The 57671-nt window shown below is 44.5% G+C and carries 44 protein-coding genes (2 of these 44 cut by a window edge); 7 read left to right on the forward strand and 37 right to left on the reverse strand.

Annotated features, from left to right (window positions below; translation table 11 throughout):
• The 9 genes from FHW89_RS08505 to FHW89_RS08545 form a co-directional block, all read right to left on the reverse strand.
• Positions 1-545 carry the beginning of a TonB-dependent receptor gene (locus FHW89_RS08505; protein WP_172334604.1) on the reverse strand. It extends 2614 nt beyond the left edge of the window, so 545 of the gene's 3159 nt are visible here — the first part of the coding sequence; it begins with the start codon at positions 543-545; its stop codon lies off the left edge, out of view.
• Positions 546-1017: 472 nt separating this feature from the next.
• Positions 1018-1638: an alpha/beta hydrolase gene (locus tag FHW89_RS08510; protein WP_172334605.1), complete on the reverse strand. Its 621-nt coding sequence runs from the start codon at positions 1636-1638 to the stop codon at positions 1018-1020.
• Positions 1639-1642: 4 nt separating this feature from the next.
• Positions 1643-2578, reverse strand: coding sequence for a ring-cleaving dioxygenase (locus FHW89_RS08515; protein ID WP_172334606.1), 936 nt, complete (start codon positions 2576-2578; stop codon positions 1643-1645).
• Positions 2579-2813: 235 nt separating this feature from the next.
• Positions 2814-3608 (reverse strand): FHA domain-containing protein, encoded by a 795-nt coding sequence (locus FHW89_RS08520; RefSeq protein ID WP_172334607.1) that lies wholly within the window; start codon positions 3606-3608, stop codon positions 2814-2816.
• 231 nt (positions 3609-3839) lie between these two features.
• Entirely contained in the window at positions 3840-7955 is a 4116-nt protein-coding gene (locus FHW89_RS08525; protein ID WP_172334608.1) for an FtsW/RodA/SpoVE family cell cycle protein, read from the reverse strand.
• 143 nt (positions 7956-8098) lie between these two features.
• Positions 8099-9547, reverse strand: a complete 1449-nt coding sequence (locus FHW89_RS08530) for a PP2C family serine/threonine-protein phosphatase (RefSeq protein ID WP_172334609.1) — start codon at positions 9545-9547, stop codon at positions 8099-8101.
• 90 nt (positions 9548-9637) lie between these two features.
• Positions 9638-10600: a hypothetical protein gene (locus FHW89_RS08535; protein WP_172334610.1), complete on the reverse strand. Its 963-nt coding sequence runs from the start codon at positions 10598-10600 to the stop codon at positions 9638-9640.
• 144 nt (positions 10601-10744) lie between these two features.
• A complete protein-coding gene (locus tag FHW89_RS08540) occupies positions 10745-12184 on the reverse strand; it encodes a serine/threonine-protein kinase (RefSeq protein WP_172334611.1) in 1440 nt (479 codons plus the stop codon).
• A gap of 237 nt (positions 12185-12421) precedes the next feature.
• On the reverse strand, positions 12422-14713 hold the full coding sequence (locus tag FHW89_RS08545) for a glycoside hydrolase family 20 protein (protein WP_172334612.1): 2292 nt from the start codon (positions 14711-14713) through the stop codon (positions 12422-12424).
• 122 nt (positions 14714-14835) lie between these two features.
• On the opposite strand from FHW89_RS08545, the gene FHW89_RS08550 reads away from it, so the two are divergent.
• Positions 14836-15219 (forward strand): hypothetical protein, encoded by a 384-nt coding sequence (locus FHW89_RS08550; RefSeq protein WP_172334613.1) that lies wholly within the window; start codon positions 14836-14838, stop codon positions 15217-15219.
• A 39-nt stretch (positions 15220-15258) separates the two neighbouring features.
• On the opposite strand, the gene FHW89_RS08555 is transcribed toward FHW89_RS08550, so the two are convergent.
• The 3 genes from FHW89_RS08555 to FHW89_RS08565 form a co-directional block, all read right to left on the reverse strand.
• Positions 15259-16089, reverse strand: coding sequence for an N-acetylmuramoyl-L-alanine amidase (locus FHW89_RS08555; protein WP_172334614.1), 831 nt, complete (start codon positions 16087-16089; stop codon positions 15259-15261).
• Positions 16086-16532 (reverse strand): Fur family transcriptional regulator, encoded by a 447-nt coding sequence (locus FHW89_RS08560; protein WP_172334615.1) that lies wholly within the window; start codon positions 16530-16532, stop codon positions 16086-16088. Before FHW89_RS08560 ends, FHW89_RS08555 begins: the two co-directional genes overlap by 4 nt.
• 117 nt (positions 16533-16649) lie before the next feature.
• The gene (locus FHW89_RS08565) at positions 16650-17036 is read right to left on the reverse strand and encodes a MerC domain-containing protein (protein ID WP_172334616.1); all 387 of its coding nucleotides are present in this window, start codon (positions 17034-17036) and stop codon (positions 16650-16652) included.
• A 141-nt stretch (positions 17037-17177) separates the two neighbouring features.
• On the opposite strand from FHW89_RS08565, the gene FHW89_RS29120 reads away from it, so the two are divergent.
• Both FHW89_RS29120 and FHW89_RS08575 read left to right on the forward strand, forming a co-directional pair.
• On the forward strand, positions 17178-17810 hold the full coding sequence (locus FHW89_RS29120; protein ID WP_172334617.1) for a phosphatase PAP2-related protein: 633 nt from the start codon (positions 17178-17180) through the stop codon (positions 17808-17810).
• Between the two features lie 105 nt (positions 17811-17915).
• Positions 17916-19115: a GTP-binding protein gene (locus FHW89_RS08575; protein ID WP_172334618.1), complete on the forward strand. Its 1200-nt coding sequence runs from the start codon at positions 17916-17918 to the stop codon at positions 19113-19115.
• A gap of 11 nt (positions 19116-19126) precedes the next feature.
• On the opposite strand, the gene FHW89_RS08580 is transcribed toward FHW89_RS08575, so the two are convergent.
• Positions 19127-20623, reverse strand: a complete 1497-nt coding sequence (locus FHW89_RS08580) for a gluconokinase (RefSeq protein WP_172334619.1) — start codon at positions 20621-20623, stop codon at positions 19127-19129.
• Between the two features lie 600 nt (positions 20624-21223).
• Here FHW89_RS08580 and rhaT point away from each other — a divergent pair.
• The 4 genes from rhaT to FHW89_RS08600 all read left to right on the forward strand — a co-directional run bounded on the left by rhaT (position 21224) and on the right by FHW89_RS08600 (position 27407).
• The gene (rhaT, locus tag FHW89_RS08585; protein ID WP_172334620.1) at positions 21224-22303 is read left to right on the forward strand and encodes an L-rhamnose/proton symporter RhaT; all 1080 of its coding nucleotides are present in this window, start codon (positions 21224-21226) and stop codon (positions 22301-22303) included.
• Positions 22304-22374: 71 nt separating this feature from the next.
• Entirely contained in the window at positions 22375-24495 is a 2121-nt protein-coding gene (locus tag FHW89_RS08590; protein WP_172334621.1) for a bifunctional aldolase/short-chain dehydrogenase, read from the forward strand.
• A 241-nt stretch (positions 24496-24736) separates the two neighbouring features.
• Positions 24737-26011 carry a TIM barrel protein gene (locus tag FHW89_RS08595; protein ID WP_172334622.1) on the forward strand — a complete coding sequence of 425 codons (1275 nt, stop codon included), beginning with the start codon at positions 24737-24739 and terminating at the stop codon, positions 26009-26011.
• Position 26012: 1 nt separating this feature from the next.
• Positions 26013-27407 (forward strand): FGGY-family carbohydrate kinase, encoded by a 1395-nt coding sequence (locus tag FHW89_RS08600; protein ID WP_172334623.1) that lies wholly within the window; start codon positions 26013-26015, stop codon positions 27405-27407.
• A 95-nt stretch (positions 27408-27502) separates the two neighbouring features.
• Here FHW89_RS08600 and FHW89_RS08605 read toward each other — a convergent pair whose 3' ends face one another.
• The 24 genes from FHW89_RS08605 to FHW89_RS08720 form a co-directional block, all read right to left on the reverse strand.
• Complete coding sequence (locus FHW89_RS08605; RefSeq protein WP_172334624.1) at positions 27503-28363, reverse strand: alpha/beta fold hydrolase; 861 nt, start codon at positions 28361-28363, stop codon at positions 27503-27505.
• A 106-nt stretch (positions 28364-28469) separates the two neighbouring features.
• A complete protein-coding gene (locus FHW89_RS08610; RefSeq protein WP_172334625.1) occupies positions 28470-29321 on the reverse strand; it encodes a ThuA domain-containing protein in 852 nt (283 codons plus the stop codon).
• A 490-nt stretch (positions 29322-29811) separates the two neighbouring features.
• Positions 29812-31776 carry a hypothetical protein gene (locus FHW89_RS08615; protein ID WP_172334626.1) on the reverse strand — a complete coding sequence of 655 codons (1965 nt, stop codon included), beginning with the start codon at positions 31774-31776 and terminating at the stop codon, positions 29812-29814.
• A 12-nt stretch (positions 31777-31788) separates the two neighbouring features.
• A complete protein-coding gene (locus FHW89_RS08620) occupies positions 31789-33624 on the reverse strand; it encodes a family 16 glycoside hydrolase (RefSeq protein ID WP_172334627.1) in 1836 nt (611 codons plus the stop codon).
• A 680-nt stretch (positions 33625-34304) separates the two neighbouring features.
• Positions 34305-35105 (reverse strand): M12 family metallopeptidase, encoded by an 801-nt coding sequence (locus FHW89_RS08625; protein WP_172334628.1) that lies wholly within the window; start codon positions 35103-35105, stop codon positions 34305-34307.
• 699 nt (positions 35106-35804) lie between these two features.
• Positions 35805-35984, reverse strand: coding sequence for a hypothetical protein (locus FHW89_RS08630; protein WP_172334629.1), 180 nt, complete (start codon positions 35982-35984; stop codon positions 35805-35807).
• A 279-nt stretch (positions 35985-36263) separates the two neighbouring features.
• Positions 36264-36770 (reverse strand): hypothetical protein, encoded by a 507-nt coding sequence (locus tag FHW89_RS08635; protein ID WP_172334630.1) that lies wholly within the window; start codon positions 36768-36770, stop codon positions 36264-36266.
• Between the two features lie 159 nt (positions 36771-36929).
• Positions 36930-38087 (reverse strand): glycoside hydrolase family 105 protein, encoded by a 1158-nt coding sequence (locus tag FHW89_RS08640; protein WP_172334631.1) that lies wholly within the window; start codon positions 38085-38087, stop codon positions 36930-36932.
• A gap of 53 nt (positions 38088-38140) precedes the next feature.
• The gene (locus FHW89_RS08645) at positions 38141-38611 is read right to left on the reverse strand and encodes a RidA family protein (protein ID WP_253952200.1); all 471 of its coding nucleotides are present in this window, start codon (positions 38609-38611) and stop codon (positions 38141-38143) included.
• Between the two features lie 93 nt (positions 38612-38704).
• Positions 38705-39268 (reverse strand): Crp/Fnr family transcriptional regulator, encoded by a 564-nt coding sequence (locus FHW89_RS08650; protein ID WP_172334632.1) that lies wholly within the window; start codon positions 39266-39268, stop codon positions 38705-38707.
• Positions 39269-39282: 14 nt separating this feature from the next.
• Entirely contained in the window at positions 39283-39975 is a 693-nt protein-coding gene (rpiA, locus tag FHW89_RS08655) for a ribose 5-phosphate isomerase A (protein WP_172334633.1), read from the reverse strand.
• Between the two features lie 29 nt (positions 39976-40004).
• Positions 40005-40427, reverse strand: coding sequence for a nuclear transport factor 2 family protein (locus FHW89_RS08660; protein WP_172334634.1), 423 nt, complete (start codon positions 40425-40427; stop codon positions 40005-40007).
• Entirely contained in the window at positions 40424-40810 is a 387-nt protein-coding gene (locus FHW89_RS08665; RefSeq protein ID WP_216650518.1) for a DUF302 domain-containing protein, read from the reverse strand. The genes FHW89_RS08660 and FHW89_RS08665 overlap by 4 nt, the downstream gene beginning before the upstream one ends.
• A 132-nt stretch (positions 40811-40942) precedes the next feature.
• The gene (locus FHW89_RS08670; RefSeq protein WP_172334635.1) at positions 40943-41482 is read right to left on the reverse strand and encodes a carboxymuconolactone decarboxylase family protein; all 540 of its coding nucleotides are present in this window, start codon (positions 41480-41482) and stop codon (positions 40943-40945) included.
• Between the two features lie 25 nt (positions 41483-41507).
• A complete protein-coding gene (locus FHW89_RS08675) occupies positions 41508-42074 on the reverse strand; it encodes a DUF417 family protein (protein ID WP_172334636.1) in 567 nt (188 codons plus the stop codon).
• Between the two features lie 62 nt (positions 42075-42136).
• On the reverse strand, positions 42137-42997 hold the full coding sequence (locus tag FHW89_RS08680; protein ID WP_172334637.1) for an AraC family transcriptional regulator: 861 nt from the start codon (positions 42995-42997) through the stop codon (positions 42137-42139).
• 108 nt (positions 42998-43105) lie between these two features.
• Positions 43106-44320 (reverse strand): DUF4998 domain-containing protein, encoded by a 1215-nt coding sequence (locus tag FHW89_RS08685; protein WP_172334638.1) that lies wholly within the window; start codon positions 44318-44320, stop codon positions 43106-43108.
• A 23-nt stretch (positions 44321-44343) separates the two neighbouring features.
• Positions 44344-45588, reverse strand: a complete 1245-nt coding sequence (locus FHW89_RS08690; protein ID WP_172334639.1) for a DUF4959 domain-containing protein — start codon at positions 45586-45588, stop codon at positions 44344-44346.
• Positions 45589-45638: 50 nt separating this feature from the next.
• Positions 45639-47546 (reverse strand): RagB/SusD family nutrient uptake outer membrane protein, encoded by a 1908-nt coding sequence (locus FHW89_RS08695; protein ID WP_172334640.1) that lies wholly within the window; start codon positions 47544-47546, stop codon positions 45639-45641.
• A 28-nt stretch (positions 47547-47574) separates the two neighbouring features.
• The gene (locus FHW89_RS08700; protein ID WP_371742437.1) at positions 47575-50760 is read right to left on the reverse strand and encodes a SusC/RagA family TonB-linked outer membrane protein; all 3186 of its coding nucleotides are present in this window, start codon (positions 50758-50760) and stop codon (positions 47575-47577) included.
• Between the two features lie 602 nt (positions 50761-51362).
• Positions 51363-52397, reverse strand: coding sequence for an aldose epimerase family protein (locus FHW89_RS08705; protein WP_371742438.1), 1035 nt, complete (start codon positions 52395-52397; stop codon positions 51363-51365).
• On the reverse strand, positions 52394-55735 hold the full coding sequence (locus FHW89_RS08710) for a DUF5107 domain-containing protein (protein WP_172334643.1): 3342 nt from the start codon (positions 55733-55735) through the stop codon (positions 52394-52396). The genes FHW89_RS08705 and FHW89_RS08710 overlap by 4 nt, the downstream gene beginning before the upstream one ends.
• Before the next feature lie 18 nt (positions 55736-55753).
• Positions 55754-57100: a sugar porter family MFS transporter gene (locus FHW89_RS08715; RefSeq protein ID WP_172334644.1), complete on the reverse strand. Its 1347-nt coding sequence runs from the start codon at positions 57098-57100 to the stop codon at positions 55754-55756.
• 50 nt (positions 57101-57150) lie between these two features.
• Positions 57151-57671, reverse strand: the final stretch of a protein-coding gene (locus FHW89_RS08720) for a hypothetical protein (RefSeq protein ID WP_172334645.1). Its footprint extends 1699 nt past the window's final position; only the last 521 of its 2220 coding nucleotides appear in the window; the start codon falls outside the window, past its right edge; the stop codon is at positions 57151-57153.

The following is a 57671-nucleotide window of genomic DNA, read 5'->3' on the forward strand; positions in this document are numbered from 1 at the left end:
CCGGTTACCTGGTTCACAGTTACACCGGCCAGCTGCCCGGCCAGTTTCAGATCGGCACTGGCAGCTTTGATCTCTTTGATATTACTCATTTTAACCGTCCCTACCGCTCCTGTTACATCTTTTCGTTCCTGGTTACCGTAGCCTACTACCACTACTTCATGCAGCTGGGTTTTATCTTCTTCCAGCACTATATCAATAGCGGTACGTTTATTTACAGGCTCTTCTTTAGTTCTGAAACCTACAAAGCTGAACACCAGCACGGCGTTATCATTAGCCTGTAAGCTAAATTTACCGTCGACACTGGTAGTGGCGCCAATGCTTGTTCCCTTTATCTTCACGTTAACACCCGGCAATGGCTGCCCTTGTGCATCCTTTACCTGGCCTGTTATGGTTATGGGTTCTGAAGAATCCCCTATGAAATTTTTGGCCCTAAGCTGTAAACAGCCCATGATGATTAATAAACCCGTTAGTTTTAAAACTAAAAATAGCTTGGAGGTTGTTGTCCGGGGCGCATATAATACCCTACTCGTAAAGTTTAATTGCATACCTTGGTTGTGTTTGGTTAATGTTTCTGTTAATGAAATTCTGTCGAGCCGGTTTGGCTCATCTGCATCAAAAAGTGTTACCTACTTCACTTTTTGTTAACGACTGTTAAGTTGTCGTGATGGTGATTTTGTTGATGTTTGTCCATAGTTTTATATTTCGGTTTGGTTTGGTTTTGATAGTGATACAATACTGTTTTTAGAGCTCATCATATGAAATGATAAACTGCAAATACTTCACAATAAAGATTAATTTGAGCGGTCAGTCTGCAAATAACCTGTATAACAAACAGTTATAAGACCAACAAAATATATAGGAATTGGTTGTATTAAATTGAAATAAATTTAAGCTTAACTTAAACTATATTACATAACAAGCAAAGCTATTTGCTGTACAAAGGGGTTTTCAGTATTATTTATAAACAAAAAAGAGGTACTTTTCAGCACCTCCTTTGATTATTCTCATCTAAATTATTTACTCCAGTAGCTTATTAGCCAGATCAAGTTCTGCACCAGAGATGGTATGCTGCCGGCCCTTATAGATCTCTTTGGTAACATTGGCATTAAGCTTTTCAAGAAGGCTCACCGTCTCATTCACCCGACTTACGGGTACATGAGGATCAGGATCGCCGGTGGTGATCAATACGGTGGTTTGATCAAAATCGCCTTTATAGTTTTCATCGATCAACTTTTCACCTATCAATCCACCGGTGAAAGCTATTACACCACCATATTTACCGGCATTACGGGATACATACTCCAGCGTTAAACACGCCCCCTGCGAAAAACCGAGGAAATAGATATTTTCCTGTGCTATACCCTGCTGTTTAATATCCTTTACTAAACTGCTTATCACCTCCAGTGCCGAATCCAATGCAGGCTGATTATTACTCACCGGCGCCATAAAGCTATAGGGGTACCAGCTATGTTCGGTAGCCTGCGGCGCAAAAATGGCATAACCATCCAGTTGCAGGTGATCTTTTAAGGTGAGGATGCTCACTGCCGATGCACCGCGCCCATGCACCATGATCATGGCCTTTTTGGCCTCACCTGCAGGCAATCCCGCTGTAACTATCTGTTTACGATGCGTGTACATAATTTTATATTAATGAAGGTAACGATTTTTCCAGATCCTCGCGAATGTTCTCATACTGTGCAGGTAGTTTTAAACCGCTGCCCAATTGGTCTACCGGTTCATCAACCGAAAAACCAGGGTTATCGGTAGCCAGCTCGAACAATACACCACCCGGTTCGCGGAAATACAATGAGTAAAAATAATTCCTGTCGATCTTATCGGTTATGTGTAAACCCAGTGCGGCTATCTTTTCGCGGTATTGCATCAATATCTCCTCGTTTTTAACCCGGAATGCCACGTGGTGCACGGAGCCTCCTGCAACATGTCCTGCAACTTCTCCGGCTACTTCAACCAGGTCAACTATCGCCGCGTTATCTACCGCGTCGGTCACAAACCTAAAGCGGTTCACATGCTGCTCCAGTAATTTATAACCAAAAACATCAGTTAATATTTTAGCGGTAGCATCCATTTTATTGGTAGTGATGGTAATGTTGTGAAAACCACGGGTAGCATTTTCTGTTTTCACTTCTGCTGTTTCCCAGGGCAGCCTGTTATCGGCAGTTTTAGGTACTATGAGCTCCAGTTTTAAGCCGTCCGGATCCAATAAAGTGAGATATTGCTCGCCAAATTTTTCGGCCGGTTTGTTATATAGTACGTTGTTAGCATCCAATCTTTTCAACCAAAAATCCAAACTACCTTCGGGTACGCTGTAGCCAATTTCAGTTGCCTGACGTGCGCCTCTTCTACCCGCGGTAATGCCTTCCCATGGGAAAAAAGTAAGGATGGTTCCAGGTGTACCAAACTTATCGCCATAATACAGGTGATAGGTTTGCGGATCATCAAAGTTCACCGTTTTTTTAACCAACCTTAAACCCAAAACACGGGTATAAAAATCATAGTTCTTTTTGGCGTTGCCTGCAATAGCAGTTATGTGGTGAATGCCGTTTATTGTATTTTCCATTATCTTCCTTTCGTGATCAAAAATTAATAATTGTTTTAATTCATGATTCAAAGTTACCGCGTAAAATAGGGTTTACACTTGATGTAGGATAAGAAATGAAGGGGCTTGGGGATTTTGGGAGTAAGGGATAACCCACGCGTCATTGCGAGCACAGCGTGGCAATCCCCGATTTGTAGAGCCGCTCTTGCCACGTCGTTCCTCCTCGCAATGACGCGGGGAGAAACCAGAGTTATAATTACCCCTCAGCCTTCGTACTAAACAGAAACACCGCCGATTCGCCCAGGATCACCTGGTCGCCTTCGCTCATGGGGTGACCGATCTGGGTGGAGTTCAGCTTGATCATTTTGCCGTCGGCAGCAATGTGAATTTTGGTTTTATTGCGGGGAGGTACGCCGCCTTCATCGGCAAATATCATAAAGCATTCCGAGTCCTTATTCCACTCGATATGGGCATGCTGCCTGCTGATAAATCTATTACTTTCATCTTTGCTTTCGGCCGGGAAAACCAGTTTATTTAGCCGAAACGATCCGTTATCGGTTACCGCTTTTTTATCGCGACCGATGTTTATTTTATCGTCCGTAGCTTTGATCACGTACTCTCCCTGCTCGGCTTCTCCGTTCAATATCCGGATGTAGGCTACCGCCGATGAGGCATTGTGCATTACCTGCCGGCGGGTGTGCATCAGGAAAGCCGCGTCCAGATCGGGGATCGGGCTTGCTTCTGATGGCAGTTCATCCACAAATTCCACCTCAATTGTCCAGTCAGGTGGCAGGTCAAGCGCGTAATCATCGGCTATTTTTTGTACTTCGTTTCTGAACTTATCTTTATCGTGTACATAAACAGCGCCTTCATACAAGTGCTTATCTTCCGGACTTGCCGCTATATAGAGCAACAGCTCCTTGATGTGACCGCCTTCGCCGCCTTCTACTTTTTGTAACGACTCTTTGATAAAACGCAAAAGGGCATCGCGCAAACTTTTCACATCCCAATCGCGTTTCTCACCCTTATTTCTGAATAATTTAAATGCCATTTTGGTAAAATTCTAAAACTCTAAAAACTAAACTCTAAATTCTAAGAACCCGTTTAAATTTTGATTTAAAACATTCTTACATAATTGCGTCTCTCTCAAGATGAGCCGCCTAAAAAACGTTTAATTATTTTAATATGTATTCGGGAGACGCAATGATGCGTCTCTACATTTAAAAACAATCAAACTTAAAAAGCCTCTTAAGAGAAAGCTTTTCCAAAAATTCTTGCTCCCTTATTGCTGCGTTGTGTCTCCCGGGAAATTTATTTCATCAGGAGCCTGTTTTACTTGTTCAGGAACCACCACTTTTTCAGGAGCAAAACTTTTCATATAACCCTTTTTCAATAACAGCGGGATGATGTGATTACCAGCCAACCGCACCGCGTCTGATGAGCCCCGGGTTGATTCGATACGGATACACACCACCATATTGCCGGTACCTTTGGCTTCGGGTGCGAAAAATACATACCAGCCATCGTTCACGCTTTTATTTTTTACAATACGCTCGGGCGTACCGCTTTTGCCGGCTACGGCTATATGCAATATAGGTACTTTTGGTGCACTTTGTGCTATCATGTATTGTTTCAGCAAAGCGGCATATTCGGGCTTTTCTGCCAGTTTAAAGGCTGGCTTTACCGCTATTGCCGTATCGTTGACCTTGAGCACAAAGCGATTGGGATGCAGCACGCCGTCATTGGCTACGCCCGATATGAGTCGGGCAACTGCCGCCGGTGTAGCGATCAATTCACCCTGTCCCCAGGCCATACCCGAGATACCTTTGGCCCTGGTTTTATGGATATTGTTAGGATCGTAACGCGGTTTGGTATTAAATTCGGTTTTGCGCCACAGGTTACGCCATTTTTCTTCCTGCTCATCATTTTCGGGTGGCTTATTATAATAATAACCGCCTACGCCATGCAAAAACATACCGGTTTTCATATACAGGTTACCCATATATTCTTCCAGGTGCTGCTGATTGGCCAGCTTGATAAAATATACGTTGTTTGATTTGGCAATGGCCCTGGCCATAGTAATCATGCCGGTTTCATCGGGCTCGATTCCTTTTGTCCGAATACGTTCTTCGGTACTTACATGGTACACCACATTGGCCGCATCAATACCCAACTTGTTAAATGCCGACATGGCCGTGAGCACTTTGGCCGTTGATCCCGGTTGCGAAGCATAGGTAAAACCCAGATCGGTAGTGGTCATCCAGGTAGCCAGTTTATTCTGATCACCCTGCGACATCGTCAGCTGATCCCAGTTATGTACAGGCGGCAATGGATACACCGCAGAAGTTAGCACATCGCCTGTACCAGCTTCCATTACTACTACAGAAACCCGGTTATCCTGCAACGAGGTATCGGCAGCTATGGCCTGTTGTATACCTGTTTGTAGCTCAGCATCTACCGTCAATTGTACATCCCGGTTCTTGTTTTTAAAGGCGGCTATCTCCGGACCGTTAATGTCGGCCAATAATAATGGGGCCAACGCACTGTAATCGCGTTTGCTAACCGTCATTTCCTTCATACCACGAGGCAGAAAGCGGTCTTCCTGGTAGCGGGACGCTTTGACATTGTAACTGGTAACGGGCATTTTAAAGCCGCGCAGCTCGGCAGCATGTTCATATTCGGCAAAATAGCCGTTGGTGCTGCCGTTAAATACGCCGGTGTTTTCGTCGCCCGTCCAGAAGAACATATTTTCCTCAAAAGGATAATACCTTTCCAACCGTTTATGCATAGCCGAATCCAGATCATAATGAGCGATCCCGGCATCGGCCAGTTTTTGTTTTTGCTTTTCTATCAGCTCGGGTTTGCTGGTAGCCAGGATCAGTCCGTTACGATCCAACAATGAGCCCGCCTGCAGCTTATTCATCAATATAGCGATACGCGGGTTATAGCTAAACATTCGTAAGCCGCTTTTATCGGCCACCAAAGCGGGTTTTACCACCCAGTGTTTGTTATCGGCGCTATAGCGCGATACATTTACCGTAAGCAATACTACCGCGGCTAAAGCTGCAGCCAAAGCGGGCACCAGGTTTTTGTCCTGCTGTTTGGTAATAAAACGCATTTGCACCTGCGTACCTTTTACTGAAGATACGGACAACAAAAAACCTGCCGCCACCATATTGATCACCAGTGATGAACCACCATAACTTTCAAAGGGCAGGGACACACCAGATAAAGGCAGCGCCCCTATCGATCCCCCGGCTATAAGGATAAATTGTACAAAGCTACAAACGCCAATACCCGCGCTAAGGTAAAATAACAGCGGCGTACCCGTTTGCCGCCCGATGATAATGGAGCGATGCAGATAAAGCAAGAACAGTATAAAGATGGCTGCCATACCTGCCCAGCCAAATTGCTCGCCGATGGATGGCAGAATCATATCAGTATGCGCCTCAGGGATAGTTTTGGCAAAACCCTGACCCACGCCTGTGCCGCTTAAGCCACCACTGGCCATGGCCCAAAGTCCGTTAGCAACCTGATCGCCGCCATATACTTCGTTGTTCCAGGGATCCTGCCAGATGGCTTTACGCTCTACTAACCGCTCAACCGGACCGGGGATCAATTTATCCAGCCCGGGTATTTTATCAATGGTTAAAAACGCGGTGATCACAATCAATGCCATAAATGCCGATTCGCTGAGCAAGCGGGGTTTTAAAAATGCCACGATACCCCATACGCCAAAAGTGATGGCCGCGCTGATCCAGACATTTTCAAAAAGCCAGGTGGCCAGTACAAACAGGATCACATAGGCGGCCATGTGCATAAAATCGCCTCGCGAAAAGGAGAACAGAATAATAAAGGTAAAACAAATCACCATAGCCGGCCCCAGATCGCCCAGTACTAAAAACAGCAATAAAGTGATCACCGTAGCGATAAGCGCAAAAGAGAAAAACGACCAGCGTTTACCCCAACTGGCATACTGACTGATGAATTTTTCATTAGCAGCAAAAAAGCCCGCCAGGAATATCATGATCAGGTATTTTACGATCTCGCTGGGCTGTACCCCTAACAGATTCACTTTCACCCCGCTGCCTTCGGGCCCGGTGCCAAATAAGATAGTACCAAATAACAGGACCATCGCTACCAAAGCCCATGGCCAGCCATTGGCCGCGCTGCGTGCTCCTTTAAAAAACAATAGTCTGTATAAAGTAGAATCGGCATTGAAACGGCGCAGGTTGAAGAATTGCATGATGCAGATACCACCAACGCCGATACCCAAATAGATTAAAGTGTCCTTAGCTAAAAAACGGTCGCGAAGAGGGTCTTGTAAACTCAACAGCGTGAGAATGGAAATGCCCGTGAGCAACATCACCAACGGCAATATCAACTGATCGGCCTGGGGGTAACGGCTGCTGAGCAACAGGTGTATGATCAGGAAACCAGCAAGAAAGCTACCTACTATGATCCAGTACCATTCATTAAACTCCTCGTGGGTACGAACAATGAAAGCACCTTCCTTTTTCAGGATATTAAAATCGCGGGTGGATAATAGTTTTATGGTATGCGGTGCCTGGCTGAAATTAAGCGTTTTATCCTTATCCAATTCCACTACACCCTGCGAGCGGCCGAATTCAAAACCGGGCTGTAATGGCAGTACTTCAAAGGCTTTACCGGTAGGCAGGTTTTTAAACGCATAATGACCTTCGGCATCGGTGCGAGCAAAGGCGGTTAATGATTGCAGCTGGCGTTTTTTATCCGCATTGATCACATAAACTTTTTTATAAGCGGCCGACGTCTGCGCGGTGGCTCCCCTGGCTATGGTTTCTTCATCAGTATAGATACTATCCTGCGGCAATATCATATTTAGCCTCACCAGTACACCGCCAATAGCTTGTTCTTTGTGGTGGATATTTCCTGATATGCTGTATTCGCCCAAACCCAGATCTGTTTGTGCCGGTAATTGCGGGGGATGAATACGCTCCTGCGTAAACCTAACGGAATCATCGCCGGTATAACCCAGTAAGGAACGGGATACCAGTACCCTTTTCTTGAAGGATTCGCCACCATTGGCAAAAGCATCATCGGCATTTACATAGTAACGGCGTTTGTTCAGCTCGCCTGCGTTATCAATTTCCTCACCAATATTTACTTTGGAAGCGATGGTTGATCTGATATAATCAACATCTTTGGGGTCGTCAAAATAGTACCCTTTTTGCAGCAGGGCGGCCACATTACGGGCGGTATTTGGTGTATTGAGGTTTACGATAGTACCATCCTGAAGCCGTTTATCTACGTCCACAAACTTTTGTTGCAACACAAAATAAAGCTTGCCAAAAAGGGCGACGAGCATAATACCCGTCAGCAATAAAAACAGCCGCTCCATTCCCCTGCTCTTATCCATTGTTAGAATCAAGAGTCAAGAACCAAGAATCAAGAGTTGACATTTTGGAACCGGAATAAATAATTATTAATTGATCAGATATAAGCATATTTCTAAAAACCCTTTGGGCTTTAAATGTGTAAAGAAAGTCCTTTATCATACTATTATTTTGTCTTGATTCCTGATTCTTGACTCTTGCCTCTTACCAAACTGTCTATTTTAAACATGCCTCCAAACAACCTGCCCGAAACCTGTTTGCTGGCCGGGAAACTGTAGGATGTTTGTACCGGCGTTACACAGTTATTAAATACCACATGCTTTAATACCAGGGCATCATTGTATGTAGTAATAGCTGTTTTAAAACCTTCAAAAGCTACGCTATCCAACACGATGAACTTACAGGTAGCCGCCAATGTAAGCGCTGGCCCATGGTATAGAGAGTCGCGTTTAAAAAGGATGGTTCCTTTTGCTTTGATGTACAAGCTGTCGACATCAATATGCAGGCTGTCGGTTAAAACAATCGGTTGGGGATAATCAGCAGCGGATAATACCAGCGTTTTTCCTTTGAGCTTGTTAATAGTATCCTGCAGTTTAATTTCCTGGGCGTTTTTAACTTTAACGGGAACGAGCGGCACTTTTACAGTAGTTTGCTTCAGCTGGTAATTAAGCCAATATTGCCATAAGAAACCTGCTACTGCCAGGGCCAGCAATATGAAAAGCATGATCATACTGCCCCGGTTGCTTTTTCTCCTGACTGGTACAGTTGCCGGGCCGTCGGGTAGTTTTGGCTGCGCCAGCGGATCGACGATCTCGTCTGTAACCTTCGCGGTTGCAGCCGGACGGGTAGCGCTATGTTGCCTTGGTGCCTTGTCATTTTGAACAAGCACTACCGTCACATTATCTTTTCCGCCCTTACTATTGGCGGCATCTATGAGCTTTTTGCCTTTCTCTTCAATTGCGTTATTGTTGGTCAGGATGCCGGTGATCAGGTTTTTATCAACCAGGTCGGTGAGGCCATCGCTGCAAACCAGCAGGGTATCGCCAGGTAAAAAGGGCGAGTGACCGGTCTCCACAAAATCAGGATCTTTGGATATCTCGGGATTAAAACCAAGCGCTTTATTAATTTCATTGCGTTTAGGGTGATCCATGGCGGCCTCTTCAGTCAGGCGTCCGGAATCTTCAAGGAAACCAACAAAGGAGTGATCTTTAGATATTTTGATGAGGGTATGATCGCGCAGCAGGTACAGGCGTGTATCGCCTACATGAGCATAATAAAACTGGTTGTTCTGCAAGTCGATCACAGCCAGGGTAAGCACGCAGGCCATGCTCTCCAGTTGCTTATCTGTTCGTTTTTTATCGTATATTTTTTGATTGGCTATTACAATGGTATTTACCAATAGCGGTACCACATCGCCTGCAATGTAGGCCAGCTGCTCCAGGATGCAATCACGAGCTATATCAGCAGCTACTTCGCCACCCACATAGCCGCCAACGCCATCAATTACGCAGGCAATAATAAAATTACCGTCACCGGATCTCTGGGCAATAAAGGTATCCTCATTATTATCCCGCTGCCGGCCAATATCTGTTATTCCGAAAAAATTATTTGCCATGGTTTTTACTGGAATTTTTGATGTCGATAAAATGGGCTATTAATAATAAAACGCCTATTGCCAACAGCCCGAATGATAATATTTGCGACATTATGCTTCGGGTTTAAATAGGTTAATACCGATGATGCCGTTCAGTAATATTTTGGAATTAAAAGGAAGATCAACCCATTGCGGCGCGTTTACATCGCTGCGGGGTACTTCCTGTTCGTTGATCAGTGTAAGCTCACCGAACGAGGCCAGGTAAAATTTACCATCGGCCTTGTTAAGCCTGATGCGCAGGTGCGGGGTGTTCACCCAATCGCTTGGTACTTTAAATATGGCGCGTTCTTCCCGACTTTCGTCGTTGCCCGATACCACAATATCGTCATCCATTACCAGGTACTCTACCTTGCGGCCCACAAACTGCTTATCGGGCATAATGGTATCCAGACGGGCCAGTATCTTATCACCAGGCCGGTCAAGCTCTTTTTCTTTATGGTTCAGATCGTAAGCGTAGGGTAGTTCATAATAACCTTCGCTGTAATAGGTAAAGCCCTTGAGTATATCGTTGCTGATATCCAATGTTTGGGCCACACCAGTATGGCGGGGGATGAAAGTTACCCGCAAATTCTCTTCCTTTTTATCGCTACCGGGTAAAAGCTTACCAATAAATCCTTTATCGCCCTTGGCATAATCAGGATGCGAAACCAACCGGAATACCCATTTGGAACTGGATGGCTCCACTTTTTTGCCAACTTCCTGGTATTCACGCAACAACTCATAGAATTTTTTTACCGACTCGTTAACGATGATACCAAAAAGTCCGGAGCGGTTATTGATAAACTCCTGGTAGTCTTCCTCGTTAAAACTGATGATAAACTCGTGATAAAATACCACTCTATCGGCAAAGGAAAGCTGGCCGATAGATTCTTTAAATTTTTCGATAATGTACAAATAAACATCATCGGGAGTAAGTGCTTTTATCGTTGCGGCTTCGGCATTGGCTGGTTTGCCGTTTGGCAAAAACCAATCCTGCAGCCCTATCTTTTGCCAGAATGTTGATTTTGATTCCATTCTTTATGTTTAATTCTAAACTCTAATCTCTAAATCCTAATACCTAAGTTCTAATTTCTGAACTCTAAAACCTAAATTCTAAATTGCCCGGCATTTTTACTCACTACTCCACTACTCCACTACTCCACTACTCACTACTCACTACTAAAAATTCAAATTGGAGGTATCCTTGGTTTTGGCGCTATCGCGATAAAACTGGGGTTCCTGTGTATTTGTTTTTTTATATTTCATCCCTTTGAGTATAGAGTCGGTCTGCGAATCAACTTCGGGTGGTATACCCGATTCGTCATTGGTTGGGGTGGTATCCTGCTGTGGCTTTTCTTGTTCCTTTTTTTGAGGAAGGACAACATTTTTAGTAGAGTCTACAGGCTTTTTTGATGATTTAAACAAACGGTTGTAAACACCATGATATATCCTGTCGCCATATTTGCTTAACACCACTGCCGAAAACACGGTAAATCCGCAAAGCATCAGCATAAAAAACACAAAAATCGGTTTCGACATGCGTACCTGCTTCCCGTCATCCACAGGTTTATCAATCCCGTCTGTGACCACCGGCTGAAGCGCTTTATTATTTTCGGCTTCCTGGTAATATAAAAGCAAGCCTTGCAAACGCTCATTCTCTTTAAGCAATACCGATGAGTTCCAGGTATCATCAACCTGGTTATTGCTTACTGCCGATATACTGCTGTGCATCAGGGTTTCCTGCAGTTCAATACCATCAGCAAACCTATCGTCCGGGTCTTTTTTAAGGCATTTGGCCATTATTTGCAGCAACCAGGCCGGTACCAGCATTTCATGCTCTTTTTTCTGATCGGCCCAGCTTTCGGGCAGATTGTTTTTGCGCAACTCCATCACATCGGGCACCGGCGATTCCATATGGGCCAGCATCACGGCGTTACGCGCGGTTTCGCCATTGTCACGTAGTGGGAACGGCACCTGGCCTGCTATCAACTCATACAAAATAACGCCGTAGCTGTACACATCGGTCTGAAAATACATCAGGCCCTCATTTTGTTCGGGCGCCATAAATTCTATAGCCCCGGCATGACGGATACTGGTACGACGCTGATCATCAGACATCGCCGAAAGACCAAAATCCAACAACACATAATTGCCCGTGTGGATATTGAACTTGACATTATTGCTCTTGATATCGCCATGCTTTACCGAAACTTTATGACAGTGCGACAGTGCGTTGGCCAATTGATCTGCCAGTTTAATGATCTCTTTGATGGTGAAGATGGGTTCGTGTGGTGGTTTCAGCAGATCCTCCAGATCGGGGCCATCAATAAATTCCATTTCAATAAACGGGAACGAACCGCTTTCTGTAATGCCCGAATTCAGGATCTTAACTACGTTGGGATTAGGTTCTTCGTTTACCTTTTTTAATTTTTCAACCTCGTTTTGAAAATTACGAAAATTCTTATCGTCGGTGCTTTCGGTATGGATAGGGGTTGGTAACAGCTTTACAGCGGTAATGATAGGGCCGTAACGTCTGCCTTTGTAAACTGAGCCCTGGCCGCCCGTTCGTAAAGCACCCATATTTTCCAAGCCCTCGGTTATTGTAAATACTTTGCTCATGGAGTAATTGTCCTCGCGGTGCTTTCTGTGTAAAATAATTGCATATCAAACAGTATATTATTTCAACATAACGCACGCATTAGTGTTTGGTATAAAATTAGGAAAAAAAATATGGATGACTGTCTGAATCAGAATTTACAGAATTTTAGAATTAACAAAATGCTTATGTAGATTCTGAAAATTCTAAAATTCTGTAAACGGCGAAGCCCTCAACGAAGTTAATTCTGATTCATACATCTACTTCACTATCAGTTCATCCACCATCAGCCAGGCCTTGGCGCCGGCAATGTATTCGCCGGGTGGGATAATACCTTTGTTGGTGCCTTTTACCCGGATGTACCGGGCTTGCGTGGCTTTTATATTGGCCCTTACGGCATTGATTCCGTTATCATTAAAAGTAGTTTGACGATATACTTCGGTATAGTTTTTACCATCTGTTGATGTTTCAAAGGTAAGCAGCGTGGGTTCCCACATTTTTTGCCAGTGATATTTTAAGATATTGATACCCAATTGTGATACCGGCTGAACTTTCCCCAGATCAACCACTGCTTCCAGATCATCGCCGTTAAAACCGTACCATTGCTCGTCGTTGTACAGTTTACTGCCAAAAACGCCATTCACCAGGCCAAACGTATTGCCGGGATTATACCCTCCCTGCGGTTGATTGGTAAGCGTTACGGTTTTACCGATGGCCTTATCCAAGTAAAAATCTTTCTGGTAAACCCGGCCAATTTGTTTAGCACCGCTGAACACCGCCGCCTTTATTTGTCCGGATGTGGTAACAATAAAAGGCTTGTTGTATTTTTTACTTTTTAAGCCGGGGGTGGTACCATTGGTGGTATAATAGATCTGAGCGTTGGGCAAAGTACTGCTCAGCGCAAGTTGTACCTGGTGATCTGCCGATTCTGTTACGCTATCGGTAATTTCATCAAAAGTATCAGCAGCATTGATATTGAGCTGTTTAAGCAGAGAATGTTCGTAACGCAGGTGTTTTAAAAAGTTGGAATAGCTTTTATTTCCTTTCGTTGTCCATCCAATTTCGGATAAAGCCAGTATCCGCGGAAATATCTGGTGCTCGGCCTGTGCAGTGCTGGCCAGGTATTCACTCCAGGCATTGGCTTGTACGCCTTTGATGTATTTAGCCTCATCGTCGCTTAACTCTTTGGTGATGGGCTCGTAATTATAAACTTTACTTAAAGGGGTGTACCCTCCGCCAGCTAAAGGTTCGCTGGGGTATAAGGATTGATAATAATCCAGGTAAACATATTTTTCTGGCGTCATGATGGCATTGTGATGCAGCTTGGCCGCAGCAATGCCGCCCTCCTCGCCTGTCCAGCTCATTACGGTGGCACCGGGTGCCAGGCCGCCTTCCAGGATCTCATCCCAGCCGATGATCTGCCGTCCTTTGCTGTTCAGGTATTTTTCCATCCTGCCGATAAAATAGCTTTGCAACTCGTGCTCATCCTTCAAATGCTCATCCTTGATGCGTTGCTGGCATTTAGGGCAGGTTTTCCATTTGGTTTTAGGGCATTCATCCCCACCGATGTGGATGTATCTGGAAGGAAATAGCGGCAGTACTTCATCCAGCACATTTTGCAAAAAGGTAAAAGTTCGCTCGTTGCCGGCACAATATACATCGTCAAAAATACCCCAGTAGGTAGCCGCTTTGTAGGGGCCGCCGGTACATCCCAGTTCGGAATAGGCAGACAATGCCGCCAGCGCGTGGCCGGGCATTTCAATTTCGGGAATAATAGTGATATGCCTTTGCGTTGCATAAGCAACTACCGCTTTTACTTCCTCCTGTGTATAATAACCGCCATAACGTTTGCCGTCAAAGCGGTGCGGACTATCCCTTTTATGACCAATGATGGTTTCATCGCGATAAGCAGAAATGCTTTGCAGCAAAGGGTACTTTTTAATCTCGATGCGCCATCCTTGATCATCGGTGAGGTGCCAGTGAAAAGTATTGATCTTGTACAAAGCCAGCAGATCAATCCATTTTTTGATAGCATCTACCTTAAAAAAATGTCTGCTCACATCCAGGTGCATTCCCCGGTAGGCAAATCGCGGATGATCTTCGATAGTGCAACCCTGCACGGTTATTTTCCCATTTGATTTATGAAGTAATTGAAGGAGTGATTGCAAGCCATAGAATACGCCAGCCTGATCGTGCCCGGTTATACTGATCTGTTTTGAGGTTACGGATAACTTATACCCCTCCGCTTGCGTAACTGCTACAGAGTCAATACGCAATTGAAGCGCACCCGTATTTTTGCCATTTTTTAAGGTATATCCAGCTAAAGAACGAAAATATTGGTTAAAAAAAATGAGGTTATCTGTGCTGATGCCATCCCCAACACCTATCGCTACATTTGGCGAGAATCTGAATACATCACCAGTTTTTTGAATACGATAAGGTTGCGGTATAATACCCTGCTCTTTAACCTGGGCATGTACTCCACCCATCAATAAACAAAGAAATAGCGTATAACAAATATTTTTAAAAACGGTAGTGCAGGTATTGATCATCGGCGTAGAGTTGTTAAAGCCGAATATAGTTGTTTACCATTAAAAAAAGCACGATACATTAGCTTATTCCTTAATAGGGAAATAAGAATAAATCATTATATTCAATAATTAAAATATTATTTATGCCCTCATATTTTCCTTTCTTAGTATTAGTCACACCATTCCTGATAGTAGTCATTGTACTACTTATCCCTCGTGTTAAATCAAAAATCAGAAAGGAACAGTATTACCCAACATTAGGGCTGATGTGTTTATTCGTATTGGTTTCCACTGCCCTCTCTATATGGGCAATGCACGGATTAAATGAAGCAAAAGATTACAGTTTTAACGGCATAATAGAGCAGGCATACTATGAAAAGCCTAAACAAATACCGCATATAACCATTAAAGGAATAAAGTATGACCTGGGCAGCCTAAATTATCCTGATTATGATACGATTTTAGCCGGAGACAGTGCAATAAAACAAAAGGGAACACTTACATTCAGGTTGATAAAAAAACAATAGACATTGTTTTTCATTCTACTTTTAGTACACTGCCCTACTCTACAAAGCCCCTATCGCTTTCTTATAATTATTAATGGCCCTGATGATAGACTGAACGATCTCGTTTTGTCCTTCGGGTGAGTTCAGATAATCTTCTTCTTCGGGGTTATTAATAAAACCGGTTTCAATGAGTACGGCAGGCATAGCGCTGTGGGCCAGTACCAGTACGCCCTGCTCCTTTACACCATTACTTTCGCGCCCGTTGGTATCTACAAACTCGGTGTTGAGCAGATCGCCAAAGAGGATACTTTGTTTGCGGTATTTTTGGATGTAAGCATTGAGGATGATGAGATTGGAAGGATCGCTTTCATCATAGCTCTCGTAATTTTGCTTGTAATCTTTTTCGATAAATATGGAAGAGTTTTCGCGTACGGCTTCTTCCTGCTCCTTTAACCGGTGAAAACCATAAACCAGCAACAATACACCTTTCCGCTTATGCGCGATAGCCGCGTTACCTTCGGGCGAGGAATTACAGTGTATAGAGATAAACAGGTTACCATGATTCTGATTAGCTATGGCCGATCGCTGGTTAAGTGGTATAAAAGTATCATCGGTGCGAGTCATGATAGCCTTAACACTGGTGATCTGCGAATCGATAGCTGCTTTTAATCTTTTGGCGATGGCCAGAGTTACCGTTTTCTCGTTAGAGTATGATCCACGCGCGCCGGGATCTTTACCGCCGTGACCGGCATCAATAATAATGGTTTTGAATTTGAAGGTAGATGCAACAGGTATAGTATCCCTGCCGGGGGTAAATGAGCAAAGACTAAGAAATAAAAATAGAAGTCCGCAGTTTACAATTAGGTAAAAAAACTTTTTATTCCCGATCATTTTTTGGCGGCTTTTTTACTGCATTTTGGGCATAGGCCAGTAGCATACAACGTAAAACCAGTGGGTTCAAATCCTGCGGGAAGTTTTATTGGCGGCAGATGCAGGTCGTCTAAACAATAAACATTTTTGCAATTGGTACAGTTAAAATGCAAATGTTCATCATGATGGTGACCTTCATCGCAGTTGGAGCTGCACAGCGCGTAATTGGCTGTACCGTTTAAATCAAATACCTTATGGATAATGCCTTTTTCTTCAAAAGCATTGAGGATGCGGTAAAGCGTAACCCGGTCAATATCGCTCATCACGCTTTCCAGATCGGGCTGGGAAGTGGCCGCACTTCTTGACGACATCATGGATAAAACCCTGAGCCTTGGGGCGGTTTTTTTTAAATGATGCTTGTTCAGCAAGTCTTCAAAATGAAAATTATTGCGGGTTTGTGTCATTTAACTGGGGAATAATATAAAAGCCTACAAATTTAACAAGAATAACTAAGGGTTTAAAATATGGTTTTGTTAAAAGGCTAATATCAACTATTCATTGCCCTTCCACCTCCTTTCCGGCTATTTATGGCTGCAGGCCCCTGTATATTTGTAATTTACAAAATGCGCGGCAGCAATCAGCAAACCACCAGCAGGCACCATGATTACTTCAAGCCAACCTGTAGTAAACGCATGTCCCAACAAAATAACAGCAAAACCGGCTATCAACAAAAAAAGGGGAGCGGGCCGTTTGTGTACGCGCAAATAAGCCCCGCCAATGGAATAGGTACCGATGATTAGTGCCAGCAAGATCATCCCCCACTCTACCCAGGCATTGGCCAAAAAACCCAGACCAATTAGCGGTAAACTGGTAAATAACACGGGCACAACCGCACAATGTACAGCGCACAACGTTGATGCTGTTATCCCGATATGATCAAGCCGTGAAGTATTTTTTGGAACATCCATGCGCAAAGATAAATTAAAACGCAACATCATTGCATCAAATTAATTTCATATTTTTGTCTGATTTATTTTAACTTTTTGGTAACAACTTCTTAATATTGAAGTCAATAAACTATTTAAGCATACCATATTTATATATAAACTGTGCCCAATACCGCTATTTATAAGCTAAAACAGAACTGGTTAACCGCGTACGATACCAGTTTAAAGCGTGTTAAATTATTTGTTGGCTCCATACTTATTGTGGCCATTATTAATATTATGCCGGGCTTTTTCAGAGGAATTGAAAACCGCAACGGCACCGTACTTAATGATTGGGTGCTGGCGCATTTACCTGCTTATGATGTATCGGTACCTATTTTTGCCCTTATTTGGGGTATGGGAATCCTGATGGCTGTAAGGGCTTTTTATAAACCCGCTGTTTGTACTACTTATATCTGGACGCTGATTTTTGTTTGTATAGCGCGTTTCATATCACTCACGCTGGTCAAACTCGACCCACCTGCGGGGCTCGTTCCCCTGGTTGATCCGCTCACGAGTTATTTTTATGGTCATGCGGCTATCACCAAAGATCTTTTCTTTTCGGGGCATACCTCAACTATGGTACTTATCTATCTTCACCTGGATAAAAAACGGGATAAAGCTATCGCGCTTATTGCCGCGCTTGTAGTGATGGCACTCCTGCTTGTACAGCACATTCATTATACACTGGATGTACTGGCCGCCCCTGTTATTGTTTACTGTTGTTACCGGTTTGCCAAGGCTTTTAGCCTGTAATATATAAGCAACACAGCTCATTCGTAGACATTTATTTTTTCTTTTTTAAATGCAACATAATTGCATTTAAAAATTATCTCTTATGTTTGTATAAAATAATTACAGATGGAAAAGAGATTACCTGTAACCGTACTCAGCGGCTTTTTGGGCAGCGGCAAAACAACCTTGTTAAACCATATACTGCATAACAAGCAAAATTTGAAGGTAGCGGTTATTGTGAACGACATGAGTGAGGTAAATATTGACGCTCAACTGGTAGCCAATCAAAAAACGTTGTCGCGCACCGAAGAAAAACTGGTAGAAATGAGCAATGGCTGTATTTGCTGTACCCTGCGCGAGGATCTGATGATTGAGGTGGAAAAACTGGCCAAAGAAGGTCGTTTTGATTATTTGTTGATAGAAAGTACAGGAATTTCCGAACCTATACCCATCGCCCAGACATTTAATTTTGCAGATGAAGATGCAGGTATCGACCTGAGCAGGTTTGCGAAACTGGATACCATGGTTACCGTGGTGGATTGCTTTAACTTTTATAAGGATTTTGGGAGCTCGGAATTATTGCTGAACCGCGACCTCGTGGATGACCCCAACGACCGTCGCACCATAGTTAACCTGCTTACCGACCAGATTGAATTTGCCGATGTGATACTACTCAACAAAACCGACCTGGTATCGCTCAAAGAAGTAAAGATATTAGAAGCAGTGATCACTAAATTAAATCCCGGCGCTAAAATATTACACACCCAATTTGGTAAGATCGACCCTAAGGAGATATTAAACACCGGGCTATTTGATTTCGACCAAGCTTCCCAGTCTGCCGGGTGGATCAAAGAACTGAATGGCGAACACACGCCAGAAACCGAGGAATATGGCATCAGCTCAACCGTTTTCCGGTCAAAGAAGCCCTTCCATCCCGAAAGATTTTACCATTACCTGCATCACGATTTTCCGCAGAACATTATCCGTTCCAAGGGTTTGTTCTGGATAGCTTCTGCCCCGGATGATGCCCTGAATTTTTCGCAGGCAGGTGGATCATCACGCCTGGAAAATGCGGGTGTTTGGTGGGCCAGCATGCCCTATCAGCAACGCGTTAAATTCCATGATTTTGTAGAGAATAAAGAAATGATCGAAAAAAACTGGTCGAAAGAATTTGGCGACCGCCACAACGAGCTGGTTTTTATTGGCGAGCACTTGAATAAGGAAGAATTAACCAGAGAGCTCAACAGTTGCCTCATCACCGATGCCGAGTTCCTGGATCTGATAGCGGGAAAAGCCTTCGCCGATCCATTTAATAATCATTCATAGCAGCCCCCTTTTTAAATATCTAATTCATGCAGTCGGTGCATCGAATCCATGAGGTCGCGGTACAGCTTTTTAAATATTGGAAACAATTTGCTGTACCGCTCATGGTTTTGCGCATTGGGCTCAATAACCGTTTGGTTATCAACATGTGTAAGCTGATCATAACTTTCGGGATGCAGCACCTGCGCAGCCAGGTAAATGGCTCCAACCGCCGACGCGTCTTCGGGCTGCAGCACTACCAACCTTTTCCCGGTAATATCTGCCAGGATCTGCGTCCAGGTAGCAGAACTTACAAAACCGCCGCTAATGTTCACCTGAGTAATATTTACCGAGGCATCCTCTACGGTTTTCAATACATCATACAAAGCAAAACAAACCCCTTCCAGTGCCGCCCTTAAAAAATGGGCCCGGGTGTGGGCCGGTTTTATATTCAAAAACCCGCCGCTGGTTTGAGTATCCCAAAGCGGGGCACGCTCGCCGTATAAATAAGGCAAAAAGATGAGTCCGTCACTTGCTGCTGGGATGGTATCGATGGTCGCGAATAATTCGTCATAATCTGCCGGTGTCAGTTTTTCCTTTTGCAAGAAATTTTGCAGTAGCCAGTTTATAGCGATACCTCCGTTGTTTACCGCACCACCGCATACAAAAGTATCCTGGTTAACCAGGTAATTGAAAGTCATCCCATCAAAATTGTATACCGGTTTGGGACTGGTGATACGCACCGCTCCGCTGGTACCAATAGTAAGCGCCGCAATACCCGGCCCGGTAGTATGGCTGCCCAGATTGGCGCAGCAACCATCACTCGCGCCGATCACAAAATGAGTTTGTTGCGAGATATTCAGCAAGGCGGCTGTATCCGGGTTAAGGTTATTACGGTGATAAGTGGTGTTTCTGGGGATTGATAATTTGGCAGCAGAAATACCGGCCAGCTTACAGGCTTCTACACTCCAATCCAGCTTCAAGATATCAAACAAGCCGGTAGCCGAGGCAATGGAATAATCGATCTCAAAACTTCCAAACAGTTTAAACCAGATAAACTCCTTGATCGATATAAATTGAGCTGCCTGTATAAACAGCTCGGGCTTATTGGTACGCAGCCAGATGAGCTTACACAAGGGCGACATGGCATGTATTGGTGTACCCGTAATGCGATATATTTCTGCACCCTGCACTGAATGTCTTAGCTCCTGCGCGATATCCTCGCTCCGCGCATCGGCCCAGGTGATCATCGGCAACAGCGGCGTTCCTGTTTCATCTACCAGTATAATACTGTGCATGGCGCTGCTAAAACTCACGGTAACCGGTGCATAGCCCACCCGCGCGGTGATATCCTGCATACATTTTACAAAGGCATGCCATATCAACAGCGGATCCTGCTCACTGTAACCCGGCTCCGGATTGTTGATAGGGTAATGATTTTGAACCACCCCCAATGCCTCGCCAGTCAGGGTGAGGGCCACAGCTTTGGTGCTACCCGTGCCTATATCGATACCTAAAATATATGGTTTCATATGTGTGCCTAATTTAGGATAAAAACACAAGGGACGAAAGGATAAAAGACAAACAGATTCCTACTTACGTTCCTATATTGGGAAGCTCAAATGCTAAAAAGTGGGTTTACACAATTCAGGCGATTTATCATTAAAAATCAATTCAAATTACTCATTATCAATAATATAATGCAATGTAAACCATAAAAAAATGTAAACCATGTAAACCCACTTTTTAACAGAAATAGTCCCCATAGCATGAAGTATAGTTTACTGACCCGATCATCGCTACGCTCGATCATGCTCTCTTCGCCTGCGGCGGAAAGAGGGGATTTAAAAATTAAAAGAATTGTCATCCTGAGGAACGAAGGATCTGTTATTGAATATGCTAGGAGCAGAATAGATGCTTCACTCCGTTCAGCATGACAAATGTTTTCTTTACCCTCTTTCCGCCGCAGGCGAAGAGAGGGTCGCCCAGCAAAGCGCAGGCGGGGTGAGTCGATATTCATCCTTATACTCCCTCTCCTTTGGAGAGGGTTGGCTGAGGTTTCCATGACAGTACATGACAGTTTCGGCCTATTTATTCCCTAAATTAGCTTTACCAATATAACCTGATAGTGTATGCAAATAATCTTTGGAGTCTTTTTCCATTTTGTCGGTGGCTTTGCCTCGGGGAGCTTTTATATCCCTTATAAAAAAATTAAGGGCTGGGCCTGGGAAAGCTACTGGATAGTGGGCGGCATTTTTTCCTGGTTTATTGTACCGCCGCTGGCCGCATGGTTAACCATTCCGGGTTTTGCAGATATCATTAGCCATACCGAAGGTTCCGTTATCGGCTGGACATACCTCATGGGTTTACTCTGGGGAATTGGCGGACTCACCTATGGCCTTGGGGTGCGGTACCTGGGCGTATCGCTGGGTAGTACAATTATCCTGGGACTTTGCTCTGTTTTTGGGGCTTTGATACCATCGATTTATTATGATATTTTCCCAAAAGCAGGTAAGGATACTTTTAGCCTGATGTTGCATACTTCCTGGGGGCAAATGGTGCTGCTGGGTATTCTGCTATGCGTTGCTGGCATTGTGATATGCGGCAAAGCGGGTATGATGAAGGAAAAAGAATTATCGGCCAATGGGGCAATAGCACAAGAAAATAAAGACTATCGCTTTGGTCTGGGCATACTGGTGGCTATTGTATCGGGCGTACTAAGCGCTTGCTTTAATTTTGGTATAGAAGCCGGCAAAAGCATGGCCGATACCGCCAATCAACTGTGGCAAGCAGCTCATCCGGCGCAGTGTAATTTTCTGTTCCAGAACAACGTTACCTATATTATTATACTTTGGGGAGGCTTAACTACCAACTTTATATGGTGCATGATATTAAATGCCCGCAATAAAACTTTTGGTAATTACACCGATAAAAAAACGCCACTGCTTAAAAACTACCTGTTCGCGGCGCTGGCCGGCACCACCTGGTTTTTGCAGTTCTTTTTTTACGGCATGGGCGAAAGCAAAATGGGTAATGGCGCCAGCTCCTGGATACTGCACATGGCCTTCATTATTCTGATAGCCAATATGTGGGGACTGATATTAAAAGAATGGAAAGGCGTAAGTAAAAGAGCTTTCGCCACCGTAATAACCGGTATAGCGGTCATAATACTATCGGTACTGGTAGTAGGCTATGGTAATTCACTCAAGTAAAAAAATCATAAAAACATTCAGTAATTCAAATCACTAATTCACCAACTCAATAATTCAATAATTAAAAATATATGTCTATCAGAACAACACCATTCAAACATGTAAGCTATCTGTGGGATGATGCCGAAGCCGCCAAACTGGAAGGTGATGAAGTTGCCCTGTTAATATACCGCTCAAACCTGTTAGGCGCCGATCTGCGCCTCACCAATTATGGCGGAGGCAATACCTCATGCAAGGTGTTGTCGAAAGACCCGCTCACCGGCAGCGAAGTTGAGGTCATGTGGATCAAAGGCTCTGGAGGCGACATCGGCACACTCAAAAAGAGCGGATTGGCAGCATTATATGTCGATCGCCTGCGCAGCCTCAAAAACGTTTACCGGGGTGTGGCCTATGAGGACGAAATGGTAGAACTTTTTAACCATTGCATATATGACCTGGCTTCTAAAGCGCCATCTATAGATACCCCCCTGCATGGTTTTTTACCCTTTAAACATATCGACCACCTGCACCCCGACGCGGCCATCGCTATCGCCGCGGCTAAGGATGGTAAAAAAATAACCCGGGAGCTGTTTGACGGCACCATTGGCTGGGTGGAGTGGAAAAAACCAGGTTTTGAGCTTGGCCTGCAACTCAAACAATGTCTTGACGAAAATCCAGGCATCAGGGGTATTATGCTGGGTTCGCACGGATTGTTTACCTGGGGCGATACCGCTTTTGAAAGCTATGTAAACACCTTGGAAGTTATAGAACGCTGTGCCGAATACCTGGAAGAAAACTATGGTAAAAAAGCCCCCGTATTTGGCGGGCAAAAGATTCAAAGTCTCGACGAAGTTAGACGTAAAAAACAAGCAGCTGAAATTGCTCCTATCCTTCGGGGTTTTTGCTCGAGCGAAAAACATATGATAGGTCATTTTACCGATGATGCCCGTGTGCTGGAATTTATCAATTCCAATGATCTTGATCGTTTGGCGCCTTTAGGAACCAGTTGCCCGGATCACTTTTTGCGCACCAAGATCAGTCCGCTGGTATTGGATCTGCAACCTAACGAGGACTTGAGCAATGTAAAAGCATTACAGGAACGTCTTGCACCGGCGTTTGCCGCTTATCGCCAGATGTATACCGACTATTACAATACCTGCAAACATGATAACAGTCCGGCCATCAGGGATGCTAACCCGGTGATCATCCTGTACCCGGGCGTTGGTCTATTCTCGTTCTCTAAAGACAAACAAACCGCACGCGTTGCAGCTGAGTTTTATACCAATGCCATCAACGTGATGAAGGGCGCCGAAGCTATATCTGAGTATACCTCATTGCCCCGTCAGGAGGCTTTTGACATTGAGTACTGGTTGCTGGAAGAAGCCAAATTACAGCGGATGCCAAAACCAAAGGCGTTGTCTGGTAAAATTGCCCTGATCACGGGCAGCGCCGGTGGCATAGGCAAAGCCATCGCCAAAAAATTTGTGGATGAGGGTGCTGTAGTGATCCTCAATGACATGAATACAGAACGGCTTGAAGCTGCCGCTGAAGAGTTTAAAAAACAATACGGTAAAGACTCCTACACTACCGCTGTACTGAATGTGACCAAAGCCGAACAGATCAACGCCGCCTTAGAAACCGCGGCCCTGGCTTTCGGTGGAGTTGATATTGTGGTGAATAACGCAGGTTTGTCCATATCTAAATCCATTGCCGACCATACCGAGCAAGATTGGGATCTATTGTATGATGTACTGGTAAAAGGCCAGTTTTTTATAACCCAGGCCGCAGTTGCCGTGATGCAAAAACAAGATATTGGCGGTGATGTTATCAATATAGTAAGCAAAAATGCCCTGGTAAGCGGACCTAATAACGCGGGCTATGGCTCGGCTAAGGCCGCACAATTGCATCTGAGCAGATTGAATGCTGCCGAGCTGGGCGCTGATGGCATCCGGGTAAACGTAGTAAACCCCGACGCGGTGATCAGCGACAGTAATATATGGGCCGGCGGATGGGCCGAAGGCAGGGCTAAAGCTTATGGCATTACTGTGGAAGAGTTACCCGCATATTATGCCAAACGTACACTGCTAAACCAGATTATATTACCTGCCGATATTGCCGATGCCTGCTTCGCCTTTACCGGTGGCCTGCTCAGCAAATCAACAGGCAATGTTTTGAATGTAGATGGCGGCGTAGCCATGGCTTTTGTAAGGTAATTTTTGGAGCAAGGATTTGAAGATAAAGGATTTAGGGACAAAAAAAGCACATTAGAACCCACCGTGTCATTGCGAGCGAAGCGTGGCAATAAGCCCCCTCTAAATCTCCCCCGAAAGGGGAGACTTTTAGAAAGTATTTCAAAGCCCTCCCTTCCGGGGAGGGTTGGGTGGGGCTCATTACTTCGTCCTTCCTCCTCGCAATGACATGGTTTTAGTAATATATCATCATAAACCAATAACCATGCAATTAGAGAAGAGCATTATTGACGAAGCTAACCACAAACAACAAGCTGCGCACCAGCGTAAGTTTGATTTTGTGGCCGCCGATATAAAGGGACTGGATATCATCCTCCAAAAACTGACCGATTTTCAGGTGGCTATACCCAGTTGGGCATTAGGTACGGGGGGTACGCGCTTCGGTCGTTTCTCGGGCGGTGGCGAACCGCGCAGCCTGGAAGAAAAGATAGAGGATGTGGGTTTGATCCATGCCTTAAACAAAAGCAGCAACTCCATTTCCCTGCATATTCCCTGGGATATTCCTGATAATGCCGCTTCCATCAAAGCATTAGCCGCCCAGCATAGTTTACATTTCGACGCGGTAAACTCTAATACCTTTCAGGATCAGCCATCACAGCAGCATAGCTATAAACACGGCTCCTTGCACCATGTAGATAAAGCGGTGCGCAAACAGGCCGTTGAGCACAATATTGAGGTGATCAATTATGGCGTCGAACTGAATTCTAAGGCACTGTCTCTCTGGCTATCCGACGGATCAAACTTCCCGGGTCAACTCAACATGCGCGGTGCTTTTGAACGTACATTGGAGAGCCTTCAGGAAATTTATGCCGCACTGCCTGCCGACTGGAAGATCTGGATAGAATACAAGCCCTATGAGCCTAATTTTTACTCTACCACCATTGGTGATTGGGGGCAATCTTATTTACTGGCCTCCAAATTGGGCAACAAGGCGCAGACCCTGGTTGATCTGGGTCACCACTTACAAGGAGCCAATATCGAACAAATAGTTTCCCTTTTACTGATGGAAGACAAACTGGCCGGTTTCCATTTCAATGATTCCAAGTATGGCGATGATGACCTTACCGTGGGTAGCATTAATCCTTACCAATTGTTCCTGATATTTAATGAACTGGTAGAAGGTATGGACGCCCGCGGCATGAACCATGCTACCGGTATTGGCTGGATGATAGATGCATCCCACAACATCAAAGACCCTGTGGAGGATTTGCTGCAATCGGTAGAAGCCATCAAAATAGCCTATACGCAGGCATTGTTAGTTGATCAGCAGGCATTGAAGCATGCCCAGCTACAAAATGATGTAGTATTGGCGCAGGAAATTTTACAGCATGCTTACCGTACTGATGTACGTCCGCTACTTGCCGAATCGCGCTTGAGGACTGGTGGAGCGCTACAACCTTTGGAGCTATACCGCCAACAAGCGGTACGCCAGCAATTGATCAATGAACGGGGCGCATTAGCCGTATCTACAGGTTTATAATATGGCACCGATACCTGTTATAGCCATTTTTGACGTGGGTAAAACCAACAAAAAGCTGTTCCTTTTTGACGAGAACTATAAAATAGTTTTTGAAAGAACAGCCCGCTTTATCGAAACCCATGACGAGGATGGCGATGTTTGCGAAAACCTGGATAGTTTGCGTTTATCTGTATTCGACTCGCTGCGTGAGATCATATTTAAGCACAAAGAGCTTGATATTAAAGCGATCAATTTTTCAACCTATGGGGCCAGCTTGGTATATGTTGATGAAGATGGAAGGCCACTTACCCCCTTGTATAATTATCTGAAACCTTATCCACCAGAACTGAGCAAACAGTTTTATGATGCGTATGGCGACGAAGCCGCATTTGCCCGCGAAACAGCTTCTCCGGTATTAGGCAACCTTAACTCCGGCCTGCAGCTTTACCGTTTAAAATATCAACAGCCCCATATATTTGAAAAGGTAAAATATGCATTGCATCTGCCGCAATATATGAGCTCGCTGCTTACCGGTCAAATGGTAAGCGACCTCACCAGTATCGGATGCCATACAGCTCTTTGGGATTTTGGCAAAAACAACTATCATGACTGGCTAAGTAAAGAAGGCATCTTACCCAAAATGGCACCGCTTAAACCTGCAGATGATGTGCTGCCCGCCATATTTCCGGGAAATAGCTATAGCATAGGTATTGGCTTACATGATAGTTCGGCAGCGCTCATCCCCTATCTGGTGAGTTTTAATATGCCTTTTGTGCTCATATCAACCGGCACCTGGTCTATCAGCCTAAACCCCTTTAACCAAATGCCGCTTACCGAAGATGAATTGAAACACGACTGTCTTAACTATCTGCAATACAAAGGCAGCCCGGTTAAGGCATCGCGATTATTTAGTGGTTATGATTATGAGCAGCAGGTAAAACGTATAGCCGCACATTTTAACCAGGATGTGATCAAGTACCGTAACATGAATTTTGAGCCGGGCGTTGTTGCACAGCTACAAACTCAAAAAGTATTAAAGGGCAAATTCAATGAGGGCGAATTACAAAGGTCAGTTTTTGAACATCGCGACCTGCATGATTTTAAAACAGATACCGAAGCTTACCATCAACTAATGATGGATATTGTACAACAGCAAGTAACCTCAACCGGCTTTGTATTGCAGGGTTGTACAGTGCAAAGAATATTTGTAGATGGTGGCTTCAGTAAAAATGCCGTATTTATGCATCTGCTGGCTTTTGCTTTCCCACACTTGGAAGTGTACGCGGCCTCCATGGCACAGGCTACCGCTGTAGGTACAGCATTAGCCATTCACCAGGCCTGGAACAGCAAACCATTGCCGCATGACCTTATTGAGTTGAAATATTACTCGGGACAAAGTGAAACGCACCCCATTTAAAAAAATGCGGATGTCATGCTGAACCTGTCGAAGTATGGTGGACAAAGACCTCTCCACGCGAGTCTTCGACAGGCTCAGACTGATAGCTCTGCCCTTTATTGATTATTTCTCACCAATTCCAAAACATCCGCTATCAGCCTGGGATCTTTAATGATTCTTTCGTGCGTGGCATCGGGATATTCTTTCGACGTAATCATCGGATGTCTATTCAAAAGCTCCTGTGTGTAAGGAAAAGGCGTCATTTTATCATCCCGGTCATAGGCAAGCCAATGCTTTTGAGCGATATCCACGTTATATATATCGGCAAGATTAAAATACGATGTAGGCACATCAAATATTTCATTAAAATTTTCAAAAAACCTGCCCTGGGCCGTCTTGGGAACATCGGCGCTGTTCATGGTAGCTATAAAATTTTCCCTTAAATTCACCATAGGTGTTACACTGATCAGTAACGAAGGTTTGATGCCGGTTTGCTGAATAGCTATGGTATTGGCCATCACCCCTAAGGAATGCCCTATCATGATATCCGGCGCACCATAAGTACTGATGACGGCTTTCACCGCCTCTGCAAATAACAGCAGGTTGGATAATTCACCTTCGGAGCTGCCATTACCCGGGGCATCAAAGGCGATGATCTGCAGGTCATCAATGGCTCTGAGTGCGGTGATCAGATCGATAAAATCGGCGCCTTTGGAGCTCCAGCCATGTGTCAATAATACCTTATGGCTACCATTGCCCCATATATAACCATTAAATTTTAATATGGACTGACTAAAATGCGGGTCGTCAACTTCCAATGTAAATGGTGAAGCTTCATTTAGTAACTGCTGTTGCGGTAATCTCAACGGAAATTTTGGCGAGTAGCAGATCAGTTGCCAAATCAATGGAGTTATATCTTCGTTATCAACGTGTTGTAATTCCTTTACCCGGGTAAAAATTTCTTTTATTTTCTTCATAGGTGCAGATTGGTAGCCTCAAAGGTATAAACCGACTGCAAAAAACTCGCTCTTTATCGGGCGACTTTCTAAAAAAATGACATCATTACGAAGAATTAAAGAACTTCTATTTCCTACCGCTTCCCAGCCACAGCAGGGTATTCAGGATCAGTTTGTTCTGGATGTCGTTATCAAAGGTTTGCGATTGCTCTTTGTTTGTTCCGCCATCATAATCAATAGCATTATGCCCCATATTAAAGTAAACCATGCGGTAGTTTTTATTTGTCCATACTACCGGGTAATAGCCGCTGTGCCATATTTCGTATGGTTTTGGCCCTGTACCCAGTGGGAAACTGGTAGAATCGATAGACAGCAATATCTTGATATCCGGGTTGGTGCGCAGATCCTTTTCCCAGCGGTACCACTCATTTGGCGATGCTTTGAAGGTGACGGGTAAGCCTTTGGTAACCGGGTGTTTGCTATCCTCCACCCTTAAAATAGCTGAGGTGGGATGCCAGGTATTGCTTTTGTACTGCCCCGATCCCAGGAACTCGTTGTGATACCAATCCCAGTTTTGAGGATAATCAGACGGCGTAAGCGCGAAGGCCGAAAAGTGAAAACCCATCCAGCCGCCACCCTTTTTCATATATTGCTCAAAAGCAGCCCTTTGTGCAGGATCATCGGCACGGGTATCTAAAAATATAACCACCTGGTATTTGGCCAGAAACTCCGGGTTCATATTGCTCCAATTGTTGGTGGAGTCATAGGCAAAATTGTACTTTTTGGCCATGGCCGGGAACCACCGGTTAGCCTCGTGCATAAAGCTGATGTGCGCCTTATCATTACGCCCTGTATAAAAGGCTATTACCTTAAATTTTGGTTTTGCACCCTGTGCATGGGCGCTATATAAACTAAAGCATACAGCACAAATGGCAATAGCCAGCACTGCAATTTTCCGGATACCTGTACGGCTGATCATAGTTTAAAATGTGGTTTTGGTTAGAGCCATAAAACTAATTTATTTTTATAAACCCTGCACATCAAAACCGGGCATGAGAGGTGATGTAGGGGTGGTGCGAGAATCAAGAAGTTAGCGTCAAGAGATAAGACATTAACAATTGCCGGGGCTACCCGGCCCAAAAACTTTTTAAACCTTAAATTTTAACATTTTTCTGCTCAAAAACGGGGTAAAAACAGCCGAAAAATGATCGAAAAACATCGATTTTAACACCTTTTAACAAATTCCAAGGCGGTTTTAGCCTGTTTTTGAAACTTTAAAAAGTGTTATTTTATTGACTATCAAATAACTTCATAAAAATAAGCCCATTTTCGGGCTATTTTCTCCTTTAACTAAACAGCCCGGTTCTCCTTTTTAATCAGGAAAACCGGGCTGTTTTTATATACAAATATACGCATTTAAGTCCGAAGTTTTAAGCCTTAAAGTGCCGGTTAAGGGGCTAAAATTTAATTTATTTAGCCATTGATTTGATCCACAGAGCAATCTTACGCGCTTCTTCTTTGGGTACTTGTGGCATCGGTGGCATTGGTGTCGAATAATCAGGCCAGTGCTCGGGTTTGGGGCTATGGATCAGCTGTATAAGTTCGGTTACACTATATTTCCGTTTCGCCACATCTACGTATGCCGGGCCAACCTGTCTTTTGGTGGTATTATGACAAGATAGACAGGTATTTTTCAACAAAAGAGGCTGCACTTCGGCATAGGTAGGAATAGCATTTACCAACGCACCGGGTTTTAACGCCGTAGCCTTTTTAGTACCAATCCCTTTTTTAACGGCAGCCGAAGCCACTGCTTTGACCGAGTTTACCGTACTTACTTCGGTCATGGAAAGTTTTTGCCCTTCGGGGATATTATTCAAGGTGTAATAGGCTGTGGGATGCACCAGGTTAAAATAACTTTCCTTATCCCTGATGGCGGCAAGCGTAATGGTATGGATATAATACCTGCGTAAATTATTAACGATCAACCTTGCTTTTAAGCCATCCTCAGATACTTTAACCCCTGCTATGGGGCATTTTTCGGTATTCACCGGCGGACTACCATATACGCCGTGATATTTATAAATAAAACTTTCTATGGAGTAGGATGCAATATCTGCCGCCACCTTTTTATCAACCGGTTTGGTAAATTCTATTTCAAAACCATCGGGCATGGCCCTGATGGCGCGCATTTCAAACGGAACCCGGTTATTCCATACCAAACGCTGCAGGCCCATGGTTGCCTCCCCTGCCGATCCCCAGCCACGGTTGGTTTCGCCGGTAGCCAATGAGCCGTCGGACAGCCAGGCCAACCTTACGATGCCCGATTGAAAACCGCTTCTGAAAGCCCATGCCGCGCCCTGGTATTCGCCGTTAACTTTTTCCAGGAAGATCCGGTCGATCATGCTTTGTCCCTGATCGCAGATCAGTAGCTGCCCAGCAAACGGGCCAAATGCACCTTCGGGGATCTTCACAATTTCTGAATTGGAAATACCTAAGATGCCATGAGGTAACCAAACCGCAGGCAGCTGTAATTCCGGAAATTCTTTTTTAGCCTCAAACTCGGTCTTAAACTTTTCATTAACTATATCCTGTGGTTTTACCGGCTGTCCGTTTTTATCAAACTCTACCCGCGGGTTGTTTTTGGCAAAAAACTGCTCGGGCGTAAGCTTTAGCGGCGAGTTAGGCAAGCCTGTCCAAACCAGGCTTGAAGGGTGCCCCATGAAAGCCCCTTTTTTGATGGGCATAATACTGCCCGATCCAACCCAATCGCCCTGGTTATCGGCATACCACAATTCGCCATCAATCATACTGATACCGCAGGGCGAACGAAATCCTGCTGCCCATGGGGTAACCGTACCATCCTCTTTAATATTCAGGGCCCAACCGCGCCATGGTACAAAACTTTTAGGATGCCACCAATCGGGCGGAAAACCCAGGTTCAGGGTCACAAAAAATGAACCATCCGGCGCAATTTTAGGCCCGAAACTATATTCATGATAGTTGCCCGATAAAGGCCAGGCATAAATAGTTTCAAAAACATCGGCTTTGCCATCCATATTGGTATCCACCAGTTTGGTCAATTCACCGCGCTGAACAACGTATAAAGCGCCATCTTTCCAGGCGGCGCCCAAAACCTCATGTAAACCCGAAGCAAACTTGCGAAAGAAAGGATGCTGCCCGGTAGGATTTTCGACCATAAAAATATCCCCGCGACGGGTGGTTACCGCCAAGGTACCATTTGGCAAGGTACACAAACCGCCAACCTCTAATATGGTACCTTCGGGCGCAGGCACTTTCATGATCTTAAAAAAATCATCTTCTTTAGGCGATTCGGCCTGGGCAAAGGTATTTCTGATATCGCCTACCAACGCGATAATGACCAGCGTACATAAAAACGCGCCTCTTTTTATCATTTGTTTTAAAGTATTATCCATGATCAAGGCAGCTTAAAAAATGATAGAATAGGTTAACTTTTTTTGAATAGGGATGATGAGCTCCTGCTTCCCGTCTGCATCCCGAACAAGTGCTTTGGCCCCGCCAGCGTCATCAATACGGATGTAGTAAGATTTATCGTCAATAGCGTATAACCCGTTTCCAAGCGTTTCGACATTGCCTGTAGCCAGGTGGTAAAACAGGCCATCTACGGCATTGGCAAGCGTTATTTCCCGGTGGATGCCTTGTCCCTTATCCATCAAAGTACTGGCATCGTTTACCGGCACACCATAAATTAGGTATTTAAAGGCAGGCACATCATCGGCATTTAATACATAGCCTTTAGGTTTATAACCGGTGCCCGCGGTATCCAAAACCCAGGCGGCATTGGCATCATGGAGCTTTTCGATAGCGGGTACAGGCTTACCCAAATATTGAACAGAACCGGCCGGGCGGGATGAGCCGTCGCCCCTGTCGTGCCACATCGGTGTAGCATCCAGAAAGCCACCTCGCCAGATAGCTACTATCATCCCCTTGTCCAGATCATAAGTATAATTCAGCAATGCGGTACTGCCTACATTGACGCCATGCGTAACCCTGATGCCTCCCGGCAGATCTGAGAAACTGCGAACTATAGGACTGGAAGCAGCGTTGATCAAGATCGGATCAACCGGGTCATTGTTACTTACGTTGGCATCGCTTAGCAGATGCTCCCGCACGCCGGGGCCTGCTACGGTAAGTCCCAGGGCAGGTTTAGCCCAATCTATAGTTTTTGAATAGAACAATTCAAACGGATGATCGCCGGCTGGCAATTGTATTTTACCTTGCCCCGCGTTTTCGGTCAATGTCACAACATCTGTACCGTTAATACGAAATTTCCCCTTACCTCCCGGCACACTCAGCTTAAAAGCATACTCACCTGTTTCCTTAACCTGGATATTGCCGGTATACCGCATTAAAAAATCGTTATTCAGTTTACTCTGATTTGATGACAGCACAGGCGACGCTCCTTCCGACTCTGGCTTTAGCTTGTTATATGCATCCCCGGCCATATCACCGCCTTTATAAACCCGATATTTCAGGTTTGAAAGCGTTGGCTGCGGCTTATCATAACTAATTATCCTGATATTGCGGAAAGCCACCGCACCATGATCACCCTGTAAACGCAGCGGACCAGTTGCTGTTTCCACCTTATCAAAAGCACCCCGGGTTGGCCCGCTAAGCTCTACATTGTCCTGGATCAAAACACCATTTAACCAAATATAAAGCACTTTGGCATTGGCGATCTTTTGCCCCTTACCATCAAAGCGCGGTGCCTGGAACGAAATTTTTATATGCTGCCACAAACCCGGCGCACGACTGGCATTTTGCCTTGGCGCATGGCCATCATAACCTTGCTGTCCATCTGGTTTGCTATCATCCCAACGCTCATAAATACCACCGTTATCGCCCGATTTAGGATTTACCGTTCCCCAGCTATCCAAAAGCTGAATTTCATAACGCCCCTGCAAATAGATGCCCGAGTTTGATCCTCTGGCCATCATATAATCAAGCTCCAGATCGGCGTCGCCGTAAACAGTTTTGGTAAACAGGTCTTTTGCGCCTTTTTTGCCGGGCAGGTTTACCAAAATTCCGGTACCCTCTTTAAGGGTTAAAACTTCATCCTGCGCGATATCGGCCTGTACGCCGCCCGCTATTTTCCAGTTTGATGAAGGGTTATCGAAAAAAGAAAGGTCATGAAAAGATACCGCGTTTTGCGCCCTCACCTGCTGGTAACCCAACAGACAAAAACACGCTATCCAAAACTTTTTCCGGCCGGATAGTTTAGGAAATTGATTAAAACAATCCATCGATTTTTAATATAATATGGTTTATTGGTTATCGGGTATACTATAATACCTGATTTACACTGGCAATGCCAAGATAATTATTTTTAACAATCGATTGCGAGAAATTAAAAAATAGTTTTTTTTAATTCTCTAAGTTGCTGAATATTGAATAGGCGAAATGATTGATTTCTTTATTATACAGCGGCCGGAGACCGGGTAATAACTGTCACTCGGCTGGAGCCCTTAAGTGTTGGGAAGACATAAATTTATACCAAACATTGTCATTTCGATGAGCAGAAGCTGAGGTCTGGGCACGAGGGCGAAGAGAAATTTTATACGATTTGCTTATCTCGACGTATAAGATTTCTCCTCGTACCTCGTTCGAAATGACAACTTTTTCTTCTTCCCAACACTTGAGGGCCGGAGCCGCGCGACGGCGAGGAATAGTACCCATTACCCGGTAATAAGTTAAAAACCCTGCCAGTCTGAGCCTGTTGAAGACCCGCGCGCAGAGGCCTGCTCACCATGACAGCTTTTTTCTGCATGACACATAAACCCCTCCCTGCTTTTGCGCACATGTCAGCCGCGCCCCTCCCGTGGGGAGGGAATCGCACCCAGGGCAGTGCTTTTAAAAAGAAAACCCGCTATCCAGCATCAGAGACTCGGAATAGCGGGGTAAAAGGTCGGTTATTTCAAAAAGACTATCTGCCGGGGTAATACTTTTTCATATAGGCTGCATCGGTAGCCGTAATGGTGGTATTATTGGCAGCTATGGCTACATTGTTTGTTGTAAACCGGGCCGGAACGGGGTAGTGCATAATGGATGATTTGTCATAGGTGAGCAGGTTACTTCCGGTTCTTGGGCCAACCCATAGTACATTAAAATCTATCTGGTCTTTAGTCCAGAAGTTGGGGGCGCCCTCATAGTAAGCGTATACCGCGTCTTTGTTCCATGGGATGTTAGCATCAGGGTGTGCCTGTTCATGCTGTAAACCCAGCACGTGACCAAATTCATGGGTGGTGGTTCTCCTGAATTCCTCGTCGGAAGTATTGTTGTCAAACCAGCCAAAGTTAACCGATTGACTCTGACCACGGCCATCTATCCCCACGTAGGCCCAGGAGCCCCCGTCGCCATTGTGTTTAAAGCCTACAGTAAGATCTGCAGCGGCATTATCGGCCACAAACTGAAAGGTTACATTGGCGCTGCTTTCCCAGCTTTTGGCATATTGCTGCACTTTTCCGCGTACAAATGAGGTTCCCTCGCCGCTAATAAAGCGTACCTTGATGGTGCGGCCGTTGGTCCATAATTTGTTGTTGGGTCCCCAGCTTTCGGTTACCGGGCCGCCTGTTATGGTTTTCATTTGGCAGCTAAAATCCGCGAAAAGCGTTTCTTTTGCCGCAGCGTCTTTTTGCGGTACATTTTCTTCGTTGTTGTTGTTTTTTTTGCAACCCGTGGCAGCCAGCAGCGCCAGGGAGATGAGCAGGAGATTGGTTGTTTTCATCGGTAATAGTTAATTATGATTTATTATTTAAGATATTTCACATATTCATAAGATAAGGTTTATAAGAAAATTTGTGTATTGATCAACGGATCATCAATTTTCTGAGGAAAATTGTGCACTACATGATCCATGGATGTATAAATTACCAGGCTGTAATTTTTAATATTACCAATAATCGGTATATAATCGGGGTTATAAATGCCAAATTAATAAAATAATTATATGTTTTTATATTATTTAAAAAAATATACAATTATTTTATAAGAAAGCACAAACAATAGATATTGTATATGGTGAAGGTTTTGGAAGTCTATAAAATTAAAGATGTTATACTGAGATAGATCGAAGTATGGCGGGCAGGCCTGTGCAATCTACCCTTCGACGGGGCGCTCTGGGTGACACCCGTCTCTCTTAATTAAAAGAAAAAACAGCTATAAAAAAACAACAGCCGCTGCATTGCTGCAGGCGGCCGTCTCTAAGTTATTATCCCTAATTTATAACTTATTATCTTTATCCTGCTATTGCAGGTTCATGAACTTATTAATAACGTTTACCATCAATGAACTGTAGTGTAGTAGATTTAAGTAGTAATGTTTCTTCATAAATATCTTTAGCTTTTGTATGGTCAAAGATATATAGCCCGTTTAAAAACAACAGTAGTGATACTACGGTTTTACTATGCGGGTTTTACGCAAATTGCTACGTGTGCCTGCGAGCTATACCTTTTACCCCGGCAGCACCGGCAGGCCCAACCGCCCCAGTTAAGCCCTTATCGCCGGTATCACCTTTAGGCCCTGCAGCACCGTCCTTGCTGCAAGAGATCGTGAACAGCATAATGGCTGTTGTTAATATTAGTAATGCGTAATTAATTTTCTTCATATTCATAAATCTCAAAATCTGAAAAAGCAGCGCTCGAAAAATTGTCGTTAGTATTCCAGCAATATTTTCTTTTGCAATAATCCTCAAATCAAACAGGCCGGACAATCGCAGAAAACCATGATTTTTTGAAATGGATCATGAGATATAAAAAATGCAGAATAGCTGTCGCCGAAAAGGGCCGACCGGCAGTAAAAAGCAAAAAAGAGACAAATGCCTCCCTTTTGCTCCCGTCCTGGTAAAGCGGAATGGTATCATATTTTGAATAATATTTACACCGGATTAGTCTAAGGTATGGACTTTGGAGTTTTTAAAAAGATTGATCCACCCACTTTTACCGATCATGTAAGTAGTGAGTTTATTTTCATCGTTTTCTGCAGATGGATAGATATCAAATATGAGATTATTCATTCCGAATAAATTCTTTTTACGGGGTACTATCTTGCATTTATTTAGAGTTATCTCGTTGTCTTTGTAACTATCGTATAAACCTAATATGTATTTGTAAAAATCGGCCTCCTCTTTCAACGACGAAAAATTAATTATCGGTTCAAACGTAATTCCGGTTGTTTTCATGGTTGCGTAAGAAAGGTATTCGATCTCCTCCGCCTCTATGGAGTAAAGTCCAAAATCCATTATTAATCCGGTACTTTTAGAGCCGATTAATTTAGGTGTCTTCTTTCCTTTTTCTATTTTAGCTTCTTCTTTGGTTTTGCCAACCTTAAATTGTGAGTAGCCAGCAATGGGCAGGAGCAAGGCAATACTCAACAGTGATAATAGTTTGTTCATTTTTTTATGTTTTTGATTTGCAGGTAACCACAAAAGTAACTCATAAACAATGAATTACATATACCAGTTTCTGGGTATTTATTGATAGCGAATGATCTAATATCGAACGCCGGATGCCCAATATCGACTAATGAACAATCATTAGATGCGCAAAAATGCTCAATTTTTTGCAGCGGCCGGATGGCTGCCCAAATACTGATATAGCTGGGTTCCAGTAAGCAGGAAAGCGCCTACACCATACACCTCGGTACTATCCTCCGTAACCGCATCGGGGCTGGCGCCTATACGTTGTACATACCCCAGCATCCCATCTGCATGAACCGAAGTGACCAATGCCGCCCAGGCTTTTTTTACTACGGGCCAGTAGGTTTTGTTATCCAGCATACCATGGTTAAGCCCCCAGAGCAAGGCATAGCAATAAAAACCAGTACCGCTTGTTTCTTTAACCGGGTAGCTTTCCGGGTCGAGCAATGAGGCATGCCAGCTGCCATCCGGTTGTTGCAATGAAGCTATTTTAGAAGCCATATCGCGGTATAGTTTTTCAAATTTCTTTTTATCGGGATTATTGGAGGGCATATTTTCCATCACCCTTACCAGGCCTGCCAATACCCAGCCATTGCCCCTTGCCCAAAAGATTTTCTTGCCGTTCTTTTCTTTTTTATCCAGGTAGCTGCCATCCCTAAAATACAGGTGTTCGGCAGGGTCATACAGGTAATCGGTTGTTTTCCACCAGAGTTTTGCGGCTGTATTGAGGTATTGCTGATTGCCGGTAGCTATACTCAAATAACTCAAAGCGGTGGGTCCCATAAACAAGGCATCGCACCAGGCCCATTCCCTGGAGGCTATATGGTTCTTCCACTCCAGCGACTCATCATGCGGCTTATTCACAATGCTATCGGCCAGCAAAATAAAGGGCGCAATCATTTTTTTATCCTTGTATTTGGTATATAGCAAAGAATAGGTTTGGCCTATGCAATAATCATCGGCCATAAAACGATCGCGCCCGGTATTCCAACCCAGATCGTTGGCGATGTTCACCAGGGTGGTTAAATATTTTTCGTTGTTTTTGATAGATCCCAGCGCATAAATACCGGTATAACAGGCGGCATTTGTCCAATCAACCTTAGCATGTTTAAAACCATTCGTGTTCCAGTCGTTAATTTGCCAGTCGGCAACCCGGTGCATCATATTGAGGACATAGGCTTTTTGCAGCAGGGAATCAGGTTTAAGCATTGAATCTGCGGCATAGGCTTTTATGCCCACGATGAGCAATAACAATAACGAACAAATACGTTTGAATTTTAGCGGGAAGATCATTTTGCGTGTTTTTAGGTTAGGCTTTAAAGATAAAATATTTTACCTAAAATTGATTACTTCACCACTGTAGCTTCCAGCTCAACTTTTAGTGTTTCAAAAAGGCTTTTCACTTCCAACAAAGTAAGCGATTGTTTGATGCCATGTTTGGCTACCCAATCCTGGAAAATCTGGAAGTGCGGCCAAAGTTCCGCTGTAGAGGTTGTATAGATATTTAGCCTCACAATACCTTCAGGCTTGTATCCGGCCTCGGTTATCACGTGCTCCAAATTTTGCAGGGCTTTTATTAATTGGGTTTTCATATCCTCATTACTGGATATTCCGTCGGCACTGATGGCCGTTTGCCCAGAAATGTACAGGGTACTTTCTACGTGTTTTACTTCAACAGCCTGTACATAGCTGCGTTTATCCTGCCATTGCCAGGGATTAATGATCCTTTTTTCCATCTTATTGTTTTTGGGGGTTTGCGCCCATGCGGGCATTGTAGTTATCAATAGTAATGCTAAAATTTTCGCTGTTTTTTTCATGCTCATCGTTTAAAATTCACATGGCAAAACTGCTGATAACACCCGGAATGAGCTGTTGACAAACCTCACGATTATCATGTGAGGAATGTCACACTAAGAAGATAGGCGGCTCAGGGTTTCGCGCGAAACACCCAGGTAGGCAGCCAGCAGGCTTTTGGGTACCCGCTGAATAAGGGAGGGAGATTGTTTAAGCAGCTGTTCGTAACGCTCTCTGGAGCTTAAGGTTAGCCAGGAAATGATGCGCCGTTGTGATGCGATAAAACCAAAATTGGCTTTCTCCAGGAAAAAACGCACCATTTCAGGGAGATCGTCACAAAGTTTTTTGTACCCATCGAGCGAAAGGCAGAGTACTTCGGTATCTTCCAGACACTCTAACGACAGGGTTGCTTTGGTTTGCGTATAAAAGGCGTAGAAATCGCTCTCCCACCAGTCTTCCATGGCAAAAGAAACGATGTGTTCCTTCGCTGCTTCATCAGTATACACCAGTTTTAAAAGTCCGGAGAGCACAAAATAATGATACTTTACCGCTTCGCCTTCCTGTATCAGAAATTGATGTTTTTTATACTTTTTAACTGTAAAATGCGACCATACGAAGGTGAACTCCTCATCCGTGAGCGATATTATTTTTTCTATATGTTTCCGTAATATCTCCTGCATGTATTAAGAGGCGGCTATCGTTCGGGCGTAATAATGCATATCCCACTTGCTCCTGCTATAATAGCTTGGGTTGCCATACCATAAAATAGGGAATGCTCTACCACGCCCGGGATCATTTTTAAATCGATGTTGAGTTGTTGCCACTTCGGCGCATGGGTAAAGCGGATATCGGCCAGCAGGTTACCGTTATCAGAAATAACGGCGCCATCTTTCTGATCGCCTGTGCGTAACTTGATCTCAGCGTCGGGATAAGCGGCCGACCGGAGCCGGGCCAGCACAATCTGTAAAGCCTGGGGCAATATCTCAATCACCAGTGGATAGGTCGTATTCAATTGCGGTACAAATTTGGCATCATCGCCCATCAAAATAAATTCCGAAGCCATGGAGGCCAGTATCTTTTCGGTGGTATGGATACCGCCGCCACTTTTCAGGGCATTTAGTTGTTTGTCGAACTGGTCGCAGCCATCAAAATAAATATCCAGGTGATTTACCATGGCCGGTGTTTTTATCGTCAAGTTTTTTTCCTGCAGATAAACGTTTGTTTTAAATGAGGAAGAAACCAATACCAGGGAAGTGGCCAACTCCGGATTACTGCTGATCATATCAACCAGGTGAAATACCGTTGTACCGGCTCCGAGGCCAATGGTTTGTCCTGCTTTAATCCATTCAAATGCGGCTTTGGCAGCCTCCTGTTTGTAATCGGCCATAACGTTTTACTTTATCGCCGCAAGATAGCTCATATCCCCTCAATAAAAAAAGCATTGATGCCGGCTACATCTGAAAGATAGGTGGCCATGCTGGTTATTTTACCACCAGCTACCTCAAACACTATGGCTACCTGTTCATCCAATAACAGATCGCCGCGACTGGCCGTGTTGTGTAAAGACAAGGTGAAACCATTCAACCCTATAAGGATATGTTTCAAGTCGAACTTAACACCGAAATATTTGAGGCCCTGTGCCCGTTTGATAATGGCCTCTGCCCCATTTGCCGGGCCGGATAGCAAACTGGTACCAGGCAAGGTCCAGCCTGCATCATCTGCCAGTATGGAATGCATGGTTTCCCAGTCGTTGCTTTTTAATGCGTTGATAAAAGTTTGAGCAATGCTCAGTTTTTCGGCATCGGTTGGTTGGATATTGTTGGATTCTGAAGTTTTCATGATAGTATTTTTATTATTAAGGGATCGAGATTTAAAGGAGCGGATACGGTTGCTGATAAAGCGTACCTGTTTTTGATATAAGATGCATCGTTATAAGCCACATGCACGGTTTGTTCTTCATCCTGCCAGGTTACAATCTTTAGCGGCAGATCAAGCGCGGCTAATGGATTTTCGATCATCACCGGTCCGCCGGCTTTGGGGTTACCAAATAACAGAAACTCCAAAGGCGGGATAACCCGCCCCGCTTTTTGCAATTCCTGCTGCTGGTCTATCCGGGCGTAAACGGTTACCTGATGCTGTTCCAAAGCAGCCTGCAAACGGTTGATGGTTTCTTTTACAGAATACGGACTTTTGCGGATGGTAACACCTGTAGGATTAGTCATGATAATATTTTTAAATGGTACAACGCTGTAAAAGCAGGTGGCAACGGCTTGCTTTATAAAACTCCGCCTGGTATAGCCGTTGGGACTTCCCAAGCCGTTGCGCTGCTCCTCAAACATCACACACTGAAAAAATTAGTTTAATGGATCGGCCAACGGAAAATCAACAGGGATATCCGTTAAGGCAAATACATAATTGGTAAATATGCGTACGGTAACTAAACCTATCAGTTCCATTACAGCGGCTTCGTTATAACCAGCAGCGAAAAAGTTTTCCAACACCTGCGGATCGGCATGGCCTTTATTGATGGTTATGGATTGGGCCAATTGCAATAAAGCATTCAGCTTTTCGTCGTTGGTTTTACCCCTTCTGATATCCAGGGTTTCTTCCTTAGTAAATCCATTTTTTATAGCGGCCAAAGTATGCCCTGCCAAACAGTAGGCACAGCCGTTTATTTCGGATACGATGAGCGCGATGGCCTCCCTTTCTTTGGCGCGAAGTACGCCATGGCTCAATTCGGCATCAAAGTCCACAAAACCTTTTAATGCGTGCTCTGAATAACCCATGGTAGCATACAGGTTGGGCATACGGCCTATACGTTTCTGAAACTGATCAAATATAACTTGTGAGCCTTCGCTTACCTGGTCTCTGGTGGGCACTGGTATTGTTTTCATGATATTAAATTTACAGGTTGAATTATTATTTAGATTTTTGACGAAGATAAACTCTTGCCGATTCGCTCATGGTGATGATGGCGCCACCCAGGATAACCAGATCTTTAAGCACCAGACGGCCACGACCAGAAAGATACGGAAATCCCCACTGCTCATCGGTAAGGTGTGGCACCCAGCTCTCGGGCGTGGTTATCAAAAAGGAAAGCGTGCCCAGCGTAAGTATGGCAATAAGCAGGCTGGCTACCATGCTGGGCAGCGGCGCTACTTTATATAAGGCTACCAATACCGCCAGTGTTACCAGGAAAACACCCAAACCTTTTGAAAAACCATAGGTGTTATTTTCGGTATTCCATTGATGATTAGCGATGATCAGTTCACCTTCCTTGTTTTGATGGTGTTTATATTCAGTTGGATGATTGTAGAAAAATGACATGAAGGGGCTGTTGGCCACAAAGGGTACGATCCCATCGGCTTCATAAGTAAAAAACTTGAGGCCGCCTATCCAAAGAAATACGACTATGATGCCAAAACGGATAACCTTTTTACCGAATTGGTCGAGGTTGGCAATGTTGTTGATGATGGAAGTTTTCATGATGTGATTTTGTTTAGTCAAAACTACATCAGTTAACCATCCTGCAACATGGACGAATGTGGCTATTGCTTGGACAAATCTGCCACTATGGAGATGCCGGTTTTATCGCGGAAGGTTTGGGGCGAAACTTTGGTCACTTTTTTAAAAACACGACTAAAATAAAACTCGTCCTGAAATTTTAAATTATAGGCAATTTCCTTGATGCTTTGCCGGGTAAGATGGAGTTGTTTTTTAGCTTCGAGGATCAAGCGCTCCTGTATCAGTTGCGAGGGTGTTTTTTTGAAATATCGCATACACCGCTTGCTGAAAGTATTGGGCGACATGGCCAGCAATTGCGCGTAATCATTAGGCTTATGCAGCGTCAGAAAATGCTGATTCAACAGGCGGCTGAATTGCTCCATCTGCTCATCCTTTTCTTTACGGTCCTGATGATTGTCGATCAGTTTTATTTTAATGGAGCTTGACTTGGCCAGGAACAGCTGCAGGTAAGCCCTGAGTACGATCTCGGAAGGCGAATCCTGCCCAAATTCCTTATCCACTTCGGTTAACAATTGCTCGAATACACGGGCATCATCAAGGTTTAGCTTAACACAAGGCTGTATATAAACATTATTGAACAGCAGGCCGTTACAAGCCACTTCTTCGCGATGGTATTCGATACAATAAAAATCGCCGTGAAACTGCAGCATGGTTAGCGGCGCCAGCTTTTGATGTTTAAGGTAAATAACCTGCAGCGGGGTTGCAAACAGCAGTATAGGACCGGCATAGTTAAAAGAGCCAAAATCGGCATGGTAAACACCCTCACCTTCGGGGATAAAAAGGATGGTGTATTCCGAAAACTGAGCCGGAGAGCTCAACAGATCGGTATCCGCGTTTTTTAGTCCGATCAGGTACTCGCCCGATCTTGAAAATACTTCTTGCATTAATTTATGTTACGCCAAAAGTAGCTATTGAGCGGCTCTTTTGGTGCATCTGCACCAATAAAAAAGGGAGCAATTAATAACAACTGCTCCCCTTTTTAAGATTACTGACTATTTCAATTGTTTAGTGACCGATATTTCAATAGCGTGGAAATAATTGGTTCCACCCCATGTTTCCAGGATCTTGAACCTGATGTACCTTACCTCTGGACCATTTGCTGGGAAGTTGAACGGTTCGCCGGCGGCAGCAAATGCTTTATCCTCATCTGAATTTTGCCCGCGAGGTAGGCCCGAAGGTTTATAGGAAGTAAAGCTGGCCAATTGGGTCCAGCCGTTAAAGCTGCCAGATGGGTCGGGCGTGCTGTTGGTTCCCCATATTTCAAAGCGTTTAGCATTTCCTACATCATACAAGGCCGACATCCTTTGCCATAGCTTTAACTGTGTGAGGGTTGCCGATTGCCCCAGATCAATAGTGAACCAGATCGGGAAGTCGGTACCCGGCGTGTGGAAGCCCGGCTCATTGGTGCTGTTATCCCACAAGAATGGAAGCACCCACCCATAGGCCGTGCCTACATCTGTTGGTAAATAAACAGCCTTAAATAGGCTCTTATCCATTTCAATAGTCCCGATAATCGTCGGGAATTTATCATAGCTCAGGGCATTAAATGTATCTACAGCATCTTTTACCGGTTTATATGACGACCGGTATGTTACATCTGTGCCATACTTATAATCAGACAGGGTTATGGAGTTGCTATCGGCCACAAAGGAGCGTTCCGTCGTGGTTCCTAATTTATTGGTATATCTTACCGTGGTAGCCACATTTCCCGTATCGGCCTTGTTAAAGTTGAGGGTAACAGAACCATCACTATGCGTAACATAGGGGTTGGCGGCATTATACGCCCTGTTTAAAAGTGTCGACTGGTATGTGGGGCCATATACCCTTACATTATTGATGTCCTGACCGATGGATGGGTTATTATCCTTATCATACGCGATAATATGAAAGCTATATACATACTCCTGCAAGTTAGGTATATTCACTACAACGGAATCGCCCGGGTTATGACTGGTAGCGTTAAGCAGCAGGGAATCAAGACCATTATTCCACTTAACCACATACCTCCTGATACTCGGATCGGGACTTGGGTGCCAGACCAGCACGGCACGCAGGTTACCGGAATGATAATTCAATCCGGCGGCTAATCCGGGATAGGTTACCTCATGATTATCTAAAAACGACTTATAATCCGTATCATATTTTTTGCAACCTGTAATGGCCAAACACATGAACAAGAAAACAGTAACGTTGAATGCTATTTTCATTTCTTTAAGTTTTAATTAACGATTTACTGTACAGGTGCGCCAAACAGGGTGATCTCTTTGGCATTCACATAATCAAGTCCGGCCCAGGTTTGTGTACACTGGAAACGTATGTATTTTACAGCCGGCATCTGGCTTACATTAGGCATATTAAAGCTAAAGCCGTTTGCACCTGCTGTAGCTTTATCGGCATCGGTAGCCTGGTTTGGTGGTGCGCCCGATGGTGGCAATGGTACCACAAAGTTGCCCAGGTTTACCCAATCGCCCATGACGGTACCTACAGCGGTAACGGTAGCCGGCCACGATGGATAATCGCCCGGATTATCTTTTGTTGAACCCCAAATAGTAAACTGGCGACTATTTTGATAACCCCATATATCGGGCAACCTGTTGTATAGTACCACACGGCTTATTTTGGCCAGCGGGCCTATACCAAAACTGCATATTTTTAAAGGAGCACTGGTGGTGTGCCATCCCGGATCGCCAAGATTGTTATCAAAAAGGTATTTAAGTTCCCAGCCGTAACCTATCGGGCTGTCGGTGCCTAAATGAAACGTAAAGAATTTACTTTTGTCTAATTGTGTTTCAAACAATGGGGTAAGTTCTTTGGTAACCGTATCCGATACGTTGCCAAACCTGTCGGTTGTAAAAACGGCGAATTTGGTATTCTTTACCGAAAAGCCCCGAACCGATATATTCACCGTATCATTACTCAGGTATTGCGGGTCTTGCTCATCATATACCTTAGTGCCTTCATTGTATGATAAAATGTGTATGGCTACCGGTGTTTTATTAGGGTTAAGACCATAAAAGTTGGCCCCGCCAAAATCAGGGGTAATCGCCAGGTTATCATTTATGAGCAGATAATTAGGTATCTTGGGATTAACCTTAACCGTTATCGGGTCTGAAATGATATTGGCACGGCTTACCGCGTTCAGCGTTACCGTATACTCTTTAGCTTTGGCAAAACCATCAACCATTACCGTATCGGTATAATAGCTGGCTTTGGTTTGCCTTACCACTTTATCATTGATGTTATACGTTGCAAGAACATATAACAGGTTCTTTGAATCGGGCAGGGTGTAGGTTATGCGGGCCGAGCCATTCAGATTCTCTACTTTTACATTAGTAACCACACCCGGCTTGGTTTTGTCGTTAGATACGATCTCGATATTTGACTGCCCCTTTTTACAGGCGATCAAAAGCACCACGAGCAGTACCGCTACATAAAGTATCGATACTATGGATCTGCCGTTATTAATCTTTTTCATAATTTATATTTTATATTAATTATTTATCAATAATGCCTTAGTCTCAACTACTACCAGTAGGGGTTTTGGGTAAGGTTTTCGTTTACCACCAGGTCTGTTGAGCTGATAGGCCATAAATAATCACGTAAGCCAAAAAGCGGCGTGATCACGTTGGTTGGGCGATAATAATTTGCCGATGTAGCCTGATTAATATTCCAGCCTTGCACGGGGCGGCTTAGTACGTCCTGTAATTCTTTCCACCGACGCAGATCCCAACCTATCTGACCTTCAAAAGCCAACTCTATCCTTCGTTCCTGGTGTATGATCTGGCGCAGACCATCTTTTGAACCCGGCTTGGATGGATTCTTCGAGAAACTGTTCCATGAATCCACCACGCCTTTTAGGCCTGCCCGCGCACGCACCTGATCAATGTAGGAATACACTTCGGCTGTGGGGCCTTGTACTTCATTTAAAGCTTCGGCATATAATAGGTACAAACCTGATAAGCGAATAAGCGGCAGGTGAAAATCAACCGTGGTAAAAGATTGATCCATTACGGTTTGATAGTTACCTAATTTTTTGGGCCATATACCGGTTATATTGGTTGAGTTGAAGCTTTTTGGACCCGCCAAGCCAAAAATACCACGGGCCTGCACATAATAAGCTTTGCTTTGATCTGTAACCCCGTTACCAAACCAGATACCACCATCAAAACCTATCGAGGCGTAAAACCTCCTTTCGCGGTTAAAATTCTCGCGGGCGGTTTCATATCCCTGTTCTATATAATCTTTGTTAGCATCATCACCAACCTGGGGTATAAAACGATTGGTATAATCAAAATTCTTATCCTCAACCAGCGGTACGCCATTGTTGGTATAAAACAGCTCCGACTCGGCCAATGGTACAGCCCAGTTTGAGGGGTATGTATTGGCCATACCTACTGCCGCACTGGTTAATTTAGGGATAACATAACCCTGGTAACCAAAGGTGTAGTTGAGCGCCCATATCAGCTCCGGGTTTTGCTCCCACTTATCCGTAATGGTAAGCTGCAGCGTTAATACCTTCTTCAGTTCGTCAGATACGTTGATATTACCGGTTGGTGGTAAAGTATACAATTTAAGGCCCTGCGCCTCGCATTCGGTTATGGCAGCTTTGCAGGCATCTGCCGCTTTTTGCCATTTAGAGGCATCATACGAAGTAGAAAACAAGCTTTTACCTGCCTTATCCTTAAATCCCTGGTAATCTGGATTGCCATTAAACAGCGGACTTGCAGCTGTGGTTAAAACCTCGGCCTTTACGCTCATGGCTATAAACTTGGTGATACGTCCAAATTCCTGAGCCTGATTTTGAATATTTGGCGGCAGATCGGGTATGGCCTGATCTAATAGGGATACTACGTAAGCAAATGATTCATCAACCGATGCCCTTTTGCGCTTCAAAGTATCGGGTGGGGCATCAATAGGATAACTATCCTTAATCAGCACCATGGGACCATACATCCTGATGAGGTAATAGTGGTAATAAGCTTTCAGGAATTTCACTTCAGCTATCCAGCGTTTTTTTTCATCGGCCCCCAGGTCTATGGGCTTATCAATATTCTCCAGCATGATGTTACACCTCCTGATAGCCTGAAAGAGCGGAGCGCCGCCATTGCTGTTTCCCCAGTAATTTAATGAGGGGCTGCCGGTGTTTTGTGTCCCCCGGATGAGGTCGAAGCCCCGCTGGTCAAAAAAGTTGGTCGTTAAATTGTTAGGATATACAATTTCGGCAGAAGTGGTAAAACCCGCGTTATAAATTACGTTTGAGGTTTGCTGCATAGTTGAATAACAGGCAAACAGATAATTTTCGGCTTCGTTACGGTTTCTGAAGGCATACTCCAATGTACCAACGTTACTCGGGGTAACATCCAGATATTTTTTGCAGGATACTCCTGTTGTACAAAGCGTTATTGCCAGTAATAATTTATAATATGATCTCATATCGTTCTCTTTTTAAATCGGTTTGTAATTATAAATTCACATTCAGACCTACGTTAAACACCTTTTGAATGGGGTAAGCAAACCCGTTGCCGCCCTGCTCCGGATCCCATAGTTTGAAGGGGCTCCAGGTAAACAGGTTCAATCCGTTAAAATAAATGCGGCAATTGGTCAGTTTCATGGCCTTTGCTATACGCGTTGGCAGGGTATAGCCGATCTCTAATGATTTCAACCGCAAAAAACTGGCATCGCGCAGCCACCAGGTGCTGGGTTGCAGGTTGTTGGCTATTACTGTTTGGTTGGTACCTAATCTTGGATACAAAGCGTATAAATTCTGGTTCTCTTCAGACCAATGATCATTGGCAAATGCTTTCAGAACCTGCGTGTTACCATAAATGTACTGGTCGGGACTTGGTATGAAAGGGCTTACCCTATTAGGATCAACAAAGAAGGAAACCCTGGCCTGCCCCTGGAAGAATGCAGAAAGGTCAAATCCTTTAAAGCCTGTTGAGAAACCAAAGCCGTAAACAATTTCGGGCGTTTGCGGATAGCCCAGGAAGGTAAGGTCGAGATTGTCAATTTTACCGTCACCATTCAAATCACGGTATTTGATATCGCCCCCTTTTGGTGGTGCGGAAGAAAAATTCTGAGTTGGCGAGTTACGGGCTTCCTGATCGTCAACAAATAACCTCTCGGCCACATAACCGTAACCGCGACTAATTGGCTGGCCAATAAAGTGGCGCCATGGCTCGGCATAGTTAGGCTCTTCTATGTAGGTGTATTTATTGGTTGAATAAGTAAAGTTACCCCTGAACGATGCCCATAAACCATTGCTAAAGCTTTGTTTATAATCGGCAGATAAGTCGATACCTTTTGAATCAACCTGGCCTAAGTTGGTGGCGATGGATGTTTCAAAACCCTCGGTAGCCGGCACCAACCTATCCCGCAGAATATTATAGCGGTGATTTTTGTAAAACTCAGCAATAATGTTCAGGTTTTTTAACACAGTCATCTCCACCGCAACGTTGGTTTGTCTTGAGGTTTCCCAGGTAATATTATTATTATCATAGCTTACAATAGTTAAACCTTTACGCTCATAGGAATTGTTGAAACCAAACTGAGCATAGTTGTAACCCTCGTTAAAGTGCACATCAGACAGGTAGTAGAAACGTTGCGCGCCAATAGCATCATTACCCACCAAACCGTAACTTCCACGGATCTTTAACCGGTCAATAAATGATGGATTCCAGAACGACTCGTTGGATATTACCCATGAAGCGCCGATAGTTGGGAAAAAGCCATAACGGTGATTGGCCGAAAATCGCTCAGAACCATTATACCCAAAGTTAAACTCGGCAAAATACTTGCTTTTGTACCCGTAGGTTGCCCGGCCTGCTAAACCCAGGTTACGGTATGGCAACGAGTACTGTAAGGATACAGCGTTGGTTTTGGGATCAATAGCGTTGGAGTTAACAGTTTGCTGAGCTGTACCAATCAATGTGGCATTGATGTTATGGCTGCCCAGCTGTTTGTTATAATCAAGCGCGGTTTGCAGATAAAAGAAAGTATCGGCATTAGGTGTACTGCGTGAATAAGACAGGTATTCCTGCGCTACGTTATTGCCTGTAGGCTGCGGATTGAGCCAGGTTAAGGTATAATTATTGCTTTGCTTATCATAGGAACCTATGTTGTAATAAAATGGATTATAAGCCAACTGCGAATCAAAATAAGAGTGTCTGTTGGTACTGAATATACTCCGGAATTTTAAACCATCAGTTACAAAACCCAGGTTCTGGTTTAGCTCCAGTTGTGCCTGCATGCGTGATTCTGACGAATTTTTGTGGCCGCGTAACAAAGCAGCGTATGGGTTATTATATAAAATGCTGTTACTGCTGGTGCCATCAACACCGCCTACATTACCAAATAAAATATGCTGCGCGTTTGCATTAGCGGCATCTGGCTGATAATAGGCCGGGAATAATACAGGGCTGGTATGTATGGCCACATTGTACAGATCGGACGCAAAAGAACCATCGGAAGTAATTGGGCCGTTATATTCATTAAAGTTACCCCATAACCTTACAATAACTTCGGTTGTTTTGGTGAGGTTGATGTTTACGTTTGACCGTAACTGGTAATTCCTGAACTTTACATTGTTATCATTATTATTACGGATATCGGTATTCAACACCCCATTATCCACGTTGTAAGTACCGGTGATATAATACTTCGCCAAACCCGAACCACCGCTAACGCTCATGTTGTTACGCATAGTGGTAGCATTCTTTTTAAACAACATCTTTAACCAGTCCACAGCGGGATACACATAAGGGTTACTGCCTGCGCCACCGTTAAGGGTGTTTTGAGTATTGTTAATTCTGGTTTGTGTAAAGGGTAATGGCAATGTGGGATCGCGGGTGAGGGTGGCCTCATTATACAGGTTCATGTACTCGATAGGATCAACCAGGTCAAGCGTTCTTGTTGATTGTGATAAGGAATACTCCGAGCGGAAGTTGATCTTGGCGGGCCCCTCTTTACCTTCTTTTGTACTTACCAGGATAACGCCATTGGCACCCCTGGCTCCATAAAGCGCGGTGGCGCTGGCATCTTTTAATATCACAAAGCTGGCTATATCATCCACCTGCAAACGGGCAAGGTCGGTAGTGGTTAGCTCCACGTTATCGATCAATATCAGCGGATCCTGCTTATAACCGAAAGTGGTTACACCACGCACAAAGAAGGAGGCATTATCCTGCCCCGGCTGGCCGCTGCGCTGATAGGCGATAATACCGGCAGCCTGCCCGGCAAGCGCCGCGGTGAGGTTACTCGCCGGAATTTTCAATTCGCTGGGTTTAATACTGGTAACCGACCCAACAAGGGCCTCCTTGCGTTCCTTTTTACCAAAGGCCGTAACCACAACCTCATCGGCAAGCAGCTTATCCTCTTTAAGCGCCACATTAAAGATCTTGTTTTGTGCCGATACGGTAAATGATTGGGCCTTGAAGCCTACAAAGGAAATCCTCAATACCGAGCCATCCTCTACATCAAGGATAAACCTACCGTTACCATCAGTTACCGTACCAACCTTGGAATTACCCACCACAGAGATAGTTACACCAGGTAGCTTCACATGTGCGGTATCAGATACAGTACCGGTAACAGTTATTTTCGTTTGTGCGTGGGCAATATTATAAAATAAGGCTAATGTTAAAAACACCAAGCAACATCTTATCAAAAACCGCCCGGGCTGCTCATACTTTTTAAAAAGTGCTTTACTAAAAATGTAAGATTGCTTCATAAAATTGGGTTCATAAAAATTATTTTAATTAATCAAGGTTTAATCAAATAGGGATGTACTATCCACCGGATAGTGCAGGAAATTGGTGAATTACCGGTTGATTGTTTTTTGCATCCGGGTTATATTTTGACCGGATACAACTTCAGGCTTCCGTTTGATCATTATTGGTTTTACGATGAACCCAACAGGCAATAGCAATCCTGTTAAGTCTTTTTTTTGTTTCAAAACTTTTAATAATAATTGCCTATTATTTAGACATATAGGCCCGATAGATTACCTGAATAAAGGACAAGCCGGTGCTCGCTTTCCCGCTGGTGTGGTAGTCAGTTTTTTACATACTTAATTGGTTTAGTTTACAATTGGTTTTGTAAATGTAAGTGGAAGCATCACATTTAAAAATGGATAAACTTTCAAAAAAGATGGACAATTTTATGAATTTACAACCCAGGCGTGGTTTTGTCCATTATTTATTGATTACCAAAAAGCAACTGTAAAAAATTGTGGGTGAGTCCCTTAAGAAGTTATATTCCAAATTTATAAATGATACTTTCATGATAAGTATCGCCGGGATTTAAAACTGTTGCAGGAAAGCTGGAATGATTAGGACTATCCGGATAATACTGACACTCCAGGCATACACCGTCAAATGGACTATATGGCTGGTGATGATAACCTAAATGCTTGCTTTGTAAATAATCACCGGTATAAACCAGCATAGCCGGATAGGTGGTGAATATTTCCAACTTACGCCCTGATGTTTTTTCTGATAACTCTGCCGCCCGTTTATGATAGGCGCCAGGCTGCTCATCCAATATATAACAATCATTTAGTCCCGTAATATGGTCATCATTCACCATCATTTTATTTTTGATAGCGTTGTACGAAAATTTCTTGTAACCAACAGGTTCTATAACACCGGTGGGTATGTATTCCGCGTTGTTTTGCAGCAAACTATCGGCATGAATGGTGAGCGTATGATCAAATATTTTAGCCCCATCGTTTGACAAATTGAAGTACGCGTGATTGGTAAAATTAGCCACCGTTCTTTTATCCGTCGACGCATAATAGCTGATGATCAGTTCATTAAGCTCCGTCCACACGTAATGTACCGTAAGTTCAAGATTACCAGGATACCCTCCATCTCCGTCTGGACTTTGTATGGTAAAAAACAGCCCTTCGGCAGTAATTGCATATTTAAAAACCCGCCTGTTAAAGCCATTGTTACCGCCATGATTGGTATTTTCACCATCGTTGTTATCCAGATGCCAGGTAGTATCATCAAGCTCAAAACGAGCCCTTCCTATCCTATTGGCATAACGGCCTATGGTTGAACCAATATAACAGTCATCATCCAGATAGGCCTGCAGGGATGGGAAACCCAAAACCACGTTACTATTAACGCCATGCCTATCGGGCACTACCACCGAAACCAGGGTAGCCCCGTAATTGGTTAATTCCACATAGGCTCCGTGAGTATTCTCCATTTTAAAGAGACATACGGATTCACCGGCATGATCCCCCCATCCCTGCCAGGTTATTCGGGTAGTACTGTTCACTCCTGGATATTTAAAGTTTGTTTTGCCATATCCAGATGGATCTTGCTTCCGGCATGAGTGGCATCAAGCTCCAGCACGTTGCTTAACATTTTTTGTGCAGCATCCAGCTCGTTCAATCCTAATGCACCCAGGCCTTGCAAAAAGCTGGTGTGTATGCGGTTCCGCAAATTCAGATCGTCATCAAATATAAGCAGGTTTGGCAACGACACGGCAAAATAATCGATCTTTACTTCATCATTCGCATGCAGAGCTCCATAATCGCTCAGCTTCTTAAATATGCTGTTAGCCCGCTCGGTTTTACCCAGCTTTTTCCAGGCTAATCCCTGGTAAAAGATTTTATCAGGCTGCTGGTCGTTATAAAACACCGCTGCCGATGGCTCGTCTAAACCTATAGTGGCCTGCTCAAAGTATTTTTGGGCCTGTTCAGCATCTCCGGCAGCTTCATAGGCACAGCCCAACCAGTAGTCGATATCGTTTTCCTGGGTTCCGTACAATTTACCTTCGCCCAGGTTGTGCGGATAGGTTTTGGCATTATTAAGATAAGTGATCACTTTTTCGTACTGGCCTTCCTCATCATATTGCTTAGCCAGCTCAACCAGGCTGAATATATACTGACCCGAAGCCTTACCTTCGCCACCCTCCCATGGATGAAACTGGCGCGTGTTCAACAGATTCAACGCGGTTTCATGATCACCTAAAAGGTTATACAGTGTTACCCTTTCCAGGTATACATCGTCACGCTGATCAGCCACTGCAAGATTATCTTCCAGGAATTTCAAACGATCTTCGGGCGATCTGTTCAATCTTTTATATAACTGATCGAGCTCCATGAGTACACGGGCATCGGTTTTATCCAAGGCAAATGCTTTTTCAAAATATTCCAGGGCTTTTTGCTCATTGTTTTGTTTGTTGAAGTAGGCAATAGCCAGGTTACGGAAAACAGTGGGAAACTGATCGTCCAACTTAGCCGAACTTTCCCAGTAGCTTACCGCATCATCATATTGGCGTTTGTCATAAAACAAGTTACCCAGGTAGTATGGCGCTTTAGCATCCGATGGGTTAAGCTCAATAGCTAATTTCAAGATTCCGATCTCATCCAAACGGTTAGGGAAACACAAATATGGATCGGCTTTGGCGGCTTTAGTCAGCCACTCGGCAGCCTCAGCCTTACGGCCACTTTGGTGACTTAGCCAGCCTAAAGTATAATAAACAATAGGGTTTGATTCGGCAGGTTTTACAACCAGTTGCAGCAGTTGCGATGCTTCGTCATACAAACCAGCAGCGGCATAATCGAGAGCGTATTCAATAAAATTCTGATCATCGTGACGTGAAAGCGTTAACAGCTGGTTCAGACTCTCCTCTATTTTATCTATATTATTGCTTATTCTGTAGGCCAGTACTTTTTCAAATAGTACACCCAGATTAAAGCCATCACGATCCAATGCGCTTTCAATAGTAGCCAGTGCTTTGTCTACCTGGTTCAGCTTGCGGTAAGCCGCCGCCTTGATCACGTATGATTTGCTGTTGCTGGCATTTCTGTCTAAGGATTGATTTATATGTTCCAGCGCCAAAGCATAATCACCACGGGCCATATCTATCTGTGCTACGCAGAAAAAGCCAGTATCTTTCCAGGCATTGCTCCAGGTAGCTTTGTAAAACACGGTATAAGCTTCATCGGCTTTGCCTAAATATTTCAAACAAAGACCCAGATTATAATAAGGCTCACTATCATATGGATTAGGGTTGCGTTGAATGCTGGTTTCAACCGCCTGGCGTAAATAAGGTTCGGCTTTAGCAAATTGTCCTTTGCGGATATACCATTTGCCCAGGGCGTTATTGTTACGCACATCGGTAGGCTCACGGCGTAAAGCCTCCTCATAATATGGGATAGGGCTATAGGTTGCATGGCGATATTGCTCCAGGTGTTGCGCGGTTAAAAACAACTGCTCCACGCTTTCCACATCGGCCGGAGGCGATGCCGGTTTTGCCGGTAAAGGCATTTCGTTCTTTTTGTTTTTTGCCGGTTCGTAACGCAGCACTTCCTGTTTGCTGCTGTTGGTGATGATGAACAACAATTCGTTCTCATTCACATCACTTTTAACAGCTACTTCCTGTACAAACACTTTCTCCGGGCTGATATCAGTCGTTTGGGCAAATAAGTATTCGCCTTTATAGCTCAGGCTGATATTCAGTCCGTTTTGTGCCGAGGTTACCTGTACCTTGATGGTTACCTTATCGCCATCTTTACTGAGCGCGAGCAGGATATCTTTGGTAGCATTTTTCACCATACCCAGTTCGCGGTACGGTAAAAAGTATTGCGTAAAAGTTTTCTCTTCGTAAGGCATCAGCCAGCTAAAATCTGGCTGGTTATCGGTGAACACGCCGGTCATCAGTTCGATGTACGGGCCGTCTTCGTCGGTCAGGTTCCTGTCCCAGGCCTGGCCGAAATCGCTGTGGCCCCAGGTCCACTGTTTTTTACCGGGCGATACATGGTGATTGGCCACATGCAGCAAACCACCTTGTGAATCGTGCTCATACCCACCCACAAAATCATACTCAGAGTTGATAGCCATGTACGAGGTTGGCACCGGGATATTTTTATACATCGATATATCGGTACCCGGCGAATAATCAACCTTGTAATAAGTACCGGTAGCGATAGGAAAATCAGACACATCGCGTTTGCCATGGTCAAATACCGCGTTCACATCAGGCGGGAATACCGACTGGTAATAATCATTCACTTTTACTGCCGGGTTTGCCCACCACAGGAAAGTTTGCGGCAGCGCCGAGCGGTTAAACAGTTTGGCCTTGATCTCGATGTAAGCTGTATCCGGGCGAAGCGTAAAGCCAGCCATTCCCTTGGTATGGAACATGCGCTCCACCTCGTTCACCCAAACGGTTTTGCTGCCATCGGCATGTTCTTCCAGGGTGTAATCAACCGGATCAAATGTACTTGGGCGGTGGTGCTGTGGCCAGTTAAACTCGATACCGCCCGAGATCCACGGACCGGTTAAACCTACCAGCGCGGGTTTGATCACCTGGTTATAATAGATAAAATGACGTTGTTTGATCTTATCAAAAGCCATCTGGATACGACCGCCCAGCTCTGGCAGGATCATCACCTTCAGGTATTTGTTTTCCAGGAATAAACCTATGTATTTTTTGTCTTCTTTCTCGTCGGCAATTTTTTCGATCACCGGGTTGGGATATACCACACCGCTGCTGCCCTGGTAAACACGTTTTTCAAAAAACATCGGGTTTTTATCGGGCTTGCCCACACTATACGTAGGGATAACTACTTTCTCTTCCCAAACGGATACATTAGAATGATGCATAATATATTTTTCTTATGATTAATGTCTGATTAAATTTTCTTCCAGTTCTTCAAGGGTTTGGCCTTTGGTTTCCTTAACGCGCGACTTCACAAACAGGAAGCCCAGGAAACAGATACCCGCGTACAAGTAAAACGGCCCGTAAGTGCCTAACTTTTTAGCCAGGATAGGGAATGTAAATACCAATATAAAGTAAGCGCCCCACAGCGATACGATAGCGACCGATGAGGCGACACCCCTGATCTTGTTCGGAAAAATTTCTGAAATAAGTACCCAGGTAACCGGGGCCAATGAAATGGCATAGGTACTGATAGCCAGCAGCACAAATATGGATACCAGCCCCGCCGGGAAGTGATTTTGCAATGCCACGGCCAGCACAATATACAATATGGATAAACCCAAAGAACCTACCAGCATCAGCGGACGACGGCCTAATTTATCCACCTGCCATATGGCCAACAAGGTGAATACCAGGTTCACCACACCTATGGAAACCGTTTCCAACAACTGACGATTGAGATTAGCCCCTACTGATTCGAATATGGTGGAGGTATAATTAAACACCACATTGATACCGCAAAACTGCTGAAACACGGCCAGCGTAATACCCACCACAACCGCCGGGCGCATCGCTTTTTCGAACACCATTTTGTACGATTGTTTTACCGCGCCGCCTGCCAATGATTTTTCAATGGCTTTCATCGTGGTATTGGCAAAATCTGTTGTACCTATTTTGTTGAGTACTTGCTGGGCTTTGGCCACCTGACCCGATTTCATGAGCCATCTCGGGCTCTCGGGCAACCAGGTTACACCAATGAGGAACACCGCCGAGGGTACAGCCCCCAGCCCAAACATCCAGCGCCAGGCATCATGACCGGCATCGGCCAAAAAGTAGTTAACCAGGTTGGTGATCAGTATACCGATAACTACGGTAAGCTGATTTATAGCCACATTACGTCCACGCACTTCGGCCGGCGAAACTTCGGCTATGTACATAGGGCAAAGCATAGAAGCCATACCTACCCCTATGCCCGCGGCAAAACGCAGTATGATAAAATAAGTCAAAGTTTGCGCAAACGCGATACCAATGGATGATACCGCGAAAATTAAGGCGGCTACCATCAATCCGGGTTTGCGGCCATATTTATCGGCCAGGTTACCGGCAATCAAACAGCCTATGATACATCCTAAAGCTAAAGAGCCGGTCAAAAAACCTTCCCACACCGGGTCGAGCACGAATTGGGTACGCAGAAATGGTAAAGCGCCTGATATCACGGCAAAGTCGAATCCGAAAAGGTATCCGCCCAGGGCCGAAATAAAAGAGATCCCGATAATATAACTGCTGTTAAATGTTTTTGAACTGCTCATTTTTTAGGGTTGTGTTACTGGTTTAAGTATAATATCGTTATTTGACCGGGCTATTGCTTCACCGGGACTAATTTTATCATTACCGCATCGACTGGTGCTGCATTCAGTTTAAATTCAGCATCGCCCTTTTTTAATTCGCCTACAACAGCATCCGTCAGCATATCCTTAAACTGATAAGCTTTGCCGGCATCCAGGTGCAGAGCCGAGCGGGTTAAAACCTGGTCAAAATTCCTCTGTTTGTCGAAATTAAACAGGGCGAGCATAGTATTTTCACCCGGCAGGTAAAATGACATCTGCTGATCAAATGTTTCGCCATCTGCAGCTTTCAATGGTGTAAATGCCTTAGGCTGACTAAAAAACGTCGCTATCTGTTTATTGTTTAAAAACGCCTGCGCACGGGCTGCCGCCAGTGGATGCCTGAAATCGGAGCCATCGCCCAGGATACTGCCCATCACCATCATGGCGTATAAGCGCACTTTGATCTCCTGCTCGTTCAGGTCGGGATTTTTCTGGAAGCTTTTCATAATGCTCACATCCAGGTTGGTGTATGGAAACAAGGTGCCTTGTACCC

Source organism: Mucilaginibacter sp. SG564 (assembly GCF_013149275.1).
Taxonomy (GTDB): domain Bacteria; phylum Bacteroidota; class Bacteroidia; order Sphingobacteriales; family Sphingobacteriaceae; genus Mucilaginibacter.

Excerpts from the sequence above, each read along its gene's own strand:
- FHW89_RS08510 (WP_172334605.1), bottom strand. The coding sequence starts at position 1,638 with ATGTACACGCATCGTAAACAGATAGTTACAGCGGGATTGCCTGCAGGT.
- FHW89_RS08515 (WP_172334606.1), bottom strand. The coding sequence starts at position 2,578 with ATGGAAAATACAATAAACGGCATTCACCACATAACTGCTATTGCAGGC.
- FHW89_RS08520 (WP_172334607.1), bottom strand. The coding sequence starts at position 3,608 with ATGGCATTTAAATTATTCAGAAATAAGGGTGAGAAACGCGATTGGGAT.
- FHW89_RS08525 (WP_172334608.1), bottom strand. The coding sequence starts at position 7,955 with ATGGATAAGAGCAGGGGAATGGAGCGGCTGTTTTTATTGCTGACGGGT.
- FHW89_RS08530 (WP_172334609.1), bottom strand. The coding sequence starts at position 9,547 with ATGGCAAATAATTTTTTCGGAATAACAGATATTGGCCGGCAGCGGGAT.
- FHW89_RS08535 (WP_172334610.1), bottom strand. The coding sequence starts at position 10,600 with ATGGAATCAAAATCAACATTCTGGCAAAAGATAGGGCTGCAGGATTGG.
- FHW89_RS08540 (WP_172334611.1), bottom strand. The coding sequence starts at position 12,184 with ATGAGCAAAGTATTTACAATAACCGAGGGCTTGGAAAATATGGGTGCT.
- FHW89_RS08545 (WP_172334612.1), bottom strand. The coding sequence starts at position 14,713 with ATGATCAATACCTGCACTACCGTTTTTAAAAATATTTGTTATACGCTA.
- FHW89_RS08550 (WP_172334613.1), top strand. The coding sequence starts at position 14,836 with ATGCCCTCATATTTTCCTTTCTTAGTATTAGTCACACCATTCCTGATA.
- FHW89_RS08555 (WP_172334614.1), bottom strand. The coding sequence starts at position 16,089 with ATGATCGGGAATAAAAAGTTTTTTTACCTAATTGTAAACTGCGGACTT.
- FHW89_RS08560 (WP_172334615.1), bottom strand. The coding sequence starts at position 16,532 with ATGACACAAACCCGCAATAATTTTCATTTTGAAGACTTGCTGAACAAG.
- FHW89_RS08565 (WP_172334616.1), bottom strand. The coding sequence starts at position 17,036 with ATGGATGTTCCAAAAAATACTTCACGGCTTGATCATATCGGGATAACA.
- FHW89_RS08575 (WP_172334618.1), top strand. The coding sequence starts at position 17,916 with ATGGAAAAGAGATTACCTGTAACCGTACTCAGCGGCTTTTTGGGCAGC.
- FHW89_RS08580 (WP_172334619.1), bottom strand. The coding sequence starts at position 20,623 with ATGAAACCATATATTTTAGGTATCGATATAGGCACGGGTAGCACCAAA.
- rhaT (WP_172334620.1), top strand. The coding sequence starts at position 21,224 with ATGCAAATAATCTTTGGAGTCTTTTTCCATTTTGTCGGTGGCTTTGCC.
- FHW89_RS08590 (WP_172334621.1), top strand. The coding sequence starts at position 22,375 with ATGTCTATCAGAACAACACCATTCAAACATGTAAGCTATCTGTGGGAT.
- FHW89_RS08595 (WP_172334622.1), top strand. The coding sequence starts at position 24,737 with ATGCAATTAGAGAAGAGCATTATTGACGAAGCTAACCACAAACAACAA.
- FHW89_RS08600 (WP_172334623.1), top strand. The coding sequence starts at position 26,013 with ATGGCACCGATACCTGTTATAGCCATTTTTGACGTGGGTAAAACCAAC.
- FHW89_RS08605 (WP_172334624.1), bottom strand. The coding sequence starts at position 28,363 with ATGAAGAAAATAAAAGAAATTTTTACCCGGGTAAAGGAATTACAACAC.
- FHW89_RS08610 (WP_172334625.1), bottom strand. The coding sequence starts at position 29,321 with ATGATCAGCCGTACAGGTATCCGGAAAATTGCAGTGCTGGCTATTGCC.
- FHW89_RS08615 (WP_172334626.1), bottom strand. The coding sequence starts at position 31,776 with ATGGATAATACTTTAAAACAAATGATAAAAAGAGGCGCGTTTTTATGT.
- FHW89_RS08620 (WP_172334627.1), bottom strand. The coding sequence starts at position 33,624 with ATGGATTGTTTTAATCAATTTCCTAAACTATCCGGCCGGAAAAAGTTT.
- FHW89_RS08625 (WP_172334628.1), bottom strand. The coding sequence starts at position 35,105 with ATGAAAACAACCAATCTCCTGCTCATCTCCCTGGCGCTGCTGGCTGCC.
- FHW89_RS08630 (WP_172334629.1), bottom strand. The coding sequence starts at position 35,984 with ATGAAGAAAATTAATTACGCATTACTAATATTAACAACAGCCATTATG.
- FHW89_RS08635 (WP_172334630.1), bottom strand. The coding sequence starts at position 36,770 with ATGAACAAACTATTATCACTGTTGAGTATTGCCTTGCTCCTGCCCATT.
- FHW89_RS08640 (WP_172334631.1), bottom strand. The coding sequence starts at position 38,087 with ATGATCTTCCCGCTAAAATTCAAACGTATTTGTTCGTTATTGTTATTG.
- FHW89_RS08645 (WP_253952200.1), bottom strand. The coding sequence starts at position 38,611 with ATGAAAAAAACAGCGAAAATTTTAGCATTACTATTGATAACTACAATG.
- FHW89_RS08650 (WP_172334632.1), bottom strand. The coding sequence starts at position 39,268 with ATGCAGGAGATATTACGGAAACATATAGAAAAAATAATATCGCTCACG.
- rpiA (WP_172334633.1), bottom strand. The coding sequence starts at position 39,975 with ATGGCCGATTACAAACAGGAGGCTGCCAAAGCCGCATTTGAATGGATT.
- FHW89_RS08660 (WP_172334634.1), bottom strand. The coding sequence starts at position 40,427 with ATGAAAACTTCAGAATCCAACAATATCCAACCAACCGATGCCGAAAAA.
- FHW89_RS08665 (WP_216650518.1), bottom strand. The coding sequence starts at position 40,810 with ATGACTAATCCTACAGGTGTTACCATCCGCAAAAGTCCGTATTCTGTA.
- FHW89_RS08670 (WP_172334635.1), bottom strand. The coding sequence starts at position 41,482 with ATGAAAACAATACCAGTGCCCACCAGAGACCAGGTAAGCGAAGGCTCA.
- FHW89_RS08675 (WP_172334636.1), bottom strand. The coding sequence starts at position 42,074 with ATGAAAACTTCCATCATCAACAACATTGCCAACCTCGACCAATTCGGT.
- FHW89_RS08680 (WP_172334637.1), bottom strand. The coding sequence starts at position 42,997 with ATGCAAGAAGTATTTTCAAGATCGGGCGAGTACCTGATCGGACTAAAA.
- FHW89_RS08685 (WP_172334638.1), bottom strand. The coding sequence starts at position 44,320 with ATGAAAATAGCATTCAACGTTACTGTTTTCTTGTTCATGTGTTTGGCC.
- FHW89_RS08690 (WP_172334639.1), bottom strand. The coding sequence starts at position 45,588 with ATGAAAAAGATTAATAACGGCAGATCCATAGTATCGATACTTTATGTA.
- FHW89_RS08695 (WP_172334640.1), bottom strand. The coding sequence starts at position 47,546 with ATGAGATCATATTATAAATTATTACTGGCAATAACGCTTTGTACAACA.
- FHW89_RS08710 (WP_172334643.1), bottom strand. The coding sequence starts at position 55,735 with ATGCATCATTCTAATGTATCCGTTTGGGAAGAGAAAGTAGTTATCCCT.
- FHW89_RS08715 (WP_172334644.1), bottom strand. The coding sequence starts at position 57,100 with ATGAGCAGTTCAAAAACATTTAACAGCAGTTATATTATCGGGATCTCT.